The organism is Iamia sp. SCSIO 61187 (assembly GCF_019443745.1).
Lineage (GTDB): Bacteria > Actinomycetota > Acidimicrobiia > Acidimicrobiales > Iamiaceae > Iamia.
Genome location: NZ_CP050948.1, coordinates 4810907 through 4866712 on the forward strand (window position 1 = coordinate 4810907; position 55806 = coordinate 4866712).

The following is a 55806-nucleotide window of genomic DNA, read 5'->3' on the forward strand; positions in this document are numbered from 1 at the left end:
AGCTCATCGAGGCCCACCTGCGGCTCGCCGAGCACCTGGCCCGCCGGTTCAACAACCGGGGCGTGCCCCTCGAGGACCTCGTCCAGGTGGCGTCGCTCGGCCTGGTCAAGGCGGTGGAGCGGTTCGAGCCCGAGCGGGGCCTGGAGTTCTCGACCTTCGCCACGCCGACCATCGTCGGCGAGCTCAAGCGCCACTTCCGCGACAAGGGCTGGTCGGTGCGGGTGCCGCGCCGGATCCAGGAGCTCCACGTCGAGGTCAACTCGCTCGTCGGGACCCTGACCCAGCGCCTGGGGCGCTCCCCCACCATCGCCGAGCTGGCCCGGGCGTCGGGCACCTCGGAGGAGGAGGTCCTGGAGGCCATGGAGGCGGCCCAGGCCTACCGGTCGACGTCGATCGACGCCCCGTCGGGCGGCGAGGACTCCGGGCTCGGCCTGGCCGGGCAGCTGGGCGACGAGGACACCAACCTGTTCGCGGCGGAGAACCGGATGCTGGTGGCCACGCTCGTGGACACGCTGCCCAAGCGCGAGCAGCTGATCATGCGGCTCCGCTTCTACGACGGCATGACGCAGAGCCAGATCGCCGACCGCCTGGGCATCAGCCAGATGCACGTGTCGCGGCTCCTGGCCCGCAGCCTGGGCCAGCTGCGCTCCCGCCTCGAGCACGAGGGCTAGGCGCCCCCGGACGGGCGGCCGGTGGGCTCGGGCCCTCCTCGCTACCGGCCGGTGGAGCCGAACCCGCCGGCCGACCGGCTGGTCGCGGGCAACTCGTCGCCCTCGGCGAACCACGCCTCCTCGACCCGCTGGATGACCAGCTGGGCGATGCGGTCGCCCCGCTGCACCTGGTAGTCGGTCGTCGGGTCGGTGTTGACGAGCAGCACCTTGAGCTCGCCGCGGTAGCCGTGGTCGACGACGCCGGGCGTGTTGAGGCACGTCACGCCGTGGCGCAGGGCCAGCCCGCTGCGGGGCATGACCAGGCCGGCGTGCCCGGCCGGCAGGGCCAGCGCCACCCCGGTCGGCACGAGCGCCCGGCCCCCGCCGGAGGGCAGGAGGACGTCCTCGCGGGCCCGCAGGTCGGCGCCGGCGTCGCCGGGGTGGGCGTACGACGGGGGCGGCAGGTCGGGGTCGAGGCGGACGAGGGGGACGCGCAGCATGGCCGCATCTTGGTGCGGCGCCACTGCGAACCTGCGCCACGCCGAACCTGCGCCCCACCCCGACGGGCGACGACGGGCCAGGGTCTTGCTGGCTGGGTGTCGACGGTGCGGGGCGTCGCAGGGACGCGAACCTGCGCCGGGTAGCGTCCTCGGGTGCTCGTGTGGATGGATCTGGAGATGACGGGGCTGGACCCCGACCGGTGCGCCATCGTCGAGATCGCCACCCTCATCACCGACGACGAGCTCGAGATCGTGGCCGAGGGGCCCGACCTCGTCGTCCACCAGCCGCCCGAGGTCCTGGCCGGCATGGAGGACATCGTGCGGTCGATGCACACGAAGTCCGGGCTGCTCCCGGCCATCGCGGCGTCGACCACGACGCTCGAGGAGGCCGGCGCCGCGACCCTCGCCTTCATCCGCGAGCACGTGCCCGAGCCCCGCACCGTGCCGCTGTGCGGCAACTCCATCGGGACCGATCGGCGCTTCCTCGCCAAGTACCTCCCCGAGATCGAGGAGCACCTCCACTACCGCTCCGTCGACGTCTCGAGCGTCAAGGAGCTGGTGCGGCGCTGGTACCCCGAGGTGCTCGACCAGATGGTGCGCAAGCAGACGAGCCACCGGGCCCTCGATGACATCCGCGAGAGCATCGACGAGCTGCGCGTCTACCGCGCCCGGGTGTTCCGGGCCGAGGCGCTCGCCCCCGGCGCCTGACGCCTGGCCGGAATGCGCCGGACCACGTCCGGAATAATCGCTTGACGGCCTCACCCGTCTGGGGTTCGATGACCGGACGCCCGGACTGCCCGGACGCCTGCCGACCCGGCACCCCCACCCACCCGAGGACTCGATGAGCACGCTGATGCAGCCAGCCGAGCGGATCGCCGCCGCCGGTTGCTCGCGCGCCGTGTCCTTCGTGGGCGCGGCGTCCGTGCCCGCCGGTCCCGCGGCCTCCACCATCGCTGCCTTCCGCGGTTGGGCTCCCAACCCGACCCAGGGCGTGCAGGTGAAGGCCATGACCAAGCGGCACGACCTCACCCCTGCCCCACGGCCCGAGGACGGTTCTCCCTGATACCGGGAAGCCAAGAACCTCTGAAGGCCGTCGGGATCTCCCGGCGGCCTTTCTGGTTTTCGGGCCCAGATCCCTCCCTCCCTCACCCACCCACCACCCCCACCACCTGATGACGACGACGACCACCACCACGACCCCACGACGAGACGAGACAGAGGAGAGACCCGTGATCGCGCTGAACGACCTCGAGGAGGCCGCCGAGGACCGCACCTGGTGGGCCGAGGCCCGGTGCAACGATGCCGCCGGATCGCTGTCGGCCCTGTTCTTCAGCGAGGAGCTGCAGGACATCGCCGCGGCCAAGCGCATCTGCGAGCTGTGCCCCGTGATGGAGGACTGCCTCGCCGGCGCCCTGGCCCGCCGTGAGCCGTGGGGCGTCTGGGGCGGGCAGCTGTTCCGCAACGGTCGCATCCTCGCCACCAAGCGCCGTCGGGGCCGGCCGCCGAAGGTCGCCCGTCCCGAGGACGAGCTGCCCGTCATCGCCGTCCCCGCCGCCCTGGCCGAGGTGGTCATCCGCCGCACCGCCTGATCCGCTCGTCGGATCAGAGGGTGGTGAAGGTGATCGTCTCGTCCCGTCCGCCTACCTGCGGACCGGGCGGATCGTCCGACGATGCGTCGGGCGATCCGCCCTCGGGACGGGGTCCCGGGCCCCGGGTTGGATCGGCCCCCCGGGGACGGTGCTAGGTTGCTCCAGCCCCGCAAGGGGTGCTGGTCCCGTGGTGCAGTTTGGAGTGCACGCCGGCCTGTCAAGCCGGAGGTCGCGGGTTCAAATCCCGTCGGGACCGCCACTGTCGTCATCGCCTCGCGGAGGCGACAGCACGGCTGGGTAGCTCAGTTGGCAGAGCGCGCGCCTGAAAAGCGCGAGGTCACCGGATCGACGCCGGTCCCAGCCACCACGGTCGCCGGCAGAGCCGGTGACCAGGGGGTGTCTCCACCGGATCGACGCCGGTCCCCGGCCACCACGGTCGCCGGCAGAGCCGGTGACCAGGGGGTGTCTCCACCGGACCGACGCCGGTCCCCGCCACGGAGGCTCAGGCGGGCGGGGCCGCGACCTGGGCTTCGGCGTAGGCCCGGGCGCAGGCCACGTGGAGCCCGGTGCCGTCGGGGCGGCGCAGGTAGGGCGACGTCAGGGTCTCGGCGCACCACCCGCAGAGGGCGGCGACGGGGACGTCGGCGTCGACCTCGACGGGTGTTGTGGCGACGGCCATGCCACTTCATCGGCCGAGGACGCTCGATGTGGAGCCGTCGGACCGCGGATGAGCCGGACGGCCCAGGCGTCCGAGCTACCGGGTGACCCCGTCGGTGACGGCGGCGCCGGCGACGGCGGCGGCGACCAGCTCGACGACCTGGCGGTCGAACACCGACGGGACGATGTTCTCGGCGTCGAGCTCGTGCTCGGGGACGGCGGCGGCGATGGCCTCGGCGGCGGCGACCTTCATGCCCTCGGTGACCGTCGTCGCCCCGGCGTCGAGCGCGCCCCGGAAGATGCCCGGGAAGGCGAGGACGTTGTTGATCTGGTTGGGGTAGTCGCTGCGGCCGGTGGCCATGACCGCGACCAGCCCCTCGGCCACCTCGGGCCGGATCTCCGGGTCGGGGTTGGCCATGGCGAACACGATCGGGTCCGTCGCCATCTTGCGGAGGTCGTCGGCGTCGAGCAGGTCGGGGCCGGACACGCCGATGAACACGTCGGCGCCCGGCAGCACGTCCTTGAGCGAGCCCGAGGTGCCGGATGGGTTGGTGAGCTCGGCGAAGGCCCGCTTGGCCGAGTTCAGGTCGTCGCGCTCGCGGGTGACGGCGCCCCGGCTGTCGCAGCCGATGACGTCGCGCACGCCGGCGGCCATGAGGATCTTGGCGATGGCCACGCCGGCGGCGCCGGCGCCGGAGATGACGACCCGGAGGTCCTCCATGTGCTTGCCGACGAGCTTGAGCGAGTTCTCGAGCGCGGCCAGGGTCACGACCGCGGTGCCGTGCTGGTCGTCGTGGAAGACGGGGATGTCGAGCAGGTCGCGCAGCCGCTCCTCGACCTCGAAGCAGGCCGGGGCGGCGATGTCCTCGAGGTTGATCCCGCCGTAGACGGGGGCGATGCGCCGCACGGTCTCGACGATGGCGTCGACCTTGTCCTGCGGCGTCTCGTCGCGGGAGGTGTCGATGCAGACCGGGAAGGCGTCGACGTCGGCGAAGCTCTTGAACAGGAGGGCCTTGCCCTCCATCACCGGGAGGGCGGCCTCGGGGCCGATGTCGCCCAGGCCGAGGACGGCGGTGCCGTCGGTGACGATGGCGACGGTGTTCTTCTTGATCGTCAGCGTGTGGGCCAGCGCCGGGTCGGTGGCGATGGCCGTGCAGACGCGGGCGACGCCGGGCGTGTAGGCCATCGACAGGTCGTCGCGGTCGACGATCGGCACGGTGGCGAGCACGTGGATCTTGCCGCCGGCGTGCATCTCGAAGGTGCGGTCGGCGAAGTCGAGGATCTCGACCCCGTCGAGGGCGACGAGGGTCTCGCGCAGCTGCTCGATGTGTGCCGCGTCGGAGCAGTTGACGATCACGTCCTCGTCGAGCACCGGGCCCTTGGCCTCGAACCCGTGGAGGCCCACGATGTTGGCCCCGATCTCACCCAGGGCCACCGACAGGCGGCCGAGGGCTCCAGGGACGTTGGGCAACCGGACGCGGAGGCGCACGGAGTACGCCGCGGTGGGAGTCGACACGTCACGCGACGGTACCGGCCGCCCCCGATCGGCGCGGCATCACATCGGCCCCGGACGACCTCCCCGGGACCTCACTCGCCGCGCCGCAGCACCTCGGCCCGGATGACGACGCGGACCATCTCCTCGGACCGCCACGCCTCGAGGGTCGCGGCCCGCTCGGGGTCGTCCAGGTCCCAGTAGCGCCCGGCGAGGCGGGCGGTCAGCTCCGGCGCGCCGTCGTCGTGGAGCGTCACCGGTCCGGCGACGGCGACCCAGTGCTCGGGCTCGTCGAGGTGGTTGGCGGCGACCAGCGACGCCTGGGGCCGGGCGCGCAGGCGGCGCACCTTGGCCGACCGGGCCCCGGTGACCAGCTGCACGCCGTCGGGGAGGGGCTCGAACCAGACCGGCACCGGCAGGTGGGGCGATCGGGCGTCGGCGGAGGCCACGGTGAGGAACCCCAGGCGGGGCCCGGCGAGGAAGGTGCGGTCCTCGGCGGTGAGCATCGTCGGCGCTCTCATCGGTCGACCCGCACCAGCATCTTGCCCACGACCCCGCCCCGCAGGAGGTCGATGAGGGCCTGTGGCGCCCGCTCCAGGCCCTCCACGACCGTCTCCTGCGTCCGCAGCGTCCCGTCGACGAGCCAGGGCCGGACCAGGTCGCGGTGGGCGGCCATCAGGTCCTGGTGGCTGGTGACAAGCACCCCCCGCAGCGAGATCTCCTTCTTGGTCGCCTCGTAGAGGTTGGTGGGACCCGGTCGGGGCGTGGTGTCGTTGTACTGGGCCACGGCCCCGACGAGGGCGACCCGCCCCCGGGGGCGCAGGGCGGCGATGGCCAGCTCCAGGGTGGAGCCCCCCACCGAGTCGACGTACACGTCGATGCCGTCCGGCGCGGCGGCGGCCAGCCCCGCCGCCAGGTCGCCGTGGCGGTCGAGCCCGACGTCGTAGCCGAACACCTCGGTGAGGACCTTGGTCTTGGCCGGTCCGCCGGCCGACCCGATCACGAGCGAGGCGCCGAGGTGGCGGGCCACGGCGGCGGCGACGTTGCCGACGGCGCCACCGGCGGCGGAGACGTAGACGACGTCACCGGGCGCGACGGGGGCGATCCGGGAGAGGGCGACGTGGGCGGTGAGGCCGGGTGTGCCGAGCGGGCCGAGGTAGGCGTGGGACGGGACGTCCGCCCCGTCGACCACCTCGACTGCGGCCTCGTCGAGGACGGCGTGCTCGCGCCAGCCGCGGAAGTGGGACACCGTCGCGCCGACAGGGACGGCCGCCGACCGGGAGGCCACCACCTCACCGACGGCGCCGCCCTCGAGCGGGGCGCCGAGGGCGAACGGGGCGATGTAGGACGGGCGGTCGTCCATGCGCCCGCGCATGTAGGGCTCGACCGACATCCAGGTCGTCCGGACGAGGACCTGCCCGGGGGCGGGCGGCGGCAGCTCGACGTCGACGACGGCGAAGTCGTCCGGGGTCGGTTCGCCCACCGGGCGACGGGCCAGGTGGACCTCACGGGTGGGGGTGGGGCGGAGTGGATCAGGCATGGGGACACCCCACCGTCCGGCCCCGCGCAGGCCAACGATCGAGACGCTCGATCTCCCGTCTGCTCGTCTCGCGCCGCGCCAGTCTCAGGTCCGTCGCCATCCTCGGTTCTGCTTGCGCCAGGCGACACGCCTGGCGGGGAGCGTTGTCAGAACGACGATGGCCGCCCCGACCGCCGTTCTGGTCGCGCCTGGCGACATCGGTGTCCGGCAGCGATGTCAGAACGGTGCTGGCCGCCTCGACGACGCCTGGTCACCGGGCCGGGGCCGGCGACGACCCCGCAGAGGTGGCCGGGCCCGCCACTAGCCTGACCCCCGTGGATGTGCTGGCGAGCCTCCTCGAGCACGTGCGGGCCGACCGGGCGCTGTTCTCCCAGGCGACGCTCGACCCGACCTGGGCCGTCGACCTCACGTCCGACGCCCCGCTCGTGCTCATCGTCGTGGCCCAGGGCGAGGTCTCCGTCCACGCCGGCGGCCTGACCGAGACGCTGCGCGCCGGCGACGCCGCCGTCCTCGCCGGGGACCGACGCCTCGCCGTCGGCGGGGCGGCCGACGCCCGGCCCCGGCCCGCACCCGAGGGCGCCTCCGTGGCCTGGCCCGACCTCGCCAGCCGGCTCCAGCCGTGCACCGGTGATCCCGAGGGCCCCGCCGTCCTCGTCGTCGGCGCGTACCACGTGGTCGGACCGACCTCGGCCCGACTCGTCGCCGCCCTCCCGCCCATCGCCGTCGTGCGGGACGAGGGCGACCTCTGCCCGCCGATGGACCTCCTCTACGCCGAGCTCGGTCGGGACAAGCCCGGGCAGAGCGCCGTCCTCGACCGCGTGCTCGACCTCCTGCTGATCACGACCCTCCGCGAGTGGTTCGACCGGTCCGACGTCGACCCGCCGGCCTGGTGCCAGGCCCTCGGCGACCCCGTCATCGGGCCCGCCCTGCGCGCCCTCGAGGCCCGGCCCGCCCACCCGTGGACCGTGGCGCGCCTTGCCGCCGAGGTCGGCGTCTCCCGGGCCACCCTGGCCCGCCGCTTCACCGCCCTCGTGGGCGAGCCGCCGATGGGCTACCTGACCCGATGGCGCCTGACCCGAGCGGTCGACCTGCTGCGGCGCACCGACGCCTCGGTCGACGCCATCGCCCGCCAGGTGGGCTACGAGAGCGGCGATGCGCTGGCGGTGGCGGTCAAGCGGGTCTACGGCGTCCGCCCCGGCGCCTTCCGCACCCGCACCGCCGCCTGACGGGGGGCGCCCTCGCCGCCGCCCCCGGCGGGCCCGCACCACCCGCCCTACCCTGCGGGCTGTGGCCATCGAAGCCGGATCCGTGTTCGCCCACGCCGCCGTCGAGGGGTTCGAGCAGGTGGCGTTCTGCCACCACGAGCCCACCGGGCTGAAGGCGATCATCGCCCTGCACTCGACCGTCCTCGGCCCCGGGCTGGGCGGGACCCGGTTCTGGCCCTACGCCACCGAGGCCGAGGCGGTGGCCGACGTGTGCCGCCTGGCCCGGGGCATGACCTACAAGCACGCCGTGTCGGGCCTCGACGCCGGGGGCGGCAAGGCCGTCATCGTCGGCGACCCCCGCACCCTGCGCAGCGAGGGCCTGATCCGGGCCTACGCCCGCTTCATCGACGGGCTCGGCGGGCGCTACCTCACCGCCGAGGACGTGGGGACGACCCAGGCCGACATGGACCTGATCCGGACCGAGACCCCCTACGTCACCGGCGCCAGCGAGTCGCTGGGCGGCTCCGGTGACCCGTCGCCGGCCACGGCGTGGGGCGTGCGCTGCGCCCTCGACGCCGTCGCCGAGCGCCTGTGGGGAGCGCCGGACCTGGCCGGGCGGCACGTGGTGGTCTCCGGCGTGGGCAAGGTCGGCGCCGCCCTGGTCGACCACCTGGTCGAGGCCGACGCCCGGGTCACCGTGGCCGACATCAGCGAGCGCGCCGTCCTCGCCGTGGTCGCCCGCCACCCGGGCGTCGCCGTGGTCGAGCCGGACAAGGCCCACGCCGTCGAGTGCGACGTGTTCAGCCCGTGCGCCCTGGGCGCGGTCCTCAGCGAGGCCACGATCCCCGAACTAGCCTGCGCCGCAGTGTGCGGATCGGCCAACAACCAGCTCGCGACGGCTGCAGATGGTCAGCGTCTGATCGATCACGGTGTGCTGTACGCGCCGGACTACGTGGCCAACGCCGGCGGAGTGATCAACATCGCCGAGGAGCGCCACCCCTCGGGGGCGCCCTACGACCGGGACCGAGCCTGGGCCCGGGTGGCCGGCATCGCCGACACCGTCCGGAGCACCTTCGACCGGGCCGAGGCCGACGGGACCACCCCCGCCGAGGCCGCCGACCGCCTGGCCGAGGAGCGCATCGAGGCCGTGGCGAGCGTCCGTCGGATCCGCACCTCCAACCGGGAGACCCCCTGATCCCGTCCGACCCCAGGAGAGCCCCTTGGCCCGCACGCTGCACGCACCGACGGTCGACGACCTCACGACGCTGCACATCCACGACCGCCACACCGAGCTGGGGCTCAGCACCGACGACCTGCTGGGGATGTACCGCACGATCCTCCTGGCCCGGCTGCTCGACCTGAAGATCTGGTCGCTCAACCGCATGGGCAAGGCCCCCTTCGTGGTCTCCTGCCAGGGCCACGAGGGCTGCCAGGTGGGCTCGACGTGGGCCCTGCGCGCCGGCCACGACCCGGTCCTCCCCTACTACCGCGACACCGGCGTGATGCTCACCCTCGGCATGACCGCCGAGGAGGTGCTGCTCGGCGTGTTCGCCCGGGCCGCCGACCCGTGCTCGGGCGGGCGCCAGATGCCCAACCACTGGGGCAGCTCGCGGCTCGGGGTGATCTCCGGGTCGTCCCCCATCGCCACCCAGCTGCCCCACGCCGCCGGGATCGCCTACGCGGCCAAGCTCCGCGGTGAGGACAAGGTCGTGGTCTCGTACTTCGGCGAGGGGGCGACCTCGAAGGGCGACTTCCACGAGGCCCTGAACTTCGCCGGCATCCACTCCCTGCCGTGCGTGTTCATCTGCGAGAACAACGGCTACGCCATCTCGGTCCCGATGACCCAGGAGTCGGCCGTCGACGACGTGGCCGACCGGGCCCACTCCTACGGCTTCGGCGGCGTCATCGTCGACGGCAACGACCCCCTCGACGTCTACGCCGCCACCCACCAGGCGCTGCGGCGGGCGCGCGCCGGCGACGGACCCACCCTCATCGAGTGCAAGACCTACCGGATCCGGGCCCACACCTCCGATGACGACGACCGCACCTACCGCACCCCGGAGGAGGTCGAGGCGTGGCGGAAGAAGGACCCGCTGCGGCAGTTCCGGCAGTACCTCATCGAGCAGCGGCTCCTGCCCGAGGCCGACGAGGTCGCCATCGAGGCCGAGGTCAAGGCCGAGGTCGACGAGGCGGCCAAGCGGGCCGAGGCCATGCCCTTCCTCGAGGCCTCCACGGCGACGAGCATGGTGTTCGCCCGCCCGGTCCGGCCCACGCGGGGAGCACCCGAGGGGGCCGACGTCAGCGTCGCCCCCGACACCGGCGCCGGCTCCGAGGTGCCGCTCGACGACGCCGGGCCCACCACCGAGCGGAACGTGATCGACACGATCCGCCAGACCCAGCACGACCTCATGGCCGGTGACGAGCGGGTGCTCGTCCTGGGCGAGGACGTCGGCCCCCGCGGTGGGGTCTTCCGCGCCACCGACGGGCTGACGGACGCCTTCGGGCGCCAGCGCGTGCTCGACACCCCTCTGGCCGAGTCGTCGATCGTGGGCATCGGGATCGGGCTGGCCCTGGCCGGGATGCGGCCCATCTGCGAGATCCAGTTCGCCGACTTCATCCACTCGGCCTACGACCAGATCACCAGCGAGGCGGCCCGCCTGCACTACCGGTCGGCCGGAGACTTCTCCGTGCCCCTGGTGATCCGGGCGCCGTGGGGCGGTGGCGTGCACGGTGCGCTGTACCACTCGCAGTCGATCGAGGCGACCTACGCCCACGTGCCCGGGCTGAAGGTCGTGGCCCCGTCCACACCGGCCGACGTGGCCGGGCTGCTGCGCGAGGCGGTCGCCGACCCCGACCCCGTGCTGTTCCTCGAGCACAAGAGGAGCTACCGGCTGATCAAGGGGCTGGTGCCCGACGACCCGACGTTCCGCGTGCCGATCGGCGTGGCCGCCGTCGCCCGGCCCGGCACCGACGCCACCGTGGTGACCTACGGGATGCACCGGCACATCGCCGTCGAGGCCGCCGACCGGCTCGCCGCCGACGGCGTCGGCTCGGTCGAGGTGCTGGACCTCCGCACCATCAGCCCGCTCGACGTCGACGCCATCGTCGCCTCGGTGACCCGGACGGGCCGGTGCCTCGTCGTGCACGAGGACAACATCAGCTTCGGCGTGGGCGCCGAGGTGGCGGCCCTGGTGGCCGAGCACTGCTTCTTCGACCTCGACGCGCCCGTGCGCCGGCTGGCCACGGCCGACGTCCCCGCCTTCCCGTTCGCGCCCCCGCTGGAGGAGGCCCTCACCATCGGCGCGACCCACGTCGCCGCCGCCCTGACCGCCCTCCTCGACGTCTAGGACGACCCTGGACCGGGCCGCCGCAGGACCACGTGGTGCCGGGGACGACGGGGTCCGCGGGAGCCGACCACCGGCGCGGGGCCCGCCCCGAGCCGGCCCGGCGCGGTGGGCGACGGAGGGAGCGCGGGCGATCGGCGCAGATCGTGGGATGATGGCGGTCATGGCCAGAGCGACGGTGAGCCACGGAGACAGCCGGGCGACGATCGAAGAGGGGCAGCGGGTGCGCATCGGGCGCAGCACCGTGTGCGACGTGCAGGTGGGGTCGGGGGCCGACGGCGGCCCCGAGGACCTCGGCGTCAGCCGCACCGCTGCCACCGTGAGCATGCAGGACGGCCGGCTGTGGGTCCGGAACGACTCGGCCAGCCAGCCCGTCTACCTCGTGCCCGGCACCGGCCCGACCCGGGTGCTGGAGAACCAGGACGAGATCGCGTCGCTGCCCATCGACCGGGTGACGGTGCAGCTCCGGGGGCGCATCCGCACCCACGACGTCGTCGTCGAGCTCGAGGTCCCCGCCACGCTCGGCGACACCCGTCCCATCCCGACCGATGGCCCGGCCACGCAGTACCTGCTCGAGTTCACCAACGCCGAGCGCCGCATCCTCACCGCCCTGTGCGAGCCGCTGCTGACCAAGAGCGGCGACCAGTCGAAGCCCGCCTCCTACGCCCAGGCCGCCGAGCGCCTGTTCCTCTCGCGGAGCCGGGTCGAGAACTGCATCGCCGACCTGGTGAAGAAGTACGCCTCGGCCGGCGTCCCGGGGCTCGAGGGCCCCGAGGCCAAGGACAACCTCTGCCGCTACGCCGTGCGCTCGGGCTCCATCAGCACCACCGACCTCGAGCACATCCCGTAGGTCACACCGTCAGGGAGAGGGGCGCCTCGACGTGGGAGGCGCTGACCTCCCGAGCGATCTCGAGGAACCGCTGGGCGACGGGTGACAGGGTGCGGCCCGCCTTCCACGACAGGCCCACGCGGCGCGGGGGGATGGGCGGGTCCATCTCGTGGACGGCCACGGTGGGGTCGCGGACGTCGACGGCGAGGCGGGGGACGACGGCCGCGCCCATGCCCGCCCGGACCAGGGCGACCACGGCCATGTTGTCGTTGGTGCGGAACACCCAGTCGAGGTCGGCGTCGACCACGCCGCGCAGCCCGGTCTCGATGTCCTTCTGGCAGCTGCTCAGCTGGAAGCCGACGAGGCCCCGGCCCACCAGCTCCCTCGTGGGGAAGGGCCCGGCACGGCCGTCGTCGAGCTCGGTGACGACGAGGTAGGGGTCGTCGAAGAGGATCTCGGTCTCGATGTCCGGCCACCCCGAGTCGAGCGTGAAGGCCACATCCATCTCCCCCCGGGCGAGGGCGCCGGGGAAGATCTCCTTGTCGTTGCTCTCGACCAGGCGGATGTCGACGTCGGGGGTCTCGTCGCGCATGCGGCCCACGATGGTCGGGAGGATCGAGGTGGTGATGCTCTGGAACGTGCCGACCAGGAGCCGTCCGCTCTCGCCCCGGAGGAACCGCTCGACGTCGTCGCCGGTGGCGTCGACCCGGCGGAGGACGTCGCGGGCGTGCTCGAGGAGCAGGTCGCCGAGGGGCGTGAGCTCGACCGGACGGGGTCCACCGGGGCGATCGAAGACCGGGGCGCCGAGGATGCGCTCGAGCCCGGCGATCTGCTGGCTCACCGCCGACTGGGTGTAGCCCAGCCGGACGGCGGCCTTGCCGAAGGTCCGTTCCTCGGCCACCGCCTCGAGGGCGATGAGGTGCTTGATCTCGACGTCGCGCAGCCGCGTCATGAGCAACAGCGTACCTGTTGCTCATGAGAAGGGATCATCGCTAACCCTGACCCTCCTTTGGGCGTACAAGGGTTCCATGGACACCAGCACCGACCTCGACCAGCTGGCCTCCGACCTCGCCACGCACGGGGTCGCGGCCAACGAGCACGCCCTCGCCCGCCTCGCCCGCGAGGGCCGGGCGGCCGGCGCCTCCTCCGTCGCCGTCGCCGTCCTCGGCGACCGCCGCGAGCCGTGGCCGGCCCGCATCAGGGCCTTCACCCTCGTCGCCCGCCACCTGACGCGGCCGCCGCAGGCCACGTCCACCTTCACCGCGGCCTAGTCCCCGGCCGCGGCCGGCGGTCCGACCCCACCGCCGATCACCGAGACGGCGACCCTCGCCGGGCTCCCCGCCCGCTGAGGGTCGCCGTCTCGCGTCGCCGCGTCGCCCGACGGCGGAGCACCCCGGGGGCATGGGCCCTACGGCTCGAGGGCGCGGAGGAGCTTGCGGAGGAGGGCGTCGAGCTGGGCGCGCTCCCGCGCCGACAGGCCGTCCAGGATCTCCTCCTCGCGAGCGACGTGACCGGTCACGGCCTCGTCGACCGTGGCGAACCCGGCCTCGGTGAGCCGCACGAGGACGCTGCGGCGATCGCCGGGCGCCATGCGCCGCTCGACCAGACCGGCCCGCTCGAGGCGGTCGAGACGGCTCGTCATCCCCGCCGGCGAGAGCATGAGGGTGCGGGACAGGTCGGTGGGCGTGAGCTCGTGGGGCGCTCCGCTGCGGCGGAGGGCGGCGAGGACGTCGAAGTCGGCGACCGAGAGCCCGTGGGTCGCCATGCCCTCCTCGATCCGCCGGCCCCCGATGGCGTGGAGCCGGCCGAGCCGACCGATGGTCCCCATGGCCGCCAGGTCGAGGTCGGGGCGCTCCCGCTGCCAGGCGGCGATCATCTCGTCGACGCTATCGGGGGGCGGGGCCATGGCCGCATGGTAGGCGGCGATGCGCCGACAGCGAACATTTCGATGCCGAACATCTTGACGAAGAACTTTCGCTTCCGTACATTTCACTGCATGAACCAAACCACCATCACCCCACCCGCCGACGGGACGTCGACCCAGGTGGCGCTGGCCCTCTACCGGGCCGTCGCCGCCGGCGACCTGGCCGAGGCAGCCGCCCACCTGCACGCCGACGTCGTCCTCCACGTGCCCGGCACCCATCCGCTCGCCGGCGTCCACCGGGGCCTGGACGCGGTGCTCGGGTTCCAGCTCGCCAGCCGGGCCGCGACCGACGACGGCGAGACGATCGAGGTCCTCGACGTCCTCGCCGGGACGACCCGCACCGGCGTCCTCTGCCGGGTCACCGCGACCCGGGGCGATCGCCGCCTCGACAACACCACCGTCCACCTGCTGCGCGTCGTCGACGGACGCGTCGCCGAGATCCACCTGCACAACTTCGACGGCGTCACCGTCGACGGCTTCTGGAGCTGACGACCATGATCACCCTCACCCGTTCCCTCACCATCGCCACCCCCGCAGCCGCCGTCTGGGAGGTCCTCGCCGACTACCGGCGCGACCCCACCTGGCGCACCGGCGTCGTCTCCATGGAGCCCGACACCCCGGGCCTGGCCCGGCCCGGCACCCGGGTCCACGAGGTCCTCCGCCTCGGCGGGAAGACCAACCACATCGACAGCGTCGTCGACGAGGTCGTCCCCGGTTCCCGCGTGGCCTGGCACACCACCGGCGGCGCCGACGTCGACGGCTGCCGGCTCGTCGAACCCCACGGCGGGACCGGTTGCCGGGTCACCCTCACCATGAGGATCCGCCCGCACGGTGTCGAGCGGCTGATGGCGCCGGCGTACCGCTGGATGCTCGGCCGCAACATGGTCGGCGACCTCGCCCGCCTGCGGGACCTGGTCAGCGCGGAGGCGCCGACCAGCCCGGGTGCCGCCGACGCAGCGGCGTGAGCCGAAGGAGCCAGCCGTGGCCTCCGGCGCTAATCTGACGACCCGTCAGATCTTCGGCCGGAGGCCACGCATGCTCGACCACCTGATCACCGGCGGCACCGTCGTCGACGGGACCGGTGCCCCGCCTCGTCCCGCCGACATCGCCGTCTCCGGCGGACGCATCGTCGCCATCGCCGAGCCCGGGACGATCACCGACGCTGCGGCCGACACCCTCGACGCCACCGGCCTGGTCGTCGCCCCCGGCATCATCGACCCCCACACCCACTACGACGCCCAGATCTTCTGGGACCCGCACGTCTCCCCCTCCAACGTCCACGGCGTCACCAGCGTCGTGAGCGGCAACTGCGGCTTCACCATCGCCCCCCTCCGCTCCGAGGACGCCGCCTACACCCGGGAGATGCTGGCGAGCGTCGAGGGCATGTCGGTCGCCGCCCTGGAGGAGGGCGTGCCGTGGGACTGGCACACCTTCGGCGACTACCTGGACAAGCTCGAGGGCAACGTCGGCGTCAACGCCGGCTTCCTCGTCGGGCACTGCGCCCTCCGCCGCTACGTGATGGGGGAGGCCGCCGTCGGCAACGAGGCCACGCCCGAGCAGCTCGAGGAGATGAAGCGGGTGCTGGCCGAGTCCATCGCCGCCGGGGGGCTCGGCTTCTCGACCACCCTCAGCCGCACCCACTCCGACGGCGACGGCCAGCCCGTGGCGTCGCGCTGGGCGACGACCGAGGAGCTGGTCGCCCTGTGCACGGTCGTGGGCGAGCACGAGGGCACGACCCTCGAGGGGATGACCGACGGCTGCCTCGACCGCTTCAGCGACGACGAGATCGACCTCTTCGCGTCGATGACGGCCGCCGCCCGTCGGCCCCTCAACTGGAACGTGATGACGATCGACTCCAAGGAGCCGGGCCGCATCCCCCGCCAGCTGAGCGCCCACGACGTGGCCGCCGAGCGGGGCGGCCGCATCGTGGCCCTGACCCTCCCGGTCCAGGTGCCGATGAACATGAGCTTCCTCAACCACTGCGGGCTCTTCCTGATCCCCGGGTGGGGTGAGATCCTCCGCCTGCCGGTGCCCGAGCGCATCGCCAAGCTGCAGGACCCCGAGGTGCAGGCGTTCATGCTCGAGCGGGCGGCGTCGGACGAGGCCGGGGTGTTCAAGCGGCTGGCGGCGTTCGGCGACTACGTCATCGGCGACACCTACTCGGCGGCCAACGAGGGCCTGAAGGGTAGGCGGGTCGCCGACATCGCCGCCGAGCGCGGCTCCGAGGACCCCTTCGCCACCCTCGTCGACATCGTCGTGGCCGACGACCTCCGCACGATCCTGTGGCCCATCCCGCCCGACGGCGACGACGCGTCGTGGGAGCTGCGCCGCCAGACCTGGGCTGACGACCGGGCCATGCTCGGCGGCTCCGACGCCGGGGCCCACCTCGACCGCATGTGCGGCGCCCCGTTCCCGACCCGGTTCCTGGCCGACACGCTGCGAGGCCGCAAGCTCGTCAGCCTGGAGCGGGCCGTGCAGCTGATGACCGAGGTCCCGGCCCGGCTGTTCGGCCTGCGCGACCGGGGGACCCTCGTCGAGGGGGCCTTCGCCGACATCTTCGTGTTCGACCCCGAGACGGTCGGCGCCGAGCACGCCACCCTCGTCCACGACCTGCCCGGCGACTCGCCCCGCCTGACCGCCGGCGCCCACGGCGTGCGCCGGGTCTACGTCAACGGCGTCGTGGCCGTCGAGGACAACGAGGCCACCGGCTCCCTCGGCGGCACCGTCCTCCGCTCCGGCCGCGACACCGACACCGTCGCCACCAGCTGAGCACGGCGAAGTGGACGCGACGTGCCTGGCACGTCGCGTCCTCGGGTCAGGTCGGGGTGGTCTGGCGCTCCTCGACCCGGCCGTCGGCGTGGCGGGCGAAGCGGGGCTGCTCGGCCGGGTGGACGGGGTCCTCGTCGGCCCAGGGCCACCCGCCGAAGCGGGTGCGCTGGTAGTCGTCGAAGGCCTCCTGGATCTGGGCCTTGGTCGTCATGACGAAGGGCCCGTAGCGGGCGACGGGCTCGCCGATCGGCCGGCCCTGGAGCACCAGCACCTCGACCCCCTCGGGCGACGAGAGCTCGAGGTCGACCTGGCTGTCGACGACCGCACCGGTGTCCCTACCCAGGTCGCCGTCGTGTCCGGCCACGCGCAGGGCGGTGCCGTCGAAGACGTAGAGGGTCCGGACCGTCTCGCGACCCGCCGCCTTCGGCAGCGTCCACGTGGCGCCGGGCTCCAGCACGACGTGCCAGATCGCCACGTCGGCGTCGGCGTGGCTGGCGTAGGACGCGGGCGGTGGTGCCGGCGGGGCGTCGGCGTCGTCGAGGCGGCCGGCGATGACCGTGACCTCCACGCCATCGGCGCGCACCCGGGGGATCTGGTCGTCCCAGAACATGGTGAAGTGGGCGTCGACCATCTTGTCGGCGGACGGGAGGTTGAGCCAGATCTGGAACAGCTCGAGCGGGTTGGGGCCCTCGGCGTCGAGCAGCGGGAACATCTCCGAGTGCTGGATGCCCTTGCCGGCGGTCAGCCACTGGACGTCGCCCCGGCCGAAGCGGGCGGCGGCACCCAGCGAGTCGGCGTGGTCGATGAGGCCCTTGCGGACGTAGGTCACCGTCTCGAAGCCCCGGTGGGGGTGGGGCGGGAAGCCGGGGACCGTCTGCCCGTGGTACATCCGCCAGCCGTCGCGGCCCTCGAAGTCCATGCCCAGGTCCCGCCCCTCGAGGAGCGCCGGGTCGGGGCCGAGGTCGGCGGTGCCGGCGGGGTAGGCGTCGTCGTGGTGGGCGCAGAACAGGAACGGGTCGATCGTGGGCCACTGCGGCCCCAGCTCGACGGTCTGCAGCACCGGGTCTTCGATCATGGATCCAGGCTACGGGCGGGTCACAACCCCGCGGTCGGAGTGGGTCTGACCCACTCCGACCGGTGCGCTCGGTCAGCGGCGGCGGTGGGGCTCGGAGTGGTCCCAGTCGGCCAGCAGGGCGCGGAGGGCGGTGAGCAGGACGAGCGGCTCGTCGAGCATCGGGTGGTGCCCGGCCTCGGGGAGCTCGACGACGGGGGCGACGCGGCCCAGCTCCTCGTACATGAAGTCGCCGATGTCATGGGTGACCAGCCCGTTCTCGCACCGGAGCAGCGCGAAGCGGGCGACGATGCGCCGCAGGTAGGGCAGGGCCACGCCCCGGATCGACCCCCCGCCGAACTGGCCGAACACGGTCGGGTCGAACTTCCAGCGGACGCCCCCGTCGACCTCGACGAGCGACCGGCGCCCGACGTGGTCCATCACGTAGTCGAGGTAGCGCTCCTGGGGCGGGACGGTGCGGAACCGGAGGAGCGCCTCCTCGACCGACGGGTAGGTGCGGCTCCTCCCGAACGCCTCCTTGAGGCGGGAGGCCTCGACCTCGGGGTCGGGCTCGGTCACCGGTGAGTCCACGATCACCACCCCCGAGATCATCTCGGGGTGGAGGGCGGCGGTGGCGATGGTGACGAACCCGCCCATGCTGTGGCCGACCACCACCGGCAGGCCCTCGATCCCGGCGGCGGCGGTCACGGCGATGACCTCGTCGGTCCACTGCTCGAAGCGGTAGACGTCCCGCCGGCCGCTGTCGCCGTGGCCGGACAGGTCGAGGGCGACGACGCGGTACTCGTCGGCGAACGCCGCGGCGATGTGGGTCCACCAGTGGGCGTGGGCGCCCCCGCCGTGGACGAAGACCAGGCCCCGCCGGCCGGTCTCACCCCAGGCGAGGAAGTGGATCGGGGTGCCGTCGACGTCCGCCACCTCGTCGGTGAAGGGGACCTCGAGGTTGCGGCGGAACCACCCCGGCGCGCCGGGGTGGACGGGCACGTCGGGATGCATCCTCCGAACCTACGCCGACGCGTCGCCCCGCCCGGGCCGACGCAGGGCGGAGCCTCCGGTCGCCGGACCCGAGCCCGGACCGGCAAGAAGATGCACTGGTACTGTCAGGACCCGTGCCAGGCACCGGGGACAGCGCGTGACCGCCGCCGAGGGCCCGGCCGACAGCGCCCCGCCCGCGCCCCGGCGGTACCCCCTCTGGCCGCTGACGGTGATGGCCCTGGTCGCCCTGGTCGACCAGGTCGACGTGTCCGTCGCCCGCGGCGTCCTGCCGACGCTCGAGGACGAGTGGGGCCTGAGCGACACCCAGCTGGGCGCCATCGTCTCGGTGTTCGTGTTCGTCAGCACCCTCGCCGCCGTCCCCGCCGGGTACGTCGCCGACCACTTCCGCCGCACCCGGGTGATCGGGTGGACGCTGCTCAGCTGGAGCGGGCTGATCCTCCTGTCGGCCACGGCGGTCAACTACGCCAACCTCCTGGTGGCCCGGGCCCTGATGGGCGTGGGCCAGGCCGTCGACGACCCGGCCTCCACCTCGTACCTGGCCGACAGCTACCCGGCCCGGATGCGGGCCCGGGTCTTCGCCTGGCAGCAGGTCAGCTTCTTCGTCGGCGGCGGCATCGGCCTGGCCCTGGGCGGCGCCATCGCCCAGGCGTGGGGCTGGCGGTGGGCCTTCGCCGTGGTCGGGGTGCCCGGCGCCCTCGTCGCCTTCGCCGTGTTCGCCCTCCGCGAGCCGCGGCGGGGCGAGGCCGAGCTGCCCGACACCATGACGTGGGACGAGATCACCGCCCTGCCGCCCCGCGAGGTCGACCGCTCCACCGGCGCCGAGGGCGTGTCCTTCGCCCAGTTCACCCGCCTGGCCGCCACCGAGCTGGTGAGCCAGCTCCGGATGATCTTCGGCATCCGCACCATGCGGTACGTCCTGGTCGGCGTGGGCGCCCTGCTCTTCACCGTGGCGGGCATCGGCACCTGGCTGGCGATCTACCACGACCGCTACTCGGGCATGACCGAGGCGCAGGCCACCGTCCTCACCGGCGGCACCCTCGGCATCGGCGGTCTGGTCGGGACCCTCGCCGGCGGCTGGTTCTCCGACCACTTCCACCACCGGTGGAAGGGGGGACGCATCGTCATCGTGGTGTGGTCGTCGGTGCTGTGCGCCGTCTTGTTCATGGTCTCGTTCGCCATCGACCCGGTGGGCGTCCGCATCGCCCTCCAGTTCGCGGGGGTCACGGCCGCGGCCGGCGCCGCCCCCGGGTTGCGGGCCACCATGCTCGACGTGGTCCCGCCCGAGTCGCGAGGCGTGGGGGCCTCGGCCATGGCCCTCACCACCTCGGTGTTCGGCCAGGCCCTCGCCCCGCTCCTGGTGGGGTGGATCTCCGACGTCACCGGATCGCTGGTGGCGGCGTTCTACATCGTGTTCCCGCCCGTCATCGTCGGGCTGCTGCTGCTGCTCCGGGCCCGCCACACGCTCGAGGCCGACGCCCAGGCGATCATCACCGCCATCGTCGAGGAGAACCAGAAGCTCGAGGCCGAACGGCGCCAGCTCGGTCTCATCGACGCCGCCCCCGACGAGACGAGCGCCACCCGGTGAGCCCACGGCCCCGTCGGTCCGGCGCCGCGGGCCACCCCGGCCCCGCCGGTCAGCGCCCGAGCGAGCGGTGGCGGCGGAGGGCGAGGGGCACGAAGACCGCCAGGAGGGCGAGGGGCCAGGCGACCGCCAGGGCCACGGCGTTCTCGGCCATCCAGGAGTCGGCCCCCCAGGACGGGTTGCCGAACAGGTCACGGGTGGCGGCGACGGTGGCCGACATGGGGTTGGCCTCCGACACCGCGCCCAGCCAGCCCGGCATGGTCGACGGGGCCACGTAGGCGTTGGACACGAACCCGACCGGCCACACCAGGACCTGCACGACCACCGCCGCCTCCGGCGTCTTCAGCAGCAGCCCGAGGTAGATGCCCACCCAGATGAAGGCGAAGCGGAGCAGCAGCAGGAGCCCGACGGCCAGCGCCGCCCGGCCCAGACCCTCGTCCCACGTCCAGCCGATGAGCCGACCGGTGGCGACGAGCGTGACGAGGCCGATCACGGCGGTGGCCATGTCGGCCGCGCTCCGCCCCACCAGCAGGGCCCCGGGGGCCATGGGCATGGCCCGGAACCGGTCGGTGATGCCCTTGGAGGCGTCGGTCACCACCTCGAGCACGGTGCCCTCGATGCCGAACAGCACCGACAGGGCCAGCATCCCCGGCACGAGGAACGCCTCGTAGCCCCCGTCGCCGGGGACGGCGAACCCGCCGCCGAAGAGGTAGGCGAACATCAGCAGCGTCAGCACCGGGAAGCACAGCCCGACGGCGATGCCCCACGGCTGCTGGCGCCAGTGGAGGAAGGTCCGGCGGGTGACGGTCCAGGAGTCGGCGACCAGCCAGGCGAGGGCCGGCCGCTCCTCGGGGACGGGGGCCGTCGCGGCGCCGGGAGCCGGTGCGGGAGCGGGGACGGAGACGGCGGTCATGCCGGCACCTCCTCGCGCGCGGCACCGGGTTCGGTCTCGGTCTCGGCCGACGGGCGCCGCCCGGTGAGGTGGAGGAACACCTCGTCGAGGGTCGGGCGACGCAGGGCGATGTCCTCGGCGACGAGGCCGGCCTCGTCGAGGGCCCGGACGACCGCGGTGAGGGCCGCGACCCGGTCGGTGGCCGGGGTGCTGACCCGACCCCGACCCTCGTCGACGTCGGGCGGGCCGACCACCGTGGCGAGCACGCGAGCGACGGCGGCCACGTCGGCGGCGTCGGCCACCTCGACCTCGACCCGGTCGCCGCCCAGGCGGGACTTGAGCTCCGACGGAGTCCCCTCGGCCACGACCCGACCGTCGCCCAGGACGCAGATGCGGTCGGCCAGCTGGTCGGCCTCCTCCAGGTACTGGGTGGTGAGCAGCAGGGTCGTGCCCTCGGCGACCAGGGCTCGGATGCCGTCCCACACCTCGGCCCGGGCCGCCGGGTCGAGACCGGTCGTCGGCTCGTCGAGGAACAGCACGGCCGGGGCCAGGATGAGGCTGGCGGCCAGGTCCAGCCGGCGGCGCATCCCACCCGAGTACCCGCTCACGGCCCGGTCGGCGGCGTCGGCCAGCCCGAACCGGTCGAGCAGGGCGACGGCCCGATCGCGGGCCGCCGCCGCACCGAGGTGCGCCAGGCGGCCGAACAGCTCCAGGTTCTGGCGGCCGGTCAGCACCTCGTCGACGGACGTCGACTGGCCGACCACGCCGATCGCGGCCCGCACCGCCCCCGGGTGGCGCACGACGTCGTGGCCCGCCACCCGGGCGACGCCTCCGTCGGGCCGGAGCAGGGTCGTGAGGATGCGGACGACGGTGGTCTTGCCGGCGCCGTTGGGGCCGAGCAGGCCGCAGACGGAGCCGGGCGCCACGGCCAGGTCGACCCCGGCGAGCGCCGGGTGGGCGCCGAAGCGCTTGGTGAGGCCGACGGCCTCGATGGCGGGGGGAGCGGGCATGGGTCTCCTACTCGGTACGGCGTACGAAGGGGAGGAGACCATACCGTGCAGTGTACGGAGTGGCAACCGACCCGTACGCTGCCGCCATGGCCGACGCCCCCGCGCCCCCCGGAGACGCGCCCGGGAGCGCCGGGGCCGGGCCCGACGCGGCGCCCGACGACGGCGACCTGAGCCCGGCCGCGGCCCGGACCCGCCGAGGGATGGAGGCGCTGTGGGGGTTGCGGACCCCACCCACGCGCGGCCCCAAGCAGGGGCTCACGGTGCGGACGATCGCCGAGGCGGGGGTCGCCATCGCCGACGAGGGCGGGCTCGATGCGCTGTCGATGCGGCGGGTCGCCGACCGGCTCGGCGTCGGGACGATGTCGCTCTACACCTACATCCCCGGCAAGGCGGAGCTGGTCGACGCCATGCTCGACCTGGTCTACGGCGAGCCCTCGGGTCCGACCGCCCACCCCGACGGCTGGCGGGCCGCCCTCGAGGCCCACGCCCGCGCCGAGTGGGATCTGTACCTGCGCCACCCGTGGGTCGTCCACGTGACCGGCCAGCGGCCGGTCCTCGGACCCAACGAGCTCGACCGCTACGAGCGGGCGCTCCAGCGGGTCGACGGCCTCGGCCTGACCGGGCGCGAGATGGCCGCCGTCGCCGCCCTGGTCGGTGGCTACGTCGCCGGCGTCGCCCGCCAGGTCGCCGACATCCGCGCCACCCCCGAGCGCACCGGCCTCACCGACGACGAGTGGTGGCAGGCCCGCAGCGCGGTCCTCGACGAGGTGTGGGACGCCGAACGCTGGCCCGTCGCGACCCGCATCTCCACCGAGGACGGCTTCGTCCCCGACGGTCCCACCGCCTCGTACCTCGAGAACGAGGCCCTGGTCGACTTCGAGTTCGGCCTCCAGCGGGTCCTCGACGGCATCGAGGTGCTGGTGCGCTCCCGGGCGGGCTAGACCCCCAGCAGCGCCAGGGCGTCGCCGGCCCGGGTCACGACCGCGGTGTTCCCCATGTAGTTGGAGCCGCCGGTGTGGGGGACGCTGGCGTAGACGACCTTCCGGGCCGACGGCACGGACATGTAGGTGGCCGACGACGCCGAGACGACCCAGTCACCGTTCGACCCGATGACGGTGAAGTCGGTGCCGCCCACGCCCTGCGGGTTGCCGTTCCGGTTCAGCCAGGCGATGTCCGACGAGCCCGGCTTCAGCGACGAGCACTGGCCCCAGAGGCAGAGGTTGGAGTACCAGGCCGCGCCGTTGTGCGGGGAGCCCAGCGTCACCACGTCCTCGACCCGGATCGGGGCCGAGAAGCCCGACTCCCGGATCGACGAGCCGTACACCGCTCCCCGGGCGACGTTGCCGCCCATCGAGTAGCCGACGACGTCGACGGCGATGCCCCGGGCCGTGTAGGTGCTGTAGATGTACTGGGAGAAGGCCTTGGCGATCGTCTTCCACGACGACGAGTTCCCGACGTTCCCCCACGACCGCAGGTTGACGTCGCAGCCCGTGTTGCCGCTGTAGTAGCCGACCCGGACGAACGGGCCGGTGAAGCCCTCGGCCCGCATCTGGGAGATCATCCGGTCGAAGGTGCCCGAGCAGCTGGTGTCGTTGCTGAGGCTGTAGCCGTGGATGAGCAGGACCGGCCGGGTGCGCACCCCTCCCGCGGCCGAGGCCGGCGGCGAGCCGACGGCGAGGCAGAGCACCAGCGCCGCTGCGGTGAGCAGGGCGACGAGTGTGCGGCGGGGGGCGACAGAGGGGGACGGCGCAGCCATGGTTCTCCTTGATGCGGACGTCGCCTGTGACGTCCGACACTCCAGTGTGCCCCACCGGGGCCGACCGTGCCGGGATCGACGCCGGGGGCGGCCGCGCGAGGATGGGGCGTGGCCGACACTCCCTGGCAGGGCGATGCGTGCTCCCTGGTCGATGCGTTCCGGGCCGGCGACCGGTCCCCGGCCGAGGAGCTCGAGGCGAGCCTGGCCGCCATCGAGGCGTCCGACCTGAGGTGCTTCTCCTTCCTCGACCCGGAGCGGGCCCGGCAGGCCGCGGCCGACGCCGACGTGGCGCTCCCCTTCGGCGGGGTCCCGACCGGGATCAAGGAGCTCGAGCAGGTCGAGGGCTGGCCCGACACCGGCGCCTCCCTCGTCTTCGCTGACCGCGTCGCCACCCACACCATGCACAGCACCCAGCGGCTGCTCACCGACGGCGGCGTCGTGCCCGTGGGGCTGACGACCGCCAGCGAGTTCGGCGGGCTCAACGTCAGCGTCACCAAGCTGAACGGGGTCACCCACAACCCGTGGCGGCACGGGCGCACCGTGGGCGGATCCTCGGGCGGGGCGGCCGCCTCGGTGGCGGGCGGGCTCGTCAGCCTGAGCACCGGCGGCGACGGCGGCGGGTCCATCCGCATCCCCGCCGGCTACACCGGCCTGCTGGGCATGAAGGGCACCTTCGGGCGCACCACCCGCGGCCCCCACGCCATGAGCCGGCCCAACACGGTCGTGAACGGCAGCCTGTCCCGGTCGGTGCGCGACGCCGCCCGGTTCCTCGACGTCGTGAGCGGCCCCGACCCCTACGACCCGACCTCGCTGCCCAAGACCGGGAGCTACGAGGCCGGGCTCGGCACCTTCGACCTGAGCGGGCTGCGCGTCGCCGTGGTGCCCGACCTCGGCGGCGTCACGCTCGAGCCCGGCGTCGAGGACCGCGTCCGCAGCGAGGCCGAGCTCCTCGTCCGCGAGAACGGGATGACGATGGTCGACCTCGACGTCCGACCACCGAACCTCGCCGCCCAGTGGATGATGGGCAACCTCTCCACCCTCCTGGCCGAGCTCGGCGACCGCTGGCCCGGGTGCGCCGACGACCTCACCGACGAGGTGGCCTTCGGCCTGTACCTCTCGCAGTCGCTCTACAACCTCCACACCGCGGCGGCCGCCGAGGACCTGCGGGTGCAGTCCTACGTGGCCATGGCCGAGGCCTTCGGCGAGGTGGACCTGATCATCGCGGCCACCAACCCGGGGCCCGCCTTCGCCGCCGATGCCGCCACCAGCAACCCGCAGGAGGACCTGATCGACATGGCGACGTCGAGCAAGGCGTTCCGGTACGCGTTCCGGGGCGCCCTGCTCGGCACCCGCCTGACCAGCGCCTTCGCTCCGCGGCTGCCCGCCGCCCTGCTGGCCCACTTCAGCGCCCGGTTCCCCGACATGGTGAACATGGGGGCGCTCACGATCATCTCGAACATCTACGGCAACCCGGCCGTGTCCATCCCGGCCGGGACCATCGACGGCCTGCCCGTCGGCATGCAGGTCCTGGCCCGCCACCACGCCGACGACCTGCTGTTCGACGTGGCCCTCGCCGTCGAGCGCGCCCGCCCCTGGCCGATGGTCGCCCCGGGCGTGGCCGCCCCCGCCCCCGCCTGACCCGGTCGCACCGGCGTCAGACCCCTCGGGGGGCGAGCGGCGGCGGCACCGGGTGGCTAGCCATGGCGCAGCCATCCGACCCGAGGAGATCCCATGACCGTCGAGCTGATCAACCCGCCCGGGATCCCGGAGCCGATGGGCTACGCCCAGGTGGGCGTGGCCACCGGATCGCGCACCGTCTACGTCTCGGGCCAGGTCGCCCGCACCGCCGACGGGTCCCCCGTGGCCCCGGGGGACCTGGCCGGTCAGGTCGAGCAGGCCTACGCCAACCTCATCGCCGCCCTCGCCGGGGCCGGGGCCTCCTACGCCGACGTGGCCAAGGTGACCGCCTACGTCGTCGACCTCACCGAGGAGAAGCTGGGCCCGTTCGTCGAGGGCGCCATGCGCGTCGCCGAGGCACACGGCATCGACCCCACCAGGCCTATGACGATGATCGGCGTGGCCGCTCTGGCCGAGCCCGACCTGCTGGTCGAGATCGAGGCCGTCGCTGTCCTCGACTGAGGACCACGAGGTGCAGGCGACGGCGCAGATGGGCGCGACGGTGAGCCCGCCGGGGGCGGGCTCACCTGGTGGTGTCGTGTGTCAGGCGGCGAGGGCCCGTCGGTCGACGGGCTGGGATCGTCGATTCCGCCCGGCGGGGGTGGTGATGATGACGGTGGCGTCGGGTCGGAGCTCGATGGCCCAGCCGGGGCGGTGGACGACGCCGTGGTGGTACCGGCACAACAGCACCAGGTTCCGCAGGTTCGTCGGTCCTCGGTGGGCGATCCACTCGGCGACGTGGTGGCCGTCGGTCCGATGGGCAGGTCGGTCACAGCCGGGGAACCGGCACCCCTTGTCGCGGATGCACAGCGCCTGGAACAACGGCGCCGGGATCGTCCGCGTGGACCGTCCGTAGTCCAACACGGTGCCATCCGCCTTGGTGATGACCCGGTGGATGTTCGCATCACACGCCAGCCGCCGGGCGACGTCGGCGGTGATCGGTGTGCCGTCGTCGAAGCACCCCTGCCCGCGACCTGAGGTGAGCTCCTCGAGGCCGATGGTGATGTTCACATGCGGGCGGTGCCGTCCGCCCTTGTGGTCGGACTGGTGGTCGAGGAAGTGGGTGAAGATCTCGGTCAGGGCGTCGTGACGCCGTTGGGCGGGTGTCCGCTCGTCATCGTCTGTCTTGTTGCCCATGGCCAACCGGAGGGCGGCCTGGGCGGCGTGGAAGGCCTCGGGCTCGAGGTTCGCGTCCAACCGCCCACCTTTGAGGGTGGGTGAGAGGTGGGCGGAGCGGTCCGGGTCGGGCTCGCCCTCGTGGCCGTCGTCGAGGGTCTCCTTGGCGTGGGCGGCCCAGGACTTCATGGCCACCACCGCCTCGGTCACGTCGAGGCCGGCGAGCATGGGGACGAGGTCGTCCTCGCCGGCTTGGAACAGCGGGGCGGTGCGGTCGTTGAGGTTGGCCACCACCGCGGCGATGTGACCCCCGGACACCTCACCCGACAGCCATGCGCCCATCAGGGTGGGGAGGTGGCTGAGGCGTCGGGCGGTGCTGGCCAGGCGTTGGGCGTCGCTGTTGGTCATCCGCCCCTTGACCCGCAACCAGGTGGCCATGGTCGGGCACCCATCGGCGGTGTCGTACTCGTTGGTGGCCTCGAACCGCCCGACGGCCTCGCAGAGCTTGGCGTCGAGGCGATCACGCAGGAACAGCGCCTCGTCGAGGGCGTCGCCATCGACCGGGATGTCCAGGTCGGAGATGGTGGTGGCGAGCGCCTCGAACATGACCCCAGTGATACCCGGTAGACGGGAATCGAACCTCGGAAACCCAGTAAATCGCCGGCTTTCTCGGCTCCTGTGTGCCCCTGTGAGCCGCTCGGTTCGGTTGTGGGCAGTTGGACCGCAGGCGCCGTCGAGGCGCTCAGGAAGCCGCACAGCGCCCCGCCCGGAACGGCACCACAGACCCATCAGCGACACCCCGTCGGTCCCGGCCCACCGAGCCGACAGCCACACCACCAGCCCGCAGCTCCACCGCCGTCCGAGCCATCGGTACGACCGACCCACGCCAGCCGCGACCGGATGGCCCGCGACGCGCGGGCGGGTTGATCGCCACCGGTCGCGGTCCCGACGACGTGATGCTCCCGCCGCTCGTGGGCGTCAACCGCCGGACGTCACGGTGAAGTGGGTGGGGTCGGGGGTCTTGGTCCAGGCCCAGTAGTCGACCATGCGCCACGGGCTGAGGATCCGGATGCGGCCGCTCTCGTTGCGGTACCAGCTGTTCCGGATGCTCGGGTGCGACCAGATCATCCGGGACATCTCGTCCTGGAGCCGGGCGTCGTAGGCGTCGTGGGCCTCGGCCGTGACCTCCAGAGCGGCGCCGGGACCGGCCTCGGCCAGCAGCCCCAGGCACCCCATCACGTACCGCACCTGGCACTCGGCGTTGAAGATGATCGACCCGCCGTGGGCCAGGTTGGTGCCCGGCCCGTAGAGGCAGAACAGGTTGGGGAAGCCGGGCACGGTGATGCCGTACAGGGCGGTCGGCTCGTCGCCCCACCGCGCCCGCAGGTCCTGGCCGTCGCGACCGGTGATCGCCATGGGCCACAGGTAGCGGTTGGCGTGGAACCCGGTGGCCCACACGATGACGTCGACCTCGTGGAGGATCCCGGTGACGTCCCGGATGCCGGTGGGCTCGACGGCGTCGATGGCGTCGGTGACGAGGTCGACGTCGTCGCGGGTGAGGGCGCCGAGCCACGACCCGTTGTCCTGCAGGGTGCGCTTGCCGAGGCAGACGTAGTCGGGCACGACCTTGGCCAGCAGGTCGGCGTCGTCGCCGACCTGGTCGGCCATCCACTGGGTGAAGACCTCGCGGGCGGCGTCGTTGATCTCGCTCACGGCCCGGTCCGGGTGGGGGTAGTCGGGGTCGATCCGCATGGCCTCGAGCCCGCCGTCGCACGCCGGCCAGAACAGGAGGAACCGGTACCAGCGCCCGTAGAACGGCAGGTGGCGGATGGCCCACGTCATCCCCGGCCGCACCGGCTCGTGGTAGATCGGGTTGGGGAACATCCACGGTGCCGAGCGCTGGAACACCGTCACGTGGGCGGCGGCGGGGGCGATGGTGGGGACGATCTGGAAGGCGCTGGCCCCGGTGCCCACGACGGCGACCCGCCGACCGGTGAGGTCGGTGCCCGGCACCCACCGGGCCGAGTGCATGGCCAGCCCGCCGAAGGTCTCGATGCCGCGGATCTCGGGCACCTTGGGCCGGTTGAGCTGGCCCACGGCGCTGATGACGACCGCGACGTCGAGCTCGTCGGTCGCGCCGTCGGCGGTGCGGACCCGCACGGTCCAGCGACCGTCGTCCTCGGACCAGGTGGCCGCCTCGACCTCGGTGTCGAAGCGGATGTGGCGGGCCACGTCGTGGTCGGCAGCGGCCCGCTCGAAGTACGCCTGGAGCTCGGGCTGCTGGGCGAAGAGCTCGGTCCACTCGTCGTCGGGCTGGAACGAGTAGCAGTAGAAGTGGTTGCCGACGTCGACCCGGCAGCCCGGGTAGGTGTTCTCGTGCCAGGTGCCCCCGACCCGCGGGTTCTTCTCGACGATCGTGTACGGCACGCCGGCCTGGCCCAGGCGGATCCCGGCCAGCAGGCCCGCCATCCCGGCCCCGATGACGACGACGGGCAGCGCCGCCCGGGCCGCCGGCGACGCGGCCAGAGCCGGCGGGACGACCGCCCGCTGGTCGACCCCGTCGAGCTCGAGCTCCTCGAGCAGCAGGGGCACGTACTCCGGGGGCACGGGCCCGGCGACCATCGCCTCCATGATCTCGTGCACCAGGTCGGGGCCCGGTGGGGGCGGCAGGCGGTGACCGCCGTCGCGGTAGGCGCAGATCGCGGCCAGGGCCCGCTTGCGGACGACCGCCTGGTCCTCGGGGCTCATGAACCCCTGGACCTCGTTGATGTAGATGCCGACCGGCCTCGGGTCGTCGCGGATCCACGACGGGTCGCCCGTCATGTGCACCATCGAGGCCAGCAGCGCCGGGATGCTGACGTCCTCGAGCAGGGCGGCGATCTCCTCGTCGGTCTCGGTGATGGGGAGGCCCGCGTGCCGGAGCCGCGTCACGACAGCCGGACCGGCACGCGCTTGTACGAGCTGTTGAGGTTCGACCGCAGCCGCACCGGGTCGCCGGTCTGCTCGATCGACGGGAACGCGGCCAGCAGCTCCTCGAAGAAGATGCGGCCCTCGAGCCGGGCCAGGTGCACCCCGAGGCAGAAGTGCTCGGCGATGCCGAAGCTCAGGTGCGGGTTGGGCGACCGGGTGATGTCGAAGGCGTGCGGGTCGGCGAACACGGCCGGGTCCCGGTTGGCAGCCGTGTAGTACATCGCCACCTTGTCGCCGGCGGCGATCGCCTGCCCGCCGAGCACGGTGTCCTCGGTGGCCGTGCGCCGGAAGTAGTGGAGGGGGTTGGCCCAGCGCAGAATCTCCTCGACCGCCCCGGCGACCCGGGACGGGTCGGCCCGCAGGGCGTCGAGCTGCTCCGGGTGGGCGAGCAGGGCGAGGAGGCCGGAGCTGAGCATCGTCTGGGTCGTGTCGTTGCCGGCGGTGACGAGCTGCACGAAGAACGACCCGAAGTCGACGTCGCTCATGGTCTGCCCGCCGAAGTCGCCGTCGAGGATCAGGGTCGTGAGGTCCTCGCGGGGCGCCTGGGTGCGGCGCTCGGCCGCGAACCCGATGGCGTACATGGCCATCTCGATCGAGGCGCTGTGGTCGACCTCGCCGACGACGTCGGGGTCCTGACCCGACGTCTGGCGCTCGGCGAGGGTGTGGAGCAGGGCCCAGTCCTCCTCGGGGAGGCCCATGAGCCGGCCCATCACCTGGGTCGGGATGTGGGCGGCGACGTCGTGGACGAAGTCCACCTCACCCCCGTCGGCCGACCTCGCCGCGGCGTCGGCCAGCACGGACCGGGTGAGGGCGCGGATCTGGTCCTCCATGCCGGCGATGACCTTGGCCTTGAAGCTGTCGGCCAGCGGCTTGCGGTACGTCAGGTGCCGGGGCGGGTCCATGGCCAGCAACATCCCGCGCATCATCTCGAGCGAGTCCTCGGGCAGGTCCTCGAGGACCACGCCGCCCCTCGTGGCCGAGAACAGCACGGGCTCGCGGGCCACCGTCACCACGTCGGCGTGGGTGAGCACCGCCCAGAACCCCGACTGGTCGTCGGGCATGTCCTGCCATGCGACCGGGCTCTCCGCCCGCAGAGCGTCGATGGCGGCGTGGGGGACCCCGGCGGCGAAGGTGGCCGGGTCGGCCAGGCGCAGGCCCGTCGTGGACCCGACGCTCATGCCACCAGCACCGGCGGGCGGCCGAAGCCCTCGGCCTCGGCCAGCGCCAGGTAGGCCTCGAGCGTGCCCGGGCCGTCGAACACGCTCTCGACGTTGCCGTCGGCGTCGAGGTTGAGGTTCGACCCGTACATCTGGAACCACACCTGGGTGTCGGGCTCGAGGCACTCGAGGGTGTGGACCGACCCGGCCGGCTCGTAGAGGAACGACCCGGCCCGGTTCACGTCGTCGTACTCCTGGTAGTGCCAGGCGCCCGAGGTCGTGTAGGCGTAGACGGGGCCGGTGTGGCGGTGGGTCTGCACCGTGTAGCCGGGCTGGAAGATGTTCTCGACGATCCACAGGCCGAGGCCGGCGTCGACCTGGATGACCTTGAGCTTGTTCCCCCCGCCGATCTCGACGAACGGCAGGTCGTCCCTCCCCCGGTGCACCGCCTCGGTCGTGGGCGTGGCCAGCGTGCTCATGGTGGATCCTCCGGCGATCGGGCTGCCGCGAGCATGCCCCACCGCTGGACACGTGTCCATCGTCACCTGACGGCCCGTCAGATCGTCGACCCCGGGCCCCGGGCGCACCGAGGTGCTGCGACCACGCGGCGCGCGCATGAACTGTTACCGCAGGTATTGACGCCCCGTGACCGGCGCCATACCTTCCTGGCCGAAGCCTTTCCGCGCCGCGGAAACGAACACACAGGGGAAACCGTTGCACCATCACGCCACTTCATTCGACGCGCCCGGGGGCGCACGCCGCCGGGGACGCAGGCGCCTGGCCGCCGTGGTCGGGGCGGCCATCGCCGTGACCGGCTTCGGCATCGGCGCCTCGCCCGCCAGCGCCGCACCGGAGGCCTACTTCAGCCCCGTCGACGGCAACATCGCCGTCAAGGGCTCCCCGTCGGAGTTCAGCGGCGTGACCATCGAGGGCACCTACGACGCCGAGACCGGTGACCTCACCGCCCGGGCGACCTTCCCGAAGACGACCCAGATCCGGGAGAACGCCCTCCCGGGCACCAACGCCGAGGTGGTCATCCAGGTCAGCCAGCCCGAGCCCGGAGTCGGGACCGTCTCCGAGACAGGTGACGTCGTGCTCGACGCCGTCTTCCAGATGGTCATCGAGTCGGTGACGCTGGTGAACCAGGGGACCGGGGCGCGCACGCCGCTGCCCCTCGGCCCCACGCCCGACTCGTGCCGCTTCCACCCCATCGAGGTCGGCCTCACCGGCACCGCGACCGGTGCGGAGGGCGGCCCGCTGACCGTCTCGGTCTCCGACGACTCGTTCGTCATCCCCGAACCGGCCAACCCGGCCACCGACTGCGGCCCCCTCGGCTCGCTCATCTACCCGAACGTGTCCGGTCCGGCCGAGGGCGAGGATCCGAACTCGGCGGACCTCAGCTTCGTGCTCAGCTCCGCCCAGGCCCAGGTCGAGGCCATCTACCAGGCCGTCCTGGGCCGGTCGGCCGAGCCCGACGGCCTCGCCTACTGGGCCGGTCGCATCCAGGCCGGCACCTCGCCGACCCGGGTGGCGATGACCATCGCCCGGTCCCGTGAGGGCTGGGCCCTGGCCGTCGGTGACTCCTACCGGATCGCCCTCGACCGTGAGGCCGACGAGGATGGCATCGACTGGTGGACCGACGCCCTCGTGCGAGCCCAGGACCAGCCCTTCCTGATCGGGCGCCTCCTGTCCTCGGCCGAGGCGAACCGCCAGGCGGAGGACGCGTTCCCGGAGGCGGCGTCGAGCAACGAGGCCTTCGTGCGCAACCTGTACCCGACGCTGTTCGGCCGGGACGCCGACGAGGGCGGGGTCGCCTTCTGGACGGCCCGGCTCGACGCCGCGGACAACGTGGCCGTGGCCCGCACCAGCCTGGCCCAGCGGCTCTACCGCAACAACGAGACCGTGAGCTACGCGGTCGACAGCGCCAGCCAGGCGGTGTGCGGCACGCCCGCCTCCGGCGAGCAGGCCAGCACCCTGGCCGAGGCGTTCACCACGTCGAACTACCACACCCGGGTCCTGCTGGCGATCGCCGCCATCACCCCGTGCCCGGTCGTGGAGGTCGTCGACGAGTAGCCCGACCCGACGCTCGACGTCGTGAACGGGGGCCCGGCCACTGCGGCCGGGCCCAGGTCGCGTCCCGCCTCCGACAGCCCGCTGGACACGTGTCCACCGATCGCCGGGGCGTGGCAGACTCCCCGGCCATGAGCCACCCGGGCATCGACGCCATCCGAAGCCTGCTGGGCGATCGCTCCACCAGGGTCGAGACCCTCGAGGAGCGCCGGGCGTCGCTGGAGGCGCTGGCGGGGGTCGTGCCATCACCGCCGGGCGTGGAGGTCGAGCCGCTCACCCTGGCCGGACGGCCGGCCGAGCGGAGCACACCGGCGCGGGTCGACGGTCCCGGGGTCGTGCTCTACCTCCACGGGGGCGCCTACGTCAGCGGCTCGCTGAACACCCACCGGGCCCTGACCGGGCGCATCGCCCTGGCCGCGGCCCGCCCCGTGGTCTCGCTCGACTACCGCCTCGCGCCCGAGCACCCGTTCCCGGCGGCGGTCGACGACGCCGTCGCCGCCGCCATCGAGCTGGGCGAGGACGGGACGCCGCTCGCCATCGCCGGCGACTCGGCCGGCGGCGGCCTGGCCCTGGCCACCCTCGTCGCGCTCCGCGACAGCGGTGTCGGCGTGCGGCCGGCCGCCGGGTGGCTCATCTCCCCGTGGGCCGACCTCACCCAGTCCGGCGCCACCTACGACACCCGGGTCGACACCGACCCGATGCTCCGCCGCGAGGGGCTGACCGACGCCGCCGGCGACTACCTCGCCGGCGCCGATCCGACCTCACCGCTGGCCTCACCGATGCTGGCGGACCTGGCCGACCTCCCGCCGCTGCGGATCGACGTGGGCGACGCCGAGGTCCTGCTCGACGACGCCGTCGTCACCGGGCACCGCGTCGAGGAGGCCGGCGGCGCCGCCCAGGTCGTCGTGTGGCCCGACATGATCCACGTCTTCCCCGCCTTCCCCGCCGACGTCGTGCCCGAGGCCGACGAGTGCCTCACCGCCGCCGGGGCCTTCCTCGCCCACCACCTCACCACCTAGGAGCCCCGTGCAGGACCTCGTCGGACGGGTCGCCGTCGTCACCGGAGCGGGCAACGGCATCGGCCGAGCCCTCGCCCAACGCCTCGCCGCCGAGGGCATGCGCGTCGCCCTGGCCGACGTCGACACCGCCGCCCTCGGCGACACCGGGCGGCTCCTCGTCGAGGCCGGCGTCGACCCCGGCGACGTCCTGGCCCAGCCCACCGACGTGCGCCTCGAGGACGACGTCACCGCCCTCGCCGATCGGGTGTTCCGCGAGTGGGGCCAGGTCGACCTCCTGTGCAACAACGCCGGCGTGTTCGTGGGGGGCTTCCTCTGGGAGCGACCGGCGGCCGACCTCGAGTTCGTGCTCGGGGTCAACGTGTGGGGGATCCTGCACGGGATCCGGGCGTTCGTCCCCCGGATGATCGCCCAGGGCACGCCGGGCCACGTCGTCGACACGTGCTCGGTCGCGGGCCTGCTCGGCAGCCCCTACTCCGGGCCCTACGGCATCTCGAAGTTCGCCGCCCTCGCCGCCACCGAGGCCCTGGCCCTCGACCTCGAGGCGGTGGGGTCGCAGATCAAGGTGACGGCCCTGTGCCCCGGCATGGTCCGGACCTCGATCGCCGACGACGTCGACAAGCACCGGCCCACCGCCCTGCGGACCGAGGCCACCGACGACCAGGCCTTCGTCAACGAGATGCTCGGCGTGGTGACCCAGCAGGGGATCGACCCGGCCGAGGTGGCCCAGATGGTGGTCGCGGCCGTGCGCGAGGAGAGGTTCCTGCTCCTCACCCACGCCCACCACGCCCAGCCCCTGCGGGATCGGGCCGAGTCGCTGGCGACCGGGCAGCTCCCCCCGCGAGGCGACTTCACCTAGGGGCGCCGTCGCTCCCCCCATCGGGGTGAACCTCCGGCGGATCAACACTTTGTTGACGCGCACCCGTGCGCGCGTGTCCGACGTCACGTACCCTCGTCGGCGGCGCCGAGGCGGATCCGGTGTGCGCCCAACCGTGATCCTCCGTTCACACGGAGGCCGGGGGGGCGAAACCCGACGTCCGTAGCGTCGGCGCCCGACCATCCCCCTCAAGCCCCCGAGGTCCCACCCCATGCCCCGTCCCGGCCGGAGGGCCGCGTCCGCCCTCCTCCTCGTGTGCGCCTCCCTCGGCGCGCTCCTCATCGCCCCGGCCCCCGCCTCGGCGGCCCCGGTCCAGATCCAGCTGCTCGCGATCAACGACTTCCACGGCCGCCTCGAGGCCGACTCCTTCGCCGGCGTGCCCGGCGTGGCCAAGGTGGCCACCCTGATCGACGAGGTCAGCGCGGAGATGTCGACGTCGTTCGCCGCCGCCGGCGACCTCATCGGTGCCTCGCCGTTCGTGTCCTCGGTGGCGGGCGACGAACCGACCATCGACGTGCTCAACCTCATGGGCCTCGACGCCTCGTCGGTGGGCAACCACGAGTTCGACAAGGGCTACGACGACCTCGTCGACCGGGTGGACCCCCTGGCCGACTACCCCTACCTCGGGGCCAACGTGCGCTTCGCCGCAGGCGGGGGAAGGGCCCTCGACGCGTACCACGTCGAGGCCGTGGGTGGCGTCGCCGTCGGCTACGTCGGCGTCGTCACCGAGGAGACGCCCACGTTGGTGTCCCCTGACGGCATCTCTCAGCTGACCTTCACCGACCCGGTCGCCGAGGCCGAGGCCGTGGCCGCCGACCTCAAGGACGGCAACGACGCCAACGGCGAGGCCGACATCGTGGTGGTGCTGACCCACGAGGGGGCCGGCCCGGCCAACATCGACTCCGCCGCGGAGCTGGCGGCCGACCCCGTGTTCGGCGAGTTCGTCGGCATGAGCGCCGACGTCGACGCCATCTTCAGCGGCCACACCCACCTCCCCTACGCCTTCGAGGTGCCCATCCCCGGCACCGAGCGGACGCGGCCGGTCCTGTCGGCCCAGGAGTACGGCAAGAAGGTCGGTCGGGTGCAGCTCAGCGTCGACGTGGCCGCCGGCACGTTCGAGACCGACCTGATCGAGCTCCTCGACCCCACGACCTACGCCGAGGACCCCGAGGTCAAGGCCATCGTCGACGAGGCCAAGGCCGAGTCGGCCGAGCTGGGCGCGGTCCAGATCGGTGCCATCGACGCCGACATCACCCGCGCCCCCGACCGCAACGTCGAGAGCGACCTGGCCAACTTCATCGCCGACGCCCTCCTGGCCGGCACCGAGGAGGACAACCGAGGTGGGGCCGATATCGCCTTCATCAACCCGGGTGGCATCCGCGACAACTTCGGCTACGAGGCGGTGGACGGACGGCCCGGCGATGCCGACGGCGTGGTGACCTACGCCGAGGCCTACGCCGTCCAGAACTTCTCCAACGACGTGATCACCCTGACCTACACCGGGGCCGAGATCGAGCAGATCCTCGAGCAGCAGTGGCAGCCGGCTGGCGCGTCGCGCCCGTTGCTCTGGCTCGGGATCTCGGAGGGGCTCACCTACACCTACAACCCGGCCGCCCCCCGCGGGTACCGCATCAACGACGGCTCGGTCATGCTCGACGGTGTGCCCCTCGACCCGGCGGGCGAGTACCGGGTGACGACGAACTCGTTCCTCGCCGCCGGCGGCGACAACTTCTCCGCCTTCACCCTCGGGGCCGACCCCTTCACCACCGGCGACACCGACCTCGCCGTCCTGCGGGCCTACTTCGAGTCGTTCCTCCCGGACCCGGTGCCGGTCGACCGCGAGCCCCGCTCGTTCGTGGCCGTGCCCGAGCAGCCGGACCTCACCCCCTTCGAGGCCGTCGCCGAGGCGGTCGGCCAGCAGTTCGAGGACTTCGGGCGCACCCCGACCGACGCCGAGCGGGAGGCGTGGGAGGTCGGCATCTACACCGGCACCCGCACCCTCGAGCAGCTGATCCTCGAGCTCGAGACCGTCGAGCTGCGCAGCCCGGTCGCCGAGATCACCCGCCTCTACCTCGGGCTCTTCGACCGGTCGCCGTCGGACACCGACCTCGACTACTGGGTCGGCCAGCTGGAGTCGGGCCGCACGCTCACGAGCGTGGCGTCGTTCTTCGGCCGGTCCTTCGAGTTCAACCGGCTCTACGGGCGAGACACCACCGACGAGGAGTTCGTCACCCTGCTGTACGCCAACGTGCTCGACCGCGAGCCCGACGCCGAGGGCCTCGAGTTCTGGCTGGGCGAGCTGGAGCGGGGCGTGAAGCGCTCGAAGGTCGCCCTCCTCTTCACCGAGTCGCCCGAGTTCCGCACCGCGACGTCGCCCTACATCCGGGTGATCGACCTGTTCGTGTCGATGCTCGGCCGGGCCCCGGCCCAGGACGAGCTCGACACCGCGATCGCGGGCATCGAGACCGGTGAGCTCACGGTGACCGACCTGATCGCGATGATCCTCCACAGCGAGGAGTACGCCGAGCGGGTCACCCCGGAGCCTCCGGCCTGACCTGAGGTGAGCTGAGCGTGAGGGGCCGGTCGCAGGACCGGCCCCTCTCGCGTCCGGGGTCGGAGCCGTCGGTCAGGGCACGAGGCGGTGGACGAGGTCGGTGACGATCTCGTCCACCGAGGCGCGCCGCCCGGGGGCGCCGATCGAGGCGGTGAGGCGGTCGAGGACGAGGCCGTCGATGGCGTAGTGGAGCAGCTCGACCTCGCGGGCCCCGCCGGGGAGGCCGCGGGAGACGTGGAAGGCGACGTCGGCCTGGTAGCCGACGCTGAGGGTCCGCCCCAGGCTCTCGGCCAGCGGGGGCCGGCGGGTCGCCTCCAGCCGCAGCTCGAGGAGGGCGAGGGTGAGCTCGGGCGCGCCCAGCACCCGCTCGACCACGTCCCGGACGTAGGCCGCCACCAGGGCGACCGACGGCTCCTCGGTCGCGAGCGGGTCGAGGCGCTCGGGGGCGGGGGTGAGGCGCTCGAAGATGCGCTCGCCGAGGGCGGCGAGGAGGGCGTCGCGGGTGCGGAAGTAGTTCGACGCGGTGCCGGTCGGGACCCCGGCCTCGGCGTCGACGGCCCGATGGGTGAGGCCCCGGGCCCCGGAGGCGGCGAGCACGCGAAGGCCGGCGTCGGCCAGCTCGGCCCGGCGGGACGGGTTCGACGGCATGGTTGACACCCTAGCGCCCATCCACTACATCTGTCGTCATCAACCACGACATCCGTCGTGCTCTTGACCCTGAGGAGGCCCGATGCCCGCGATCCCCCAGTTCTCCGCCACCGTGTTCAGCCCCGAGACCGCCCCCGTGCGCGACTTCTACGTGTCCCTGTTCGGCCTCGAGGTCAGCACCGACGTGGGCTGGTTCGTGGCCCTGCGCCGTCCCGGCGAGGTCTGGGAGGTGTGCGTGTGGGATCCGGGCCACGAGGCCGTCCCGGCCGCCGCCCGGGCGTCGGCCGCGGCCGGCGCCGCCCCCCTCCTCGCCTTCGTCGTCGACGACGTCACCGCCCTCGCCGCCGCCGCCCGGGCCGCGGAGGTGCCGGTGCTGGGACCGATCGTCGACGAGCCGTGGGGCCAGCGCCACGTCTTCCTCCAGGACCCGGCCGGCACGGTGATCGACGTCGTCCAGTTCATCGCCCCCGACCCGGCCTGGCTCGCCGCCCACGGGATCGACCCGTCCGACGCCCCCGTCCCCGCCTGAGTCACCCGGACGGGGCCTCACATGCGCCCCGATCCCGTCGATGAGGTCTCCACGGCGTGGGGACGCCGGGAAGGTCGAGCGGGGTCATGTCGGAGAGGGCGATCGGGACCGGGACCGTGGAGGACCGACGACGGCGCCGGATCCTCGCCGACCACCGGGCCCGACTCGCCATCGAGGAGGGGATGCAGCGGTGCCGCTTCTGGTTCGCCGGCATCGCCATCGTCCAGCTGCTCCTCTACGAGGCGGACCGGCCGTGGGTGAGCGCCGCCAACGCCGCCGCCCTGGTCCTGGTGTGGCTCGCCGTGCGGTGGGCCGTCCGCCGCGGCCCGACCATCGCGGGTGTCCGCCGCCTGGGGTGGGCCGCCATGGCGGCCGACACCCTCATCATCGCCGTGGCCATGGTCAACCTCCTGCGGGACCCGACCGACCCGGTCCAGATGCTGCCGGTCATCGTGGCCTGCGAGGCCGCCCTCCGGTGGGGCCGCTTCGGCGGGCTCGGCGGCGGGCTCCTCGCCGGGGTGATGGCCGCCGCCTGGTCGGTCGCCGCCCACCGCACGGCCGACGTCTCGCTGCCGTCGGCGTTCGTGACGTTCCGGGTGGCGGTGATGGTCGGCGTCGGCGTCCTCCTCGGATCGGTCATGAGCGCGGCCGTCCGCGAGCGCCGGAGGGCCGAGACGATCAGCGACGCGTCGAGCGACCTCATCGCCACCTTCGGCTTCGACGGCCAGGTCCGGTCGGTCAACCCGGCGTGCGAGGCGATCCTGGGCTACCGCCCCGAGGAGCTGATCGGCATCGACCGAGCCGACCTCATCGTGGAGGAGGACCGCCCCGGGGGCCCACCCGACGTCGAGGGGCTGCGGCGGGAGCAGTCGCGCCGGGAGGAGCTTCGCTTCGTCCACCGCGACGGCCACCACGTGTGGCTCGAGGTCGACCTCCAGGTCGACGTCGACGAGCGGCTCGTCTGCGCCATCGGTCGCGACGTCAGCGAGCGGCGGCGGACCGAGGCCGAGCTGCGACGCCGGGCCGACCACGACGACCTCACCGGTGTCGCCAACCGGTCCCAGCTGGTCGCCCGGCTGGCCCGCGACCTCGACGACGGCCGCGACGTCCACCTCCTGTTCGTGGACCTCGACGGGTTCAAGGCGGTCAACGACGCCCACGGGCACCGGGCCGGCGACGTGGTCCTCCAGGAGGTGGCGGGCCGGATCCGCGCCGTGGGTGAGCCCGAGGACCTGGTGGCCCGGCTGGCGGGCGACGAGTTCTGCGTGCTCCTCGCCCCGCCGTCCGACGACGCCCGGGCCCGGCGTCGGGCGGCCGACATCGAGACCGCCCTCGCCCGGCCCTACGACGTCGGGGACACGGTCGTGGTGGGGGCCTCGGTCGGGTGGGCCGCGAGCTGCATCGACGACCGCCCCGCCGACCTGCTCGAGCGGGCCGACCTGGCCATGTACGCCGCCAAGCGGGCCCGCCGGCGCGCCGCCACCGCCTGACCCGCCGGCTGCGCCGGTCCCGGCAGACCCTCAGGCGGTCCGACCGGACGGGGTGCGTCGGCCGACGACCGGCGGCCGTGGATCTCCGGCGGCGCGGCGATGGGCGACCCACCGGGCGCCGACGTCGACGAAGCCCAGCCGCTCGTACCACCGCCGCGGCCAGTCGTCGGCGTAGGCCAGCAACCAGACCAGGTCGCAGCCGGCCTCCCGCGCCCGGCGCACCGCGTCGGCGACGAGCGCGGTGGCGAACCCCCGGCCACGGTGGTCGGGGTCGCAGAGCACGGCCTCGATGGCGGCCGTGGCCCCGTCGATGCGGAGCTGCGTCCCGGCCACCGGCACGCCGTCGCCACCCAGCACCGCCAGGTCGACGATGCGGAGGTGGGCGTCGGCGAAGGCCTCCCGCCGGACCAGGTCGTCGATCGCCGCCTCCGACGCCCCGGGCAGGTCGCGCCGCCACGACGGGCGCCACAGCCCGGCCATCACCTCGCTGGTCACCGGGGTGACGACCTCGGCGGGCCCGTCGACGCCGACCGACGAGGGGAGCACGAGGATGCGCTCCTCGTCCACCTCCCAGCCGTCGAGCTCCGCCGGGGCCGTCTCGAGCACGACCCGGCGGTGCCCGGCGTCGCCGAGCACGAGGTCGCCGGCCGCCTCGACCTCGGCGGCCGACGGGGCGCCCGTCAGCCACACGGCGTTGTGCTCGTACGACGACGGGACCCGCGGGTCGCGGCAGCCGATGGCCCCGGGAGGGACCGCGACGGGGACGACGATCGGAGCGCGCCGCTCGGCGAGGCTGCGGTCGAACCACCGCGCCCGCCCCGGGCCGTCGGACGGGGCCGGCAGCCCGACCGGTTCGGCGAACGCCCCGTCGGGACCGGGCCGCCACGGGACCACGCTGGTCACGGCGGCGACGGGGAGCGGTCCGTAGAGGTGGGGGAACCGCATCGAGCCCGGGTCGGTGGGGACGCCGGGCTCCCACCGGACCTCGGCGTCGAGTCGGTCCGGGTCGATCACGAGCAGGAGGAGGTCGTCGCGCCCGGCGTAGAGGCGGTTGGCCGGCAGCGCGACCTGGTCGGGTCGCGACAGGTGGATGAAGCCCTCGGTCGGGAGCGACGGCGTGACGTGGGTGCCGGCGGCCAGGGCCACCCGCCACGGTGCCGCCGTCGTGATGTGGAGCAGCACGCCGCCACCGTACGGGGGTGCGACGATGCTGCCGTGACCCCCGTCCGCAGCGATCGCCAGCAGGCCACCGTCGATGCCCTGCTCGACGCCGCCCTCGCCCACCTCCGCCAGCGGGGCCCCGACGGGTTGACCGTCCGCGCCGTGGCCGAGGGGGCCGGTCTCACCCACACCACCGCCTACGCCTACTTCTCGTCCCGGGACCACCTCGTCGCCACCCTGTACTGGCGCCAGGTCCGGGCCGAGGGCGACGGTGCCATCGACCCGGCCGCTCCCGTCGGCCCTCGGGTGACGACGGCCCTCGGCGGCCCGGGTCGGGTGGCGGCGGCCGACCCGGCGCTGGCCCGGGCCGGCCTCACGGCCCTCGTCGCCGACGAGCCGGCCGTCGGCGTCGTGCGCGACGAGCTCGGCGCCCACATCGTCGAGCGCATCTGGGCTGCGCTCGGTCCCGACGTCGGGCCGCTCGTCGTCGAGTCGCTCGCCCTCGCCTACACCGGCGCCATGCTCCAGGCCAGCATGGGCTACCTGCCCTTCGCCGCCGTCGCCGACCGCGTCGCCGCCCTGGCCGAGGCCCTCACCGAGTAGATCCCGCAGCGGCGCCCTCCAGGCGCTCAGGCGGGGCGGGGGCCGATGGCGACGGGGGTGCCGCGGTCGACGAAGGCGAACTCGGCGCCGGTGCTGAAGCGGGTGAGGGCGACCTCGTCGGCCTCGGGGGCGGGGTCGTCGTCGGTGACGACCTCGACGACGAGCTCGTCCGGTCCCGACGACAAGACGTCGGCCCGCAGACGGGCGTCCACACCGCGCAGGAGGGCGTCGAGGGGGGCGAGGTGGTCGGCGTCGACGAGCGCCGGCCACGCCGCGTCGGCGGTGGCCCCGTCGGATCGTCCGAGCCGCAGCACGAGCCGGTCGTCGAGGGTGACGGTGGCGTCGACGTAGGCGCTGGGCAGGAGGGCCGGGTGCAGCAGCAGGACCTGGGCCGCGCCCTCCAGGTCGGCCGGCAGGTCGAGGGCGGCGCAGAGCCGCTCGGAGGTGAGCCCGGCGATGCCGGCCAGCTGCTTGCGGGCGATGCCCTCGACGGTCGCGTCGTCGGTCGCCCGGGCCCGGACCGCCTCCCGGAACGAGAGGGCGAGGAGGTGGCCCTGGATGCAGACCTCCTCGGCGACCCGCACGAGCGCCGAGTGCGACCAGTCCCCGAACCGGAGGTCGTCGAGCAGCGGCCCGGCGTAGTGGCCGAGGCCGTCCTCGGCCGGGTCGATCGGTGAGAGGTCCACCTGGGCGGCGTGGGTCCGGCCCATCCGCGTGGCGATCTCGGGGATGGGCAGCGGGTCGTGGTCGGCGGCGATCGTCACGGTCCAGGCGCAGTGGGGGTGGCGGTCGGCCGGCGTGCGGGGCGGGCGGTGGAGCGGCCGGACCTGGGCCCGCACGTTGGTGGCGATGGCCGTGGCGTCGAAGGTCGGGTCCTCGATGTCGTGGCACATGGCCACCACGAAGTCGTCGCCCATGGGCTCGACGTCCATCAGCGCCCCGCAGTGGTCGAGGTGGAACTCGCCCCGATCGTGGTCGTGGACGACGTAGCGGAAGTCCATGAACTGGGGCGGCGCCCCCACGTCGAGCTGCATGCCCTTGAAGATCACCTCGACCGAGTCGCCCTCGAACCCGAGGGCCCGCTGCATGCGACGGGTGTAGACGGGGCTGGCGCCCATCCACTCCTCGATGGCGATGTCGCGCATGCCGTCCAACCCGAAGGCGCCGATGGCGTGGGGCATGCCCGCCCGGTCGATCAGGTGGCCGGCGAGGAGCAGCTCGGGGAGCAGGACGGCCAGCTCCGGCCGGGTGAGCTCGCGGAGGGGACGAGGGGGGGTCACGACCGAGAGTCTTACACCTGTCAACCCTGAGCGCGCCGGTCCCGGCACGACCTACGCTGCGCCGGTGCGGTCCGGGACCTGCCCGAAGTGCGGTGGCACCGAGGTGTACGCCGCCCGCAACGGCCTCGGGCTGGGCGAGCACAGCCGGGTCGGCCTCCGCCCCCACATCGAGCCCGGGTTCCGCGGCGCCCTCGTCCCCCACCAGACCAACGACCTGTGGCACTACCTGTGCGCCGCGTGCGGCTACACCGAGGCGTACCTCCACGACGACCAGGCGATGGCGTTCGTCCGCCAGCGCTGGGTGCGGGTGACCCCGCCGGCCTGAGCGTCAGCCCGGCGGCCGCTCCAGGGCGGCGCGGTCCCACCTCGCGGCGTCGGCGGCGGCCTCGTAGGTCGACTGGAGGAAGGTCAGCAGCACGGCGTCGGGGTCCGCCGCCGTCCGCACCGCCTGGTAGTCGAGGACGAACTCGCCCAGGTCGTCGTCCCACCGGGCGGCGGCCGGGGCGACGGTGGCGTCCCGGAACCCGGGCGGCTCGGGGTAGGCGTAGGAGTAGAAGACACCCTCGGCCCCGCCCCCGGGCCAGTAGCCGGCGCTGCTCACCTCGTGGGAGTAGGCCTCGTGCATCACGTGCGGCCCGCAGTTGGGGGCGCCGCCCGGGTGGGGCGGGGCGTCACGGCCCGAGAAGCGGGTGACGGCCAGGTCCAGGGCCCCCCAGAACAGGTGCACGGGGCTGACCTTGCCGAGGAAGCGGGCTCGGAAGAGGGAGAGGACCCGGTCCATCTGCACCAGCGCCAGCCAGAACCGGTGCACGGCGTCGGCGTCGTAGCTGGCGTGCTCGGTGTCCTGGTCGAACGGGATGGCGCCGGCGATCTCGACCGGCATCGCCCACGTCTCGGTGGCCAGGTCGAGATCGGCCAGCAGGGCGTGGAACCCGGCGTGGAACTCGGCGGTCGTCATCGGCTCCAGGGCCATCGACCGGCGGCTGCCGTCGGTGACGGCGATGTCGAGGCGGTGGTCGACGAGGTCGAGGTCGACCTGGAAGCCCCGGTCACCGGCCGGCACCAGCGAGGTGGTCAGGCCCCGGGCCGCCACGTACAGGGGCACGTTCCACCAGTGGCTCGTGACCGGCGTGCGGGCCAGTCGCACCTTCCCCACGACCTGGGTCCAGAGGATGAAGGTGTCGCGCGTCGGCTGCCAGTCCGCCGCCGGGAGGGCGGGCCACGGGCCGCTCACGAGGACGCCGGGGCCGCCGTCCACGGCGGGGTCGCCGGACCGTGGGGCTCGTCGGGGTGGTGGGCCCGCCACGCCGCCAGCCAGGCCGTCACCACCTCGCCGAAGTGGGAGGGGTTGTAGACGTCCTCCTCGGATGCCCAGAGGCCGTCACCGGCGTAGACCAGGCGGGTCCAGTTGGCCCCCTCGTACACCTCGCCGTCGCCCGGGTCGACGAAGCGGTTCTCGACCTGGCCGACGATCCAGCCCTGCTCCTCGTCGATCGTGTACCAGTCCCACGGGAACAGCTGCATGTGGGTGATGGGCCAGGCCGACATGGTCTCGGTGATCCAGGCCAGCACCGCCTCCCGGCCGTGGAACTCGCCGTAGAGGTGCTCGACGTAGTGCACGTCGGGGACGAAGCACTCGACCCACGGCCGCCAGTCGCCGGTGGCCCCGGCTTGGTTGGCGGCGTCCTGGTAGCGGGCGAACGCCTCCTCCATCTCGGCACGGGGGTACGCAGGCATCGATGTCTCCGGTGGCGCGAGCGGGGCGGCGATCAACCTAGGTCGATCGCCGCCCCGCCGCCGGAGGTGGGTCAGCCCGCCCCGGGGAGGGTCTCGGCCAGGGCGTAGGTCAAGGTGGCGTTGGCCACCGAGTCGGCGTTGGTGCCCAGCGCGTCGAGCGAGACGTTGGCCTCGGTGTCGCACGCCGAGTGGTAGCAGGGGTCGAACGGCGCACCGGCCGTCCCCCCGTAGAGGGCCGCCTGCTCCGGCGTCTTGATGTCCTCGGCCCCCGAGAACAGGCCGCCGAACGGGATGCCGACGTCGAAGAAGGCGCCGTAGTCGCTGCGGAAGTCGATCTCGGTGCCCTCGTAGGCCTCGCCGCGGCTCTCGTAGAAGTCGCCGAAGAGGGCCTCGATCTCGGCCGAGCCCTCCGGACCGGCCAGACCGAAGTCCGAGCCGTCGCCGTCGTAGACGAAGTTGGCGTAGTTGGGCGAGCCCAGCATGTCGAAGTTCAGGTAGAGGGCGATCTGCTCCAGCTCGGCCTCGGTGCGGGTGGCGACGTAGTCGGTGGACCCGACCAGGCCGGCCTCCTCGGCGCCCCAGAAGGCGAAGCGCACGGTGTTGGTCGGGCGGACCTTGCGCATCATCAGCGCCGTCTCGAGGATGGCGGCCACGCCCGAGCCGTTGTCGTTGATGCCCGGGCCCTCGAACACGCTGTCGAGGTGGCCGCCGACCATGACGACCTGGTCGTCGTCGCCGTGGCGGGTCTCGGCCAGGACGTTCTGGCCGACCTCGGGGGTGCGGGCCGAGTTGGCGAAGACCCGCATCACCAGGTCGGGCGTCTGGGCCAGCTCGGCACCGAGGGCGTAGGTGGTGCCGAGGGCCGGGATCCCGCTGGTGTTGCCGTTGCCGAAGGTGACGGCGGGGATGCCGTTGCGGCTCGGGTCGGTGGTGTTGCCCTGGTTGAAGATGATCACACCGACAGCGCCGGCGTCGGCGGCGTTCTCGATCTTGAGCTCGAAGGTGCACTCGCCCCGCTGGAGCAGGGCGATGTTCCCGGCGGGGAAGCCGGCGAAGTCCTCGGGCTCGCAGCCGGAGGTCGACGCGTTGCCCAACCCGAGCTGGAGGTCGACCGCGGTGACGGGGGCGGTGACGTCGCCCGGGTCGGTCTGGTCGAGCAGCCCGAAGTCCTCGTCCTCGGTGTAGGTCGTGGGCGTGGGCGCCACCTGCTCCAGGGCGGAGGGGCCGAGGGGTTCGAAGGCGAAGAACTCGAAGGGGTCGAGGGTCACCTCGTAGCCGGCCTCGGAGAGCAGGTCGGCCACGTAGGAGACGCTGGCGTCGTAGCCGGGCGTGCCCGAGGCCCGGGTGCCGCCGTTGGCGTCGGCGATGTCCTGGAGGGCGGCCTGGTGGCGGCGCACGCCCTCGACGGTCACGCACTCGACCAGCTTGGCGACGCTGTTGTTGTTCCGGTTGGCGCAGCCCCGGCCTCCGGCCGGTGCGGCGGACGAGGGAGCCGACGAGACGCCGAGGGCGACGATCGCGAGGACGAGGGCTGCGACGGCGGCCGATGCGCGCCTCGTGCGAGGCGGAGATGAGGACATGTGACCACTTCCTTGTCGGGTGACCCCACGATGTGCCCAACGCACACGTGGCGGGCGTCACCCGTACCCACCGCGTCCGTCATCGAACCGTCACATCGGAGACGAGGTGTCGGCGGCCAGCAGGTCCCGCGCCCGGACGCCCAGCTCCGCCATGCAGTCCTCGTAGCGGGCCGCCGCCGCCCGGGCCTCGCCCCGACGCCCGTCGGCCACCAGCGCCCGCACCAGCATCTCGTGGGCCCGCTCGTCGAACCCGTCCAGGTCGAGCAGGGCGTGGGCGTGGGCGACCACGTCGGGCCAGCGCTCCTCGGCCAGCGCCGCACCGGCCAGCCGACGGCGGGCGCTGCCGACCGCCGCCCCGATCCGGTGCCGGGCGGCGATGGCCCAGTCCTCGTACGCCTCCTCGGGCAGGACCGGCCCGGCGTGGCGGGCGACGGTGGCCTCGTCGTCCCCGGCGGCGATGGCCTCGCCCAGGGCGACGAGGTCGAGCTCCACGGCGTCGAGGTCGAGCCGCACCGCATCGCGATCGGCGACCAGGCCCCCGCCGAGCACCCGCCGGATGCCGGACAGCACGACCGACAGCCGGGCGCTGCGGCGGGTCTCGTCGGTCTCGTCGGGCCACAGCATGTCGGCCAGCTCGTCGCGGGGCACGGGCCGGTCGACGGCCAGGGCGAGCCTCTTGCACACCAGGCGAGCCTGGCGGGAGCCCCACGCCCCGGCGGCCACGGGCTCGCCGTCGACCACGACGGCGAACCCGCCCATCGTCTCGATCCGGACCTCGCGCCCTCCGGGGCGGGCCCGGGGCCTGGTCACGGTGCCGGCGACGAAGCGCTCGTAGTGGTCGACCCAGGCGTCGATGTCGACGTGGGCGAAGTGGTCCCGACCGTCGAGCTCCACCAGGCGCGCCGACGGCAGCATCGCCGCCGCCTCCCGCGCCCGGGCGATGGGCACCACGCCATCGTCGCGCCGGTGCAGGAGGAGGGTGGGGCACGAGACCGAGGCGAGGAGGGGCCGGACGTCGAGGGCCTCGATCATGTCGAGCAGCTCGCGCAGCGCCGCGGGCGTGGCCGACTGGCGCTCGTACCGGGAGTTCCACGCCCGGTACCCGGCGTCGCCGGCGAGGCTCGGGGCGAACACGTCGACGGTGACGGAGTCGTCGGTGCCCCAGAGGCGGTGGAAGATGCCCACCCGGGCCTGGCGCTCGTCGCGCTCCTCGTCGCTCTCGTCGGCGACGGTGCGGGCGCCCGACCCCAGCAGCGCCAGCGTCTCGACCCGCTCGGCGTAGGTGGCGGCGAGGGCGATGGCGACCGGTCCGCCCTCGGAGATCCCCAGCACGTGGGCCCGCTCGACGCCGGCTGCGTCCATGACGGCGACCAGGTCCTCCACCCGCTGGTCGACGGTCGGCATGCGGTCGGTGCGGTCCGACGCGCCCGTGCCCCGCTTGTCGAAGTGCACGACGTGGGCGAAGGCGCCGAGCCGGGCGAAGAGGGCCCGGTACTCCGGCCGCTCCCAGGTGAGCTCGATGTTCTGGGCCAGCGGCGGCACGACCACCACCCGGGCCGGTCCGGTGCCCCACGTCTGGTAGGCGATCGCCGCCCCGTCGACGCGGGCGAAGCGGACCGGTGACCTCCCTTCCACCTCCATGGCCCCATCTTCCCTCCTTCGGAGAACCTTTGGAGGACCTTCGGGGCGGCCGTGCACAGGCGGCCCGAAGGCGCGTCCGGACGATGGCGCCCATGGACACCACACCCCACACCAAGACCCGTCTGGCGCCGACCCGGATCGCGCCCGAGACGTTTCTGATCCACGACCACCACGGCGAGGGGACCGACCCGGTCTCGGTCGCCCTCAACACCATGGTGATCCGGGCGGCCGAGCCGGTCGTCGTCGACACCGGGATGATGGAGAACCGCGAGCAGTACCTGGACGACGTCTTCTCGCTCGTCGAGCCCGAGGACGTCCGCTGGGTGTTCATCAGCCACGACGACGTCGACCACACCGGCAACGTCAACGCCCTGATGGCGGCCGCCCCCAACGCGACCCTGGTCATCGACTGGTTCATGCAGGAGCGCATGGGCGCCAGCCTCGACGTGGCTCCGTCGCGGTGGCGGTGGCTGCGCGACGGCGACGCCCTCGACGTCGGGGACCGGACCCTCCACCTGGTCCGGCCGCCGATCTTCGACTCGCCGACCACCCGGGGCCTGTTCGACCCGACCACGGAGGTCTACTGGGCCTCCGACGCCTTCGCCTCCCCCATGGCCACGCCGGTGCACCGGGTCGCCGACCTCGAGCTGGTGCCGTGGCTGGAGGGCATCCACACCTTCGCCCAGTACGTCAGCCCCTGGCTGGAGCTCGTCGACCCCGCCCGCTTCCAGCGGGCCGTCGACCGCATCGAGGCGCTCGCCCCCACGGTGATCGCCGGCTGCCACACCCCGGTGATCGACCGGGGCTACGTCGGCGACGCCATCGCCGCCACCCGCTCGGCGCCGTGGGCCACGGTGGCGCCGCAGCCCGACCAGTCGGTGCTCGACGCCATCCAGCACGCCCTGGCGGAGGCGGCCTGACCCCCGCACCCGGCGAACACGGGGGCACGAGGTGCCAGCACCTCGTGCCCTCCCCGGGGCCGCCCACGCACGGGGCGACCGAGCCCTAGGTTGCGCGCCATGACGACGCCCCCCGCTCGCGCCCTCGGCGCCGCCCTCGAGCCCATCACCGGCCAGGTGTACTTCTCGCCCGAGGCCCACGCCCTCTACGCCGGGCTCGGCTTCCGGCCCAGCCCGGGGGCCATGGGCGAGCCTCCCGTCGCCCTCCCCGACGGGCCCGCCTACTTCACCAGCCGGGGGAGCGTGCTGGGCCAGGTGCCCGGCGAGCTGGTGGCGGCCGCCTTCGGGGTGTTCAACCCCGAGGTCGTGGTGCCCGCCGTTGACCGGGGCTGGTCCCTCACCGATGCGGCGACGATCTGCGCCGCCCGCACCGAGGGCGCCGTCGGACAGCTGCGCCGGGTGCTCGGCGACGCGCCGGACGGTCTGGCCCGGGCCGACGAGCTCCTGGCCCGGGCCGTCGCGCCGCTGCGGCCCGAAGGGCGGGCCCTCTTCTCCGGGCTGCTGTCCCTCGACGTACCCGACGACCCGCTGGCCGCCATGTGGCGGCGGGGCGACCTGCTGCGAGAGTTCCGCGGCGACAGCCACATCGCGGCGTGGATCTCGGCCGGGCTCGACGCCACCGAGATCGGGTTGCTGACCGAGCTGTACTGGGGGCTGCCGATGCGCACCTACATCCGCACCCGGGCCTGGACCGACGACCAGCTCGACGCGGCCGAGGCCCGCCTGGTCGACCGGGGCCTCGTCGCCGACGGCGCGCTGACCGACGCCGGGCGCACCCTGCGAGAGGACGTCGAGGCCCGCACCGACGCCCAGCTCCAGCCGGCCATCGACGCCCTGGGCGGCGACCTCGACGAGCTGCTCGGCCTCCTCCGCCCGTGGGGCGCCGCCCTCCGCGCCGCCGGCGCCTACCCCGCCGACGGTCCCCACGACCTCGCCGCGTCCGCGTCCGGCTGAGCCACGGATGGTGCCAGGCACCATCCGTGGCGCCGCCGCGCCGCCGGGCGGGGGCGCGGTCGTGCCCGAGGTCACACGACGCGCGACGATCGGGGCATGCCCTACAGCAGCGGGCGGGTGGTGCACGACGCCGACGCCCACATCATGGAGACGCCCACCTGGCTGCGGGACCACGCCGACCCCGGGGTGCGCGACCGCATCGAACCGCTCCGCTACCCCGGCGGCAACGAGCTGCGCCAGACCGGCGACGTCGACGAGCAGCAGCGCGACCTCGTCGCCGCCTTCGACCGGCTCGCCGAGCGGCACCGGTCCGACGCCTACCGGGCCGACGAGGAGGCCGAGGTCATGCGGCGCAAGAACTTCGCCGCCACGGGGGCGTTCCTGGCCGAGGACCGGCCCCGGGCCCTCGACCTGCTGGGGTTCTCCAGCCAGCTCGTGTTCAACACGTTCCACAACCGGAGGCTCCACGACTGGGAGCACGGCGGCGACGTGGACCTGGCGTACGGCGCGGCCCGGGCCCACAACCGGGGCATGGTCGAGTTCTGCGCCGTCGACGAGCGGCTCCTGCCGTCGTGCTACGTCCCGCTGGTCGACCTCGACCGGGCCCCGGCCATGGCCGACGAGGCCATCGAGATGGGGGCGGCGGCGCTGCTGGTCGCCTCCGGCTGCCCGCCGGGCCACTCCCCCAGCCACCGCGGCCTCGACCCGGTGTGGGCCCGCGCCAGCGAGGCCGGCATCCCGATCGTGTTCCACGTCGGTGGCACCGGCGACCTGATCGACCCGGCCTACTTCCGCAACGGCCTTCCCGTCCCGCCCGACTTCCACGGGGGCGAGGAGAACTTCCGCTCGGTCGACTACATGGGCATCCCCGGCCCGCCGGCCCAGACCCTCGCCACCATGATCTTCGACGGCGTGCTCGACCGGTTCCCCGCCCTCCGCATCGGTGTCATCGAGCAGGGCGCCATCTGGGTGCCGTCGTGGATGCGGCAGATGGAGTCGGCCTTCGAGGCCTTCCACCGCCACGAGGACCGGCTCCAGGCCCTCGCCCTCCGCCCCTCGGAGTACGTCCGCCGGCAGGTCCGGTTCACGCCGTACCCCACCGAGGACGTGGGCTGGATCGTCGCCCAGGCCGGGCCCGAGGTGTGCCTGTTCTCGTCGGACTACCCGCACGTCGAGGGCGGGCGGCGGCCCATCGAGCGCTTCGAGGCCAGCCTGGGCGATGCCTCCGAGGAGGTGCGCCGGGCCTTCTACTGCGACAACTTCCGCGACCTCATGGGCTCGGCCGCCGCCGCCCTCGCCGCCTGACCGCCTGCTCCCCTCGAACTCGGTGGCAGATGTCGGGTGTCCATCCCACATCTGCCACCGAGTTCGTCGAGGGAGGAGGACGCGGGGCTAGGCGGGCGACGAGCCGTTGCGCTCGCCGGGCAGGGTGTGCAGCCACTCGTCGACGGCGGCGACCCCGGCGCCGAGCAGCCGGCCGGCGATCCTCCCGGCGGTCTCGGCATCCCCGGCGCCGATGGCTGCGGCCAGCTCCCGGTAGAGGTCGGTCTGCCTCCACTCGGTGGTCAGCAGGCCGGGCGGCATCCGCTCGGCCAGGGCCAGGGCCACGGCCACCTCGCGCAGGGTGTTGTAGGCGAGCAGGTAGGCCACGTTGTCGGCCCCGCCGACGACGGCGTCCCAGTACGAGTAGCCCAGCAGCCCCCACCGCGACCAGTCCCCGTCGAGGGCGTCCATCTCGTCGACGATCGCCCCGAGCACGGCGGCCGTCCCCCCCGGCGCCCGGCGGGCGCACAGGCGGGCGGCGTCGGCGCCGATCACGGCGCGCAGCTCCATGATCGAGCGGGAGACGACGGGGTCGACGGCCGTGTCGTGGACCACGACCAACATGGGCAGCAGGGCCAGGCCGGCTGACGTGCGCCAGTCGCGGACGGTGATGCCCCCGCCGTGGACGATCTCGACCAGTCCCATCTGGCGCAGCCGCTGGAGCGCCTCGCGCACGGCCTGGCGGTTGACACCGGCCTGGACGGCGAGCTCCCGCTCCGGCGGCAGCTGGGTGCCGGGAGCGTCCTCGCCGGTGAGGATGGCCCGGAGCAGCTGGTCGAAGACCTGGTCGGCCACGGTCTGCCGGGCGACGGGGCCGATGGGCATGGGCCCAGGGTAGGGCGACCCCCGACGCCGCCGGCCGTTAGCGTCCCGGCCCATGAAGTTCGGGATCATCTTCGCCAACACCATGCAGTTCACCGGCCGCGAGGGGTTGGTGGAGCTGGCCCAGGGGGCCGAGGCCGTCGGCTTCGAGTCGCTGTGGACCGTCGAGCACGTCATCTACCCGGACGCGTACGAGAGCGAGTACCCCTACGACCGCAGTGGCAAGATGGTCATGGCCCCGGAGACGGACCTGCCCGACCCGCTGATCTGGCTCACGTGGGTGGCGGCGGTGACCGAGCGGATCCACCTCGGCACCGGGATCCTCATCCTCCCGCAGCGCAACCCGCTGGTGCTGGCCAAGGAGGTGGCCACGCTGGACGCCCTGGCCGGCGGCCGGGTCGAGCTGGGCATCGGCGTGGGGTGGCTCGAGGAGGAGTTCGACGCCCTCGGCGTCCCCTTCGCCGGGCGGGGCAGGCGCACCGACGAGTACGTGGGGGCCATGCGGGCCCTGTGGGACGGCGACCACGCCAGCTACGAGGGCGAGACGGTGTCGTTCCGGGGGGCCAGCGTCAACCCCAAGCCCCCGCGCGGGCGGGTGCCGATCCACGTCGGCGGCCACACCGAGACGTCGGCCCGCCGGGCCGGGCGCCTGGGCGACGGGTACTTCCCGGGCAAGGGCGACCTCCCGACGCTGATCGACATCGTCCGCCAGACCGCGGCCGACGCCGGGCGCGACCCCGAGGCCATCGAGATCACCGCCGGGAGCGCCGGCATCCTCGGCGAGGATCCCGTCGGGGCGGTGCAGGAGCTGGCCGACCAGGGCGTCGACCGCGTGGTCGTGCCGTCGTTCGCCTTCCTCCGCTCCACCACCGACGACCTGGCCGCCTTCGCCGAGCGGGCCATCGTCCCTACCGCCGACCTCTGAGGGTCCGGCGGCGCCGCCGTCAGCGCCGCAGGGGAGCGACCGAGGGGATGCGGTCGAGGGAGGAGGGGACGGTCCCGAACCGGTCGGACCCGGACTCCCAGGCGTCGTGGGCGGCGCGCACCTCGTCCCACGTGCGCGCCACGTAGTTCCACCACATGAGGGGCGTCGCCTCGAAGGGCTCACCCCCGACGAGCAGGGCGCGGGTGGGCTCGTCGGCGGCGATGGCCAGCTGGTCGCGCCCGCGCCCCAGGTAGCCCAGGTGGCCCGGGGTCAGGCGCCGGCCGTCGAGCACCACCGCCCCGTCGAGCACCACCACGGCGTGCTCGTGGGTGGGGTCGAGCGGGACGGTGCTGGTCCCTCCGCCGCGCAGGGCGAGGTCGACCCCCACGAGCGGCGTGTCGGTGCGGGCCGGCGAGGTGGCGCCGTCGAGCGTCCCGACCAGCACCGTCGCCGTGCCCACGTCCAGCTCGAGGCGCGGCAGCTCGGCGTGGTGGGCGAAGGCGGGGGCGCCGTGCCGGGTCGCCTCGGGCTGGGCCACCCAGAGCTGGACGCCGTGGTGGCGCGCCCCGCGCACCGCGGTCTCCTCGGCGTGGGCGATGCCCTCCCCGGCGGTCATCACGTTGAGCTGGCCGGGGCGGATGGGCTGCTCGGTGCCCAGGCTGTCGCGGTGCACCAGCTCGCCCTCGAGGAGCCAGGTCACGGTGTGGAGGCCGATGTGGGGGTGCGGTCCGATGCCGGGCCCGTCGGCCGGCGCCGGGGCCATGTGGTCGACGAAGCACCACGCCCCGACGGTGCGGCGGGCCCGGCGGGGCAGCGCCCGCCGCACGAGCATCCCGCCCACGTCGGCGTCGCGGCTCTCGGTCACCTCGATGCACGGGGGCTCGACGGGAGCCTCCGGCTCGGCGCTGACGTCACCGGGGGCGAGGGGGCCGCTCATCGCTCCAGCATGGCCGGCGACGCGCCGGCCGAGGGGGCGAGGAGGGACGCCTAGACAGCGATGAGAGCGGCGGGCACCAGGAGCAGGACGGCGGCGAAGCCGGCCAGACGGCGGTTCGTGGCCAGCACCCTGCGGGCGATCCCGAGCAGGATCCGGCGCAGGAGGGGGTAGGCCGTCAGGAGCAGGAGCAGCGTCCACACCGTGACCACCGACGTGACGGCGACGACCACCCGGACCCCGTCCTGGTTCCCGAGGAGGATGGCGGCGACCAGCGTGTCGACGAGCGTGGTGATGTTGGCCCCGGCGATGTACGGCAGCGTGTTGGCCCGGCGGACGTGGCCCTTGGCGACCAGGGGGACGAGCAGGGTGAGCGACACCGAGACCGACAGCGTCAGGAGGGTGACGGCGCACCCGGCGAGGAACATGGGCCAGAGGCGGGAGGTCCACCCCTCGTCGCGGTCGCGCTCCTCGAGCCGATCGCTGCCCACCGCCGGCAGCACCCGGTCGAAGGCCTGGAAGCCGAGGAGCAGGAGACCCAGTCCGACGGGGAACAGGGTCCACCCCGGCGCCACCTCGACGATGGCGTCGGCCAGCCACCCGAAGGCCGCGTCGGTCGCCGACGTGAGGCCGGGCGAGGTGCCGATGTCGAGCCCGTCGAAGGTGCCCCGGTCGAGCAGCACCCACCCGAGGACGGCGCCGGGCACGTAGACGACGGCGGTCATCAGCAGCGACAGCACCCCGATCGAGACCGGTGCCCGCCGGCTGCCCTGGCCCTTGGCCCGGACGGCGTAGACGACGCCCACGACGAGCACCACGAACGCCGCGCCCAGGCGCGACCCGGTGAGCATGGTGAACGACTCGGTGCGGTCGATGGCGCCACCGTCGAGGAGGGTCAGCGACGACGCCGCCACGGGCGAGCCCGACAGCACGATGCAGGCCCCGAACCACCCCAGCCCCAGCGTGCTGACGGCGTTGTCGGTGAAGATCGAGCCCTCGAGCGAGGGGACGAGCGCCTCGGCGCCCCGTCGCATGAGGCTGAGGGCGGCGACGAACAGGGCCAGCCCGACGACGAGGAAGACGACTCGGACGGGCCAGGGCCGGGACCGGACGACGTCGAGGTCGGGGACGACGATGTCCTCCGACGGCAGCTCGCGCCCGGTGACGTGGGCGATGCGGGCCGCCTCGGCGTGGGCCCCGCCCCTCTCCGTCACCCCCCTATCTCTACCAGACCGCCAGGCAATGGAGGGTCTCGGACCTGCGCCGCCCCCCTTTGCCGTGGCGGACGTCACTGGTACCTTGTTGCAGCACCCGTGCAAGCAGGCCCTGTCCCCCAGGGTCGGCCACCGCCGGAAGGGGCCACTGATGACCACAGCGACGTCGGACCACACCGAGAGGATCTCGCGGGCGTCCTGGCTCGTGGCCGGGGCCAGCGCCGGGGCCGGCCTGATCCACCTCTCGGTGATCGCCGAGCACGCCGGCGGGGAGGTCGTCGTGCCGGTCGGCTTCGCCGTGGCCGGGGTGGCCCAGCTGGCCGTGGCCGCCGCCCTGGTCGGGCGGCGGGCGACGCGGGGCCTGCTCGGCCTGGCCATCGCCGTCAACGCCCTCGCCACCGTGGCGTGGGTCTGGAGCCGGACAGCGGGCCTGCCGTTCGACCCCTACGACGGGGTGGCCGAGGCCGCCGGCACGCTCGACGTCACCAGCGCCGCCCTCCAGGCCGCCGCCCTCACCCTGGCCGCCGGCCTCCTGGTCGCACCGAGGGTCACGGTCCCCCCGGCGCTCGCCGGGGCCATCGCCATCGGCGCCGTCGCCCTCGCCGCCACCGTGGTCGTCACCCCCGACGCCCCGGCGGCCGACACCCAGACGGTCGCCGCAGCCGGCGCGGCCCCCGCGGCCGCCGCCGGCGGCGGGGACGGTCACGGGCATGCCCACGGCGCCACCGCCTCGGCCGGGGTCCCGCCCGCCGCCGGCGACCACGC

55 protein-coding genes and 2 tRNA genes (2 of these 57 only partly in view) are annotated in these 55806 nt (G+C 73.8%); 31 read left to right on the forward strand and 26 right to left on the reverse strand.

The genetic code is table 11. The annotated features are described in order from the left end of the window. Positions 1-671, forward strand: the 3' portion of a protein-coding gene (locus HC251_RS23175; RefSeq protein WP_219942987.1) for a SigB/SigF/SigG family RNA polymerase sigma factor. Its footprint begins 85 nt before the window's first position; 671 of the gene's 756 nt are visible here — the last part of the coding sequence; its start codon lies off the left edge, out of view; it ends in the stop codon at positions 669-671. 41 nt (positions 672-712) lie between these two features. Here HC251_RS23175 and dut read toward each other — a convergent pair whose 3' ends face one another. Beyond that, positions 713-1150, reverse strand: coding sequence for a dUTP diphosphatase (gene dut, locus HC251_RS23180; protein ID WP_219942988.1), 438 nt, complete (start codon positions 1148-1150; stop codon positions 713-715). Positions 1151-1303: 153 nt separating this feature from the next. Between dut and orn the strand changes: the two genes are divergently transcribed. The 5 genes from orn to HC251_RS23205 all read left to right on the forward strand — a co-directional run bounded on the left by orn (position 1304) and on the right by HC251_RS23205 (position 3106). Continuing rightward, positions 1304-1858, forward strand: coding sequence for an oligoribonuclease (orn, locus tag HC251_RS23185; protein WP_219942989.1), 555 nt, complete (start codon positions 1304-1306; stop codon positions 1856-1858). A gap of 133 nt (positions 1859-1991) precedes the next feature. Further along, a complete protein-coding gene (locus HC251_RS23190) occupies positions 1992-2213 on the forward strand; it encodes a hypothetical protein (RefSeq protein ID WP_219942990.1) in 222 nt (73 codons plus the stop codon). A gap of 166 nt (positions 2214-2379) precedes the next feature. Next, complete coding sequence (locus tag HC251_RS23195; protein WP_219942991.1) at positions 2380-2739, forward strand: WhiB family transcriptional regulator; 360 nt, start codon at positions 2380-2382, stop codon at positions 2737-2739. 181 nt (positions 2740-2920) lie between these two features. Next, a tRNA-Asp gene (locus tag HC251_RS23200) sits at positions 2921-2998 on the forward strand. Between the two features lie 32 nt (positions 2999-3030). Beyond that, positions 3031-3106 (forward strand) — tRNA-Phe (locus HC251_RS23205). Positions 3107-3241: 135 nt separating this feature from the next. Here the strand turns inward: HC251_RS23205 and HC251_RS23210 are convergent. The 4 genes from HC251_RS23210 to HC251_RS23225 form a co-directional block, all read right to left on the reverse strand. Then, positions 3242-3418, reverse strand: coding sequence for a hypothetical protein (locus tag HC251_RS23210; protein ID WP_219942992.1), 177 nt, complete (start codon positions 3416-3418; stop codon positions 3242-3244). 75 nt (positions 3419-3493) lie between these two features. Next, entirely contained in the window at positions 3494-4912 is a 1419-nt protein-coding gene (locus HC251_RS23215; RefSeq protein WP_219942993.1) for an NAD-dependent malic enzyme, read from the reverse strand. 71 nt (positions 4913-4983) lie between these two features. Beyond that, positions 4984-5409: a pyridoxamine 5'-phosphate oxidase family protein gene (locus HC251_RS23220; RefSeq protein WP_219942994.1), complete on the reverse strand. Its 426-nt coding sequence runs from the start codon at positions 5407-5409 to the stop codon at positions 4984-4986. Beyond that, entirely contained in the window at positions 5406-6428 is a 1023-nt protein-coding gene (locus HC251_RS23225) for an NADP-dependent oxidoreductase (protein WP_219942995.1), read from the reverse strand. The genes HC251_RS23220 and HC251_RS23225 overlap by 4 nt, the downstream gene beginning before the upstream one ends. Positions 6429-6742: 314 nt before the next feature. On the opposite strand from HC251_RS23225, the gene HC251_RS23230 reads away from it, so the two are divergent. From HC251_RS23230 to HC251_RS23245, 4 genes are all read left to right on the forward strand, one after another. Next, positions 6743-7654 (forward strand): AraC family transcriptional regulator, encoded by a 912-nt coding sequence (locus tag HC251_RS23230; protein ID WP_219942996.1) that lies wholly within the window; start codon positions 6743-6745, stop codon positions 7652-7654. Positions 7655-7715: 61 nt separating this feature from the next. Continuing rightward, the gene (locus HC251_RS23235; protein ID WP_255566537.1) at positions 7716-8828 is read left to right on the forward strand and encodes a Glu/Leu/Phe/Val dehydrogenase dimerization domain-containing protein; all 1113 of its coding nucleotides are present in this window, start codon (positions 7716-7718) and stop codon (positions 8826-8828) included. Positions 8829-8853: 25 nt separating this feature from the next. Then, entirely contained in the window at positions 8854-10980 is a 2127-nt protein-coding gene (locus HC251_RS26110) for a thiamine pyrophosphate-dependent enzyme (RefSeq protein WP_219942998.1), read from the forward strand. Between the two features lie 160 nt (positions 10981-11140). Beyond that, entirely contained in the window at positions 11141-11827 is a 687-nt protein-coding gene (locus HC251_RS23245; RefSeq protein ID WP_219942999.1) for an FHA domain-containing protein, read from the forward strand. A gap of 1 nt (position 11828) precedes the next feature. Here the strand turns inward: HC251_RS23245 and HC251_RS23250 are convergent, their stop codons facing one another. Continuing rightward, positions 11829-12758 carry a LysR family transcriptional regulator gene (locus HC251_RS23250; protein WP_219943000.1) on the reverse strand — a complete coding sequence of 310 codons (930 nt, stop codon included), beginning with the start codon at positions 12756-12758 and terminating at the stop codon, positions 11829-11831. A gap of 76 nt (positions 12759-12834) precedes the next feature. On the opposite strand from HC251_RS23250, the gene HC251_RS23255 reads away from it, so the two are divergent. Further along, positions 12835-13077 carry a hypothetical protein gene (locus HC251_RS23255; RefSeq protein WP_219943001.1) on the forward strand — a complete coding sequence of 81 codons (243 nt, stop codon included), beginning with the start codon at positions 12835-12837 and terminating at the stop codon, positions 13075-13077. A gap of 137 nt (positions 13078-13214) precedes the next feature. Here HC251_RS23255 and HC251_RS23260 read toward each other — a convergent pair whose 3' ends face one another. Then, complete coding sequence (locus tag HC251_RS23260; protein ID WP_219943002.1) at positions 13215-13712, reverse strand: MarR family winged helix-turn-helix transcriptional regulator; 498 nt, start codon at positions 13710-13712, stop codon at positions 13215-13217. 90 nt (positions 13713-13802) lie between these two features. Here HC251_RS23260 and HC251_RS23265 point away from each other — a divergent pair, with 90 nt between their 5' ends. The 3 genes from HC251_RS23265 (at position 13803) to HC251_RS23275 (ending at position 16499) form a co-directional block, all read left to right on the forward strand. Next, positions 13803-14219 (forward strand): nuclear transport factor 2 family protein, encoded by a 417-nt coding sequence (locus HC251_RS23265; protein WP_219943003.1) that lies wholly within the window; start codon positions 13803-13805, stop codon positions 14217-14219. A 5-nt stretch (positions 14220-14224) separates the two neighbouring features. Continuing rightward, complete coding sequence (locus HC251_RS23270) at positions 14225-14695, forward strand: SRPBCC family protein (RefSeq protein ID WP_219943004.1); 471 nt, start codon at positions 14225-14227, stop codon at positions 14693-14695. Positions 14696-14765: 70 nt separating this feature from the next. Beyond that, complete coding sequence (locus tag HC251_RS23275; RefSeq protein WP_219943005.1) at positions 14766-16499, forward strand: amidohydrolase family protein; 1734 nt, start codon at positions 14766-14768, stop codon at positions 16497-16499. A gap of 46 nt (positions 16500-16545) precedes the next feature. Here HC251_RS23275 and HC251_RS23280 read toward each other — a convergent pair whose 3' ends face one another. Further along, positions 16546-17574, reverse strand: coding sequence for a pirin family protein (locus tag HC251_RS23280; protein WP_255566538.1), 1029 nt, complete (start codon positions 17572-17574; stop codon positions 16546-16548). 72 nt (positions 17575-17646) lie between these two features. Next, positions 17647-18564: an alpha/beta fold hydrolase gene (locus HC251_RS23285; protein WP_219943006.1), complete on the reverse strand. Its 918-nt coding sequence runs from the start codon at positions 18562-18564 to the stop codon at positions 17647-17649. Positions 18565-18700: 136 nt separating this feature from the next. Here HC251_RS23285 and HC251_RS23290 point away from each other — a divergent pair, with 136 nt between their 5' ends. Continuing rightward, positions 18701-20149, forward strand: a complete 1449-nt coding sequence (locus HC251_RS23290) for an MFS transporter (RefSeq protein ID WP_219943007.1) — start codon at positions 18701-18703, stop codon at positions 20147-20149. A gap of 49 nt (positions 20150-20198) precedes the next feature. Here HC251_RS23290 and HC251_RS23295 read toward each other — a convergent pair whose 3' ends face one another. After that, positions 20199-21059, reverse strand: a complete 861-nt coding sequence (locus tag HC251_RS23295; protein ID WP_219943008.1) for an ABC transporter permease — start codon at positions 21057-21059, stop codon at positions 20199-20201. Continuing rightward, positions 21056-22048, reverse strand: a complete 993-nt coding sequence (locus tag HC251_RS23300) for an ATP-binding cassette domain-containing protein (RefSeq protein WP_219943009.1) — start codon at positions 22046-22048, stop codon at positions 21056-21058. The genes HC251_RS23295 and HC251_RS23300 overlap by 4 nt, the downstream gene beginning before the upstream one ends. Before the next feature lie 86 nt (positions 22049-22134). Here HC251_RS23300 and HC251_RS23305 point away from each other — a divergent pair, with 86 nt between their 5' ends. Continuing rightward, positions 22135-22989 (forward strand): TetR/AcrR family transcriptional regulator, encoded by an 855-nt coding sequence (locus tag HC251_RS23305; protein ID WP_219943010.1) that lies wholly within the window; start codon positions 22135-22137, stop codon positions 22987-22989. Here the strand turns inward: HC251_RS23305 and HC251_RS23310 are convergent. Further along, positions 22986-23804: a triacylglycerol lipase gene (locus HC251_RS23310; RefSeq protein WP_219943011.1), complete on the reverse strand. Its 819-nt coding sequence runs from the start codon at positions 23802-23804 to the stop codon at positions 22986-22988. The two genes, HC251_RS23305 and HC251_RS23310, sit on opposite strands and share 4 nt — an antisense overlap. A 108-nt stretch (positions 23805-23912) precedes the next feature. Here HC251_RS23310 and HC251_RS23315 point away from each other — a divergent pair, with 108 nt between their 5' ends. Both HC251_RS23315 and HC251_RS23320 read left to right on the forward strand, forming a co-directional pair. Beyond that, positions 23913-25442 carry an amidase gene (locus HC251_RS23315; protein WP_219943012.1) on the forward strand — a complete coding sequence of 510 codons (1530 nt, stop codon included), beginning with the start codon at positions 23913-23915 and terminating at the stop codon, positions 25440-25442. Positions 25443-25535: 93 nt separating this feature from the next. Further along, positions 25536-25943, forward strand: a complete 408-nt coding sequence (locus tag HC251_RS23320; RefSeq protein ID WP_219943013.1) for a RidA family protein — start codon at positions 25536-25538, stop codon at positions 25941-25943. An 81-nt stretch (positions 25944-26024) separates the two neighbouring features. Here the strand turns inward: HC251_RS23320 and HC251_RS23325 are convergent, their stop codons facing one another. From HC251_RS23325 to HC251_RS23340, 4 genes are all read right to left on the reverse strand, one after another. After that, complete coding sequence (locus HC251_RS23325; RefSeq protein WP_219943014.1) at positions 26025-27203, reverse strand: HNH endonuclease signature motif containing protein; 1179 nt, start codon at positions 27201-27203, stop codon at positions 26025-26027. A gap of 372 nt (positions 27204-27575) precedes the next feature. Further along, positions 27576-29528: an NAD(P)/FAD-dependent oxidoreductase gene (locus tag HC251_RS23330; RefSeq protein WP_219943015.1), complete on the reverse strand. Its 1953-nt coding sequence runs from the start codon at positions 29526-29528 to the stop codon at positions 27576-27578. Then, positions 29525-30745, reverse strand: a complete 1221-nt coding sequence (locus HC251_RS23335; RefSeq protein WP_219943016.1) for a cytochrome P450 — start codon at positions 30743-30745, stop codon at positions 29525-29527. Before HC251_RS23335 ends, HC251_RS23330 begins: the two co-directional genes overlap by 4 nt. After that, the gene (locus HC251_RS23340) at positions 30742-31203 is read right to left on the reverse strand and encodes a 2,4'-dihydroxyacetophenone dioxygenase family protein (protein WP_219943017.1); all 462 of its coding nucleotides are present in this window, start codon (positions 31201-31203) and stop codon (positions 30742-30744) included. Before HC251_RS23340 ends, HC251_RS23335 begins: the two co-directional genes overlap by 4 nt. A gap of 307 nt (positions 31204-31510) precedes the next feature. On the opposite strand from HC251_RS23340, the gene HC251_RS23345 reads away from it, so the two are divergent. The 4 genes from HC251_RS23345 to HC251_RS23360 all read left to right on the forward strand — a co-directional run bounded on the left by HC251_RS23345 (position 31511) and on the right by HC251_RS23360 (position 37241). Beyond that, positions 31511-32797: a DUF4214 domain-containing protein gene (locus HC251_RS23345; RefSeq protein WP_219943018.1), complete on the forward strand. Its 1287-nt coding sequence runs from the start codon at positions 31511-31513 to the stop codon at positions 32795-32797. Between the two features lie 128 nt (positions 32798-32925). Then, positions 32926-33813, forward strand: coding sequence for an alpha/beta hydrolase (locus tag HC251_RS23350; protein ID WP_219943019.1), 888 nt, complete (start codon positions 32926-32928; stop codon positions 33811-33813). 7 nt (positions 33814-33820) lie between these two features. Continuing rightward, complete coding sequence (locus tag HC251_RS23355) at positions 33821-34669, forward strand: SDR family NAD(P)-dependent oxidoreductase (protein ID WP_219943020.1); 849 nt, start codon at positions 33821-33823, stop codon at positions 34667-34669. Positions 34670-34898: 229 nt separating this feature from the next. Then, a complete protein-coding gene (locus tag HC251_RS23360) occupies positions 34899-37241 on the forward strand; it encodes a 5'-nucleotidase C-terminal domain-containing protein (protein WP_219943021.1) in 2343 nt (780 codons plus the stop codon). Between the two features lie 72 nt (positions 37242-37313). Here HC251_RS23360 and HC251_RS23365 read toward each other — a convergent pair whose 3' ends face one another. Further along, positions 37314-37889, reverse strand: coding sequence for a TetR/AcrR family transcriptional regulator (locus tag HC251_RS23365; protein WP_219943022.1), 576 nt, complete (start codon positions 37887-37889; stop codon positions 37314-37316). An 82-nt stretch (positions 37890-37971) separates the two neighbouring features. On the opposite strand from HC251_RS23365, the gene HC251_RS23370 reads away from it, so the two are divergent. Next, on the forward strand, positions 37972-38418 hold the full coding sequence (locus tag HC251_RS23370) for a VOC family protein (protein WP_219943023.1): 447 nt from the start codon (positions 37972-37974) through the stop codon (positions 38416-38418). An 86-nt stretch (positions 38419-38504) separates the two neighbouring features. Then, complete coding sequence (locus tag HC251_RS23375; protein WP_219943024.1) at positions 38505-39908, forward strand: sensor domain-containing diguanylate cyclase; 1404 nt, start codon at positions 38505-38507, stop codon at positions 39906-39908. Positions 39909-39938: 30 nt separating this feature from the next. On the opposite strand, the gene HC251_RS26445 is transcribed toward HC251_RS23375, so the two are convergent. Further along, positions 39939-41090, reverse strand: coding sequence for a GNAT family N-acetyltransferase (locus HC251_RS26445; RefSeq protein ID WP_370651264.1), 1152 nt, complete (start codon positions 41088-41090; stop codon positions 39939-39941). A 33-nt stretch (positions 41091-41123) separates the two neighbouring features. On the opposite strand from HC251_RS26445, the gene HC251_RS23385 reads away from it, so the two are divergent. Next, positions 41124-41672: a helix-turn-helix domain-containing protein gene (locus HC251_RS23385; RefSeq protein WP_219943026.1), complete on the forward strand. Its 549-nt coding sequence runs from the start codon at positions 41124-41126 to the stop codon at positions 41670-41672. 26 nt (positions 41673-41698) lie between these two features. On the opposite strand, the gene HC251_RS23390 is transcribed toward HC251_RS23385, so the two are convergent. Continuing rightward, complete coding sequence (locus HC251_RS23390; protein ID WP_219943027.1) at positions 41699-42952, reverse strand: hypothetical protein; 1254 nt, start codon at positions 42950-42952, stop codon at positions 41699-41701. 64 nt (positions 42953-43016) lie between these two features. Between HC251_RS23390 and HC251_RS23395 the strand changes: the two genes are divergently transcribed. Further along, on the forward strand, positions 43017-43277 hold the full coding sequence (locus HC251_RS23395) for a hypothetical protein (protein ID WP_219943028.1): 261 nt from the start codon (positions 43017-43019) through the stop codon (positions 43275-43277). A 3-nt stretch (positions 43278-43280) separates the two neighbouring features. On the opposite strand, the gene HC251_RS23400 is transcribed toward HC251_RS23395, so the two are convergent. From HC251_RS23400 to HC251_RS23415, 4 genes are all read right to left on the reverse strand, one after another. Continuing rightward, on the reverse strand, positions 43281-44210 hold the full coding sequence (locus tag HC251_RS23400) for a DUF5996 family protein (RefSeq protein ID WP_219943029.1): 930 nt from the start codon (positions 44208-44210) through the stop codon (positions 43281-43283). Next, a complete protein-coding gene (locus HC251_RS23405; RefSeq protein WP_219943030.1) occupies positions 44183-44689 on the reverse strand; it encodes a nuclear transport factor 2 family protein in 507 nt (168 codons plus the stop codon). The genes HC251_RS23400 and HC251_RS23405 overlap by 28 nt, the downstream gene beginning before the upstream one ends. 71 nt (positions 44690-44760) lie before the next feature. Next, the gene (locus HC251_RS23410; protein ID WP_219943031.1) at positions 44761-46269 is read right to left on the reverse strand and encodes a M20/M25/M40 family metallo-hydrolase; all 1509 of its coding nucleotides are present in this window, start codon (positions 46267-46269) and stop codon (positions 44761-44763) included. Between the two features lie 90 nt (positions 46270-46359). Beyond that, positions 46360-47910 (reverse strand): alpha/beta hydrolase, encoded by a 1551-nt coding sequence (locus HC251_RS23415; RefSeq protein ID WP_219943032.1) that lies wholly within the window; start codon positions 47908-47910, stop codon positions 46360-46362. A gap of 92 nt (positions 47911-48002) precedes the next feature. Here HC251_RS23415 and HC251_RS23420 point away from each other — a divergent pair, with 92 nt between their 5' ends. From HC251_RS23420 to HC251_RS23430, 3 genes are all read left to right on the forward strand, one after another. Then, positions 48003-48830 carry an MBL fold metallo-hydrolase gene (locus HC251_RS23420; protein WP_219943033.1) on the forward strand — a complete coding sequence of 276 codons (828 nt, stop codon included), beginning with the start codon at positions 48003-48005 and terminating at the stop codon, positions 48828-48830. A gap of 99 nt (positions 48831-48929) precedes the next feature. After that, entirely contained in the window at positions 48930-49823 is an 894-nt protein-coding gene (locus HC251_RS23425; protein ID WP_219943034.1) for a hypothetical protein, read from the forward strand. A 96-nt stretch (positions 49824-49919) separates the two neighbouring features. Beyond that, positions 49920-51128, forward strand: coding sequence for an amidohydrolase family protein (locus HC251_RS23430; protein WP_219943035.1), 1209 nt, complete (start codon positions 49920-49922; stop codon positions 51126-51128). An 87-nt stretch (positions 51129-51215) separates the two neighbouring features. On the opposite strand, the gene HC251_RS23435 is transcribed toward HC251_RS23430, so the two are convergent. Then, positions 51216-51971, reverse strand: coding sequence for a FadR/GntR family transcriptional regulator (locus HC251_RS23435; RefSeq protein WP_219943036.1), 756 nt, complete (start codon positions 51969-51971; stop codon positions 51216-51218). Between the two features lie 52 nt (positions 51972-52023). Here HC251_RS23435 and HC251_RS23440 point away from each other — a divergent pair, with 52 nt between their 5' ends. Beyond that, positions 52024-52893 carry an LLM class F420-dependent oxidoreductase gene (locus HC251_RS23440; protein WP_219943037.1) on the forward strand — a complete coding sequence of 290 codons (870 nt, stop codon included), beginning with the start codon at positions 52024-52026 and terminating at the stop codon, positions 52891-52893. A 19-nt stretch (positions 52894-52912) separates the two neighbouring features. Here the strand turns inward: HC251_RS23440 and HC251_RS23445 are convergent, their stop codons facing one another. Then, entirely contained in the window at positions 52913-53830 is a 918-nt protein-coding gene (locus tag HC251_RS23445; RefSeq protein WP_219943038.1) for a pirin family protein, read from the reverse strand. A 50-nt stretch (positions 53831-53880) separates the two neighbouring features. Then, entirely contained in the window at positions 53881-55041 is a 1161-nt protein-coding gene (locus HC251_RS23450) for a hypothetical protein (RefSeq protein ID WP_219943039.1), read from the reverse strand. Between the two features lie 151 nt (positions 55042-55192). On the opposite strand from HC251_RS23450, the gene HC251_RS23455 reads away from it, so the two are divergent. Then, positions 55193-55806, forward strand: partial view of a hypothetical protein gene (locus HC251_RS23455; protein WP_219943040.1) — the 5' end (the start) only. Its footprint extends 1033 nt past the window's final position; the window shows 614 of its 1647 coding nt (coding positions 1-614); it begins with the start codon at positions 55193-55195; the stop codon falls past the right edge of the window.

Coding starts and splice junctions, on each gene's coding strand:
- dut (WP_219942988.1), bottom strand. CDS start 1,150: ATGCTGCGCGTCCCCCTCGTCCGCCTCGACCCCGACCTGCCGCCCCCG.
- HC251_RS23190 (WP_219942990.1), top strand. CDS start 1,992: ATGAGCACGCTGATGCAGCCAGCCGAGCGGATCGCCGCCGCCGGTTGC.
- HC251_RS23210 (WP_219942992.1), bottom strand. CDS start 3,418: ATGGCCGTCGCCACAACACCCGTCGAGGTCGACGCCGACGTCCCCGTC.
- HC251_RS23220 (WP_219942994.1), bottom strand. CDS start 5,409: ATGAGAGCGCCGACGATGCTCACCGCCGAGGACCGCACCTTCCTCGCC.
- HC251_RS23225 (WP_219942995.1), bottom strand. CDS start 6,428: ATGCCTGATCCACTCCGCCCCACCCCCACCCGTGAGGTCCACCTGGCC.
- HC251_RS23245 (WP_219942999.1), top strand. CDS start 11,141: ATGGCCAGAGCGACGGTGAGCCACGGAGACAGCCGGGCGACGATCGAA.
- HC251_RS23250 (WP_219943000.1), bottom strand. CDS start 12,758: ATGACGCGGCTGCGCGACGTCGAGATCAAGCACCTCATCGCCCTCGAG.
- HC251_RS23255 (WP_219943001.1), top strand. CDS start 12,835: ATGGACACCAGCACCGACCTCGACCAGCTGGCCTCCGACCTCGCCACG.
- HC251_RS23260 (WP_219943002.1), bottom strand. CDS start 13,712: ATGGCCCCGCCCCCCGATAGCGTCGACGAGATGATCGCCGCCTGGCAG.
- HC251_RS23265 (WP_219943003.1), top strand. CDS start 13,803: ATGAACCAAACCACCATCACCCCACCCGCCGACGGGACGTCGACCCAG.
- HC251_RS23270 (WP_219943004.1), top strand. CDS start 14,225: ATGATCACCCTCACCCGTTCCCTCACCATCGCCACCCCCGCAGCCGCC.
- HC251_RS23275 (WP_219943005.1), top strand. CDS start 14,766: ATGCTCGACCACCTGATCACCGGCGGCACCGTCGTCGACGGGACCGGT.
- HC251_RS23280 (WP_255566538.1), bottom strand. CDS start 17,574: ATGATCGAAGACCCGGTGCTGCAGACCGTCGAGCTGGGGCCGCAGTGG.
- HC251_RS23285 (WP_219943006.1), bottom strand. CDS start 18,564: ATGCATCCCGACGTGCCCGTCCACCCCGGCGCGCCGGGGTGGTTCCGC.
- HC251_RS23295 (WP_219943008.1), bottom strand. CDS start 21,059: ATGACCGCCGTCTCCGTCCCCGCTCCCGCACCGGCTCCCGGCGCCGCG.
- HC251_RS23300 (WP_219943009.1), bottom strand. CDS start 22,048: ATGCCCGCTCCCCCCGCCATCGAGGCCGTCGGCCTCACCAAGCGCTTC.
- HC251_RS23305 (WP_219943010.1), top strand. CDS start 22,135: ATGGCCGACGCCCCCGCGCCCCCCGGAGACGCGCCCGGGAGCGCCGGG.
- HC251_RS23310 (WP_219943011.1), bottom strand. CDS start 23,804: ATGGCTGCGCCGTCCCCCTCTGTCGCCCCCCGCCGCACACTCGTCGCC.
- HC251_RS23320 (WP_219943013.1), top strand. CDS start 25,536: ATGACCGTCGAGCTGATCAACCCGCCCGGGATCCCGGAGCCGATGGGC.
- HC251_RS23325 (WP_219943014.1), bottom strand. CDS start 27,203: ATGTTCGAGGCGCTCGCCACCACCATCTCCGACCTGGACATCCCGGTC.
- HC251_RS23335 (WP_219943016.1), bottom strand. CDS start 30,745: ATGAGCGTCGGGTCCACGACGGGCCTGCGCCTGGCCGACCCGGCCACC.
- HC251_RS23340 (WP_219943017.1), bottom strand. CDS start 31,203: ATGAGCACGCTGGCCACGCCCACGACCGAGGCGGTGCACCGGGGGAGG.
- HC251_RS23350 (WP_219943019.1), top strand. CDS start 32,926: ATGAGCCACCCGGGCATCGACGCCATCCGAAGCCTGCTGGGCGATCGC.
- HC251_RS23360 (WP_219943021.1), top strand. CDS start 34,899: ATGCCCCGTCCCGGCCGGAGGGCCGCGTCCGCCCTCCTCCTCGTGTGC.
- HC251_RS23365 (WP_219943022.1), bottom strand. CDS start 37,889: ATGCCGTCGAACCCGTCCCGCCGGGCCGAGCTGGCCGACGCCGGCCTT.
- HC251_RS23370 (WP_219943023.1), top strand. CDS start 37,972: ATGCCCGCGATCCCCCAGTTCTCCGCCACCGTGTTCAGCCCCGAGACC.
- HC251_RS23375 (WP_219943024.1), top strand. CDS start 38,505: ATGTCGGAGAGGGCGATCGGGACCGGGACCGTGGAGGACCGACGACGG.
- HC251_RS23405 (WP_219943030.1), bottom strand. CDS start 44,689: ATGCCTGCGTACCCCCGTGCCGAGATGGAGGAGGCGTTCGCCCGCTAC.
- HC251_RS23410 (WP_219943031.1), bottom strand. CDS start 46,269: ATGTCCTCATCTCCGCCTCGCACGAGGCGCGCATCGGCCGCCGTCGCA.
- HC251_RS23415 (WP_219943032.1), bottom strand. CDS start 47,910: ATGGAGGTGGAAGGGAGGTCACCGGTCCGCTTCGCCCGCGTCGACGGG.
- HC251_RS23420 (WP_219943033.1), top strand. CDS start 48,003: ATGGACACCACACCCCACACCAAGACCCGTCTGGCGCCGACCCGGATC.
- HC251_RS23425 (WP_219943034.1), top strand. CDS start 48,930: ATGACGACGCCCCCCGCTCGCGCCCTCGGCGCCGCCCTCGAGCCCATC.
- HC251_RS23430 (WP_219943035.1), top strand. CDS start 49,920: ATGCCCTACAGCAGCGGGCGGGTGGTGCACGACGCCGACGCCCACATC.
- HC251_RS23435 (WP_219943036.1), bottom strand. CDS start 51,971: ATGCCCATCGGCCCCGTCGCCCGGCAGACCGTGGCCGACCAGGTCTTC.
- HC251_RS23440 (WP_219943037.1), top strand. CDS start 52,024: ATGAAGTTCGGGATCATCTTCGCCAACACCATGCAGTTCACCGGCCGC.
- HC251_RS23445 (WP_219943038.1), bottom strand. CDS start 53,830: ATGAGCGGCCCCCTCGCCCCCGGTGACGTCAGCGCCGAGCCGGAGGCT.